Origin of the sequence: Pseudarthrobacter sp. AL07 (assembly GCF_029960665.1) — a bacterium.
Lineage (GTDB): Bacteria > Actinomycetota > Actinomycetes > Actinomycetales > Micrococcaceae > Arthrobacter.
The window spans coordinates 56315-113985 of the sequence record NZ_JASBRB010000008.1; the positions used below are offsets into that span (position 1 = coordinate 56315).

At 65.7% G+C, this 57671-nt stretch carries 45 protein-coding genes (2 of these 45 running past the window's edge); 18 read left to right on the forward strand and 27 right to left on the reverse strand.

From position 1 onward, the window contains the following. A protein-coding gene (locus QK290_RS09430) for an ECF transporter S component (protein WP_282330409.1) crosses the window boundary here: on the reverse strand, positions 1 to 76 show its beginning. 773 nt of this gene lie to the left of the window's left edge; the window shows 76 of its 849 coding nt (coding positions 1–76); its start codon is at positions 74 to 76; its stop codon lies off the left edge, out of view. 311 nt (positions 77 to 387) lie between these two features. On the opposite strand from QK290_RS09430, the gene QK290_RS09435 reads away from it, so the two are divergent. After that, the gene (locus tag QK290_RS09435; RefSeq protein WP_282330410.1) at positions 388 to 1812 is read left to right on the forward strand and encodes a mycothione reductase; all 1425 of its coding nucleotides are present in this window, start codon (positions 388 to 390) and stop codon (positions 1810 to 1812) included. A gap of 9 nt (positions 1813 to 1821) precedes the next feature. Here the strand turns inward: QK290_RS09435 and QK290_RS09440 are convergent, their stop codons facing one another. The 8 genes from QK290_RS09440 to QK290_RS09475 all read right to left on the reverse strand — a co-directional run bounded on the left by QK290_RS09440 (position 1822) and on the right by QK290_RS09475 (position 13475). Next, positions 1822 to 2847, reverse strand: a complete 1026-nt coding sequence (locus tag QK290_RS09440; RefSeq protein WP_282330411.1) for a nucleoside hydrolase — start codon at positions 2845 to 2847, stop codon at positions 1822 to 1824. A gap of 13 nt (positions 2848 to 2860) precedes the next feature. After that, positions 2861 to 3838 (reverse strand): aldo/keto reductase, encoded by a 978-nt coding sequence (locus tag QK290_RS09445; protein ID WP_282330412.1) that lies wholly within the window; start codon positions 3836 to 3838, stop codon positions 2861 to 2863. An 11-nt stretch (positions 3839 to 3849) separates the two neighbouring features. After that, entirely contained in the window at positions 3850 to 4410 is a 561-nt protein-coding gene (locus QK290_RS09450; protein WP_282330413.1) for a hypothetical protein, read from the reverse strand. Continuing rightward, positions 4407 to 5024, reverse strand: coding sequence for a DUF402 domain-containing protein (locus tag QK290_RS09455; protein WP_282330414.1), 618 nt, complete (start codon positions 5022 to 5024; stop codon positions 4407 to 4409). The genes QK290_RS09450 and QK290_RS09455 overlap by 4 nt, the downstream gene beginning before the upstream one ends. Next, positions 5021 to 6994 (reverse strand): 1-deoxy-D-xylulose-5-phosphate synthase, encoded by a 1974-nt coding sequence (dxs, locus tag QK290_RS09460; protein ID WP_282330415.1) that lies wholly within the window; start codon positions 6992 to 6994, stop codon positions 5021 to 5023. The genes QK290_RS09455 and dxs overlap by 4 nt, the downstream gene beginning before the upstream one ends. Before the next feature lie 129 nt (positions 6995 to 7123). Further along, positions 7124 to 9934 (reverse strand): aconitate hydratase AcnA, encoded by a 2811-nt coding sequence (gene acnA / locus QK290_RS09465; RefSeq protein WP_282330416.1) that lies wholly within the window; start codon positions 9932 to 9934, stop codon positions 7124 to 7126. 152 nt (positions 9935 to 10086) lie between these two features. Next, the gene (locus QK290_RS09470; RefSeq protein WP_282330417.1) at positions 10087 to 11502 is read right to left on the reverse strand and encodes a TRAM domain-containing protein; all 1416 of its coding nucleotides are present in this window, start codon (positions 11500 to 11502) and stop codon (positions 10087 to 10089) included. Continuing rightward, positions 11499 to 13475, reverse strand: coding sequence for an APC family permease (locus tag QK290_RS09475; protein ID WP_282330418.1), 1977 nt, complete (start codon positions 13473 to 13475; stop codon positions 11499 to 11501). Before QK290_RS09475 ends, QK290_RS09470 begins: the two co-directional genes overlap by 4 nt. Before the next feature lie 118 nt (positions 13476 to 13593). Here QK290_RS09475 and QK290_RS09480 point away from each other — a divergent pair, with 118 nt between their 5' ends. Both QK290_RS09480 and QK290_RS09485 read left to right on the forward strand, forming a co-directional pair. Next, positions 13594 to 14265 carry a TrkA family potassium uptake protein gene (locus QK290_RS09480; RefSeq protein ID WP_282330419.1) on the forward strand — a complete coding sequence of 224 codons (672 nt, stop codon included), beginning with the start codon at positions 13594 to 13596 and terminating at the stop codon, positions 14263 to 14265. Continuing rightward, on the forward strand, positions 14265 to 15014 hold the full coding sequence (locus QK290_RS09485) for an NAD-binding protein (protein ID WP_282330420.1): 750 nt from the start codon (positions 14265 to 14267) through the stop codon (positions 15012 to 15014). The genes QK290_RS09480 and QK290_RS09485 overlap by 1 nt, the downstream gene beginning before the upstream one ends. Here the strand turns inward: QK290_RS09485 and QK290_RS09490 are convergent. The 4 genes from QK290_RS09490 to dut form a co-directional block, all read right to left on the reverse strand. Beyond that, a complete protein-coding gene (locus QK290_RS09490; RefSeq protein WP_282330421.1) occupies positions 14981 to 15733 on the reverse strand; it encodes a DUF3159 domain-containing protein in 753 nt (250 codons plus the stop codon). The two genes, QK290_RS09485 and QK290_RS09490, sit on opposite strands and share 34 nt — an antisense overlap. Further along, complete coding sequence (locus QK290_RS09495) at positions 15730 to 15975, reverse strand: hypothetical protein (RefSeq protein ID WP_348994452.1); 246 nt, start codon at positions 15973 to 15975, stop codon at positions 15730 to 15732. Before QK290_RS09495 ends, QK290_RS09490 begins: the two co-directional genes overlap by 4 nt. Before the next feature lie 109 nt (positions 15976 to 16084). Then, positions 16085 to 16822, reverse strand: coding sequence for a DUF3710 domain-containing protein (locus QK290_RS09500; RefSeq protein ID WP_282330422.1), 738 nt, complete (start codon positions 16820 to 16822; stop codon positions 16085 to 16087). A gap of 105 nt (positions 16823 to 16927) precedes the next feature. Next, on the reverse strand, positions 16928 to 17470 hold the full coding sequence (gene dut, locus QK290_RS09505) for a dUTP diphosphatase (RefSeq protein ID WP_282330423.1): 543 nt from the start codon (positions 17468 to 17470) through the stop codon (positions 16928 to 16930). A gap of 113 nt (positions 17471 to 17583) precedes the next feature. Between dut and QK290_RS09510 the strand changes: the two genes are divergently transcribed. Together QK290_RS09510 and sepH are read left to right on the forward strand one after the other, a co-directional pair. Then, positions 17584 to 18072 carry a DUF3093 domain-containing protein gene (locus tag QK290_RS09510; protein ID WP_282330424.1) on the forward strand — a complete coding sequence of 163 codons (489 nt, stop codon included), beginning with the start codon at positions 17584 to 17586 and terminating at the stop codon, positions 18070 to 18072. 99 nt (positions 18073 to 18171) lie between these two features. Continuing rightward, complete coding sequence (sepH, locus tag QK290_RS09515; protein ID WP_282330425.1) at positions 18172 to 19554, forward strand: septation protein SepH; 1383 nt, start codon at positions 18172 to 18174, stop codon at positions 19552 to 19554. Between the two features lie 4 nt (positions 19555 to 19558). On the opposite strand, the gene QK290_RS09520 is transcribed toward sepH, so the two are convergent. From QK290_RS09520 to QK290_RS09530, 3 genes are read right to left on the reverse strand one after another with little or no spacing between them, the layout of a single operon-like run. Then, the gene (locus QK290_RS09520; protein ID WP_282330426.1) at positions 19559 to 20803 is read right to left on the reverse strand and encodes a nucleotide pyrophosphatase/phosphodiesterase family protein; all 1245 of its coding nucleotides are present in this window, start codon (positions 20801 to 20803) and stop codon (positions 19559 to 19561) included. A gap of 1 nt (position 20804) precedes the next feature. Next, on the reverse strand, positions 20805 to 21551 hold the full coding sequence (locus QK290_RS09525; protein ID WP_282330427.1) for a DUF5998 family protein: 747 nt from the start codon (positions 21549 to 21551) through the stop codon (positions 20805 to 20807). A gap of 42 nt (positions 21552 to 21593) precedes the next feature. After that, positions 21594 to 24278 carry a bifunctional GNAT family N-acetyltransferase/acetate--CoA ligase family protein gene (locus QK290_RS09530; RefSeq protein ID WP_282330428.1) on the reverse strand — a complete coding sequence of 895 codons (2685 nt, stop codon included), beginning with the start codon at positions 24276 to 24278 and terminating at the stop codon, positions 21594 to 21596. Positions 24279 to 24390: 112 nt separating this feature from the next. Here QK290_RS09530 and QK290_RS09535 point away from each other — a divergent pair, with 112 nt between their 5' ends. Together QK290_RS09535 and QK290_RS09540 are read left to right on the forward strand one after the other, a co-directional pair. Beyond that, positions 24391 to 26901: a DNA topoisomerase IV subunit A gene (locus tag QK290_RS09535; protein WP_282330429.1), complete on the forward strand. Its 2511-nt coding sequence runs from the start codon at positions 24391 to 24393 to the stop codon at positions 26899 to 26901. Between the two features lie 9 nt (positions 26902 to 26910). Next, the gene (locus tag QK290_RS09540) at positions 26911 to 27429 is read left to right on the forward strand and encodes a DinB family protein (RefSeq protein WP_282330430.1); all 519 of its coding nucleotides are present in this window, start codon (positions 26911 to 26913) and stop codon (positions 27427 to 27429) included. 100 nt (positions 27430 to 27529) lie between these two features. Here the strand turns inward: QK290_RS09540 and cydD are convergent, their stop codons facing one another. From cydD to QK290_RS09555, 3 genes are read right to left on the reverse strand one after another with little or no spacing between them, the layout of a single operon-like run. Further along, positions 27530 to 31021: a thiol reductant ABC exporter subunit CydD gene (gene cydD / locus QK290_RS09545; protein WP_282330431.1), complete on the reverse strand. Its 3492-nt coding sequence runs from the start codon at positions 31019 to 31021 to the stop codon at positions 27530 to 27532. Between the two features lie 6 nt (positions 31022 to 31027). Continuing rightward, on the reverse strand, positions 31028 to 32077 hold the full coding sequence (gene cydB, locus QK290_RS09550) for a cytochrome d ubiquinol oxidase subunit II (RefSeq protein WP_282330432.1): 1050 nt from the start codon (positions 32075 to 32077) through the stop codon (positions 31028 to 31030). Positions 32078 to 32099: 22 nt separating this feature from the next. Then, positions 32100 to 33692, reverse strand: a complete 1593-nt coding sequence (locus tag QK290_RS09555) for a cytochrome ubiquinol oxidase subunit I (RefSeq protein ID WP_282330433.1) — start codon at positions 33690 to 33692, stop codon at positions 32100 to 32102. Between the two features lie 261 nt (positions 33693 to 33953). Between QK290_RS09555 and QK290_RS09560 the strand changes: the two genes are divergently transcribed. Together QK290_RS09560 and QK290_RS09565 are read left to right on the forward strand one after the other, a co-directional pair. Beyond that, positions 33954 to 34340, forward strand: coding sequence for a BlaI/MecI/CopY family transcriptional regulator (locus QK290_RS09560; protein WP_193339923.1), 387 nt, complete (start codon positions 33954 to 33956; stop codon positions 34338 to 34340). 6 nt (positions 34341 to 34346) lie between these two features. Then, on the forward strand, positions 34347 to 35360 hold the full coding sequence (locus QK290_RS09565) for a M56 family metallopeptidase (protein WP_282330434.1): 1014 nt from the start codon (positions 34347 to 34349) through the stop codon (positions 35358 to 35360). 95 nt (positions 35361 to 35455) lie between these two features. On the opposite strand, the gene QK290_RS09570 is transcribed toward QK290_RS09565, so the two are convergent. After that, on the reverse strand, positions 35456 to 37564 hold the full coding sequence (locus QK290_RS09570) for a DNA topoisomerase IV subunit B (RefSeq protein ID WP_282330435.1): 2109 nt from the start codon (positions 37562 to 37564) through the stop codon (positions 35456 to 35458). A 273-nt stretch (positions 37565 to 37837) separates the two neighbouring features. Between QK290_RS09570 and QK290_RS09575 the strand changes: the two genes are divergently transcribed. After that, positions 37838 to 38059 carry a hypothetical protein gene (locus QK290_RS09575; RefSeq protein ID WP_160670061.1) on the forward strand — a complete coding sequence of 74 codons (222 nt, stop codon included), beginning with the start codon at positions 37838 to 37840 and terminating at the stop codon, positions 38057 to 38059. A 174-nt stretch (positions 38060 to 38233) separates the two neighbouring features. Here QK290_RS09575 and QK290_RS09580 read toward each other — a convergent pair whose 3' ends face one another. From QK290_RS09580 to QK290_RS09595, 4 genes are all read right to left on the reverse strand, one after another. Continuing rightward, a complete protein-coding gene (locus QK290_RS09580) occupies positions 38234 to 39535 on the reverse strand; it encodes an RNA polymerase sigma factor (protein ID WP_282330436.1) in 1302 nt (433 codons plus the stop codon). A 272-nt stretch (positions 39536 to 39807) separates the two neighbouring features. After that, complete coding sequence (locus tag QK290_RS09585) at positions 39808 to 41043, reverse strand: DUF4192 domain-containing protein (protein ID WP_282330437.1); 1236 nt, start codon at positions 41041 to 41043, stop codon at positions 39808 to 39810. A 93-nt stretch (positions 41044 to 41136) separates the two neighbouring features. Then, positions 41137 to 42498: an MFS transporter gene (locus QK290_RS09590; RefSeq protein ID WP_282330438.1), complete on the reverse strand. Its 1362-nt coding sequence runs from the start codon at positions 42496 to 42498 to the stop codon at positions 41137 to 41139. Between the two features lie 72 nt (positions 42499 to 42570). Further along, complete coding sequence (locus QK290_RS09595) at positions 42571 to 43509, reverse strand: PAC2 family protein (protein ID WP_282330439.1); 939 nt, start codon at positions 43507 to 43509, stop codon at positions 42571 to 42573. A gap of 260 nt (positions 43510 to 43769) precedes the next feature. Between QK290_RS09595 and QK290_RS09600 the strand changes: the two genes are divergently transcribed. The 5 genes from QK290_RS09600 (at position 43770) to QK290_RS09620 (ending at position 49986) form a co-directional block, all read left to right on the forward strand. Continuing rightward, positions 43770 to 45296: a leucyl aminopeptidase gene (locus tag QK290_RS09600; protein ID WP_282330440.1), complete on the forward strand. Its 1527-nt coding sequence runs from the start codon at positions 43770 to 43772 to the stop codon at positions 45294 to 45296. A 249-nt stretch (positions 45297 to 45545) separates the two neighbouring features. Further along, positions 45546 to 46931, forward strand: a complete 1386-nt coding sequence (lpdA, locus tag QK290_RS09605) for a dihydrolipoyl dehydrogenase (protein ID WP_282330441.1) — start codon at positions 45546 to 45548, stop codon at positions 46929 to 46931. Positions 46932 to 47057: 126 nt separating this feature from the next. Further along, positions 47058 to 48821, forward strand: a complete 1764-nt coding sequence (sucB, locus tag QK290_RS09610) for a 2-oxoglutarate dehydrogenase, E2 component, dihydrolipoamide succinyltransferase (RefSeq protein WP_282330442.1) — start codon at positions 47058 to 47060, stop codon at positions 48819 to 48821. Between the two features lie 148 nt (positions 48822 to 48969). Then, a complete protein-coding gene (locus QK290_RS09615) occupies positions 48970 to 49323 on the forward strand; it encodes a hypothetical protein (protein WP_282330443.1) in 354 nt (117 codons plus the stop codon). A gap of 234 nt (positions 49324 to 49557) precedes the next feature. Then, positions 49558 to 49986, forward strand: coding sequence for an OsmC family protein (locus tag QK290_RS09620; protein ID WP_282330444.1), 429 nt, complete (start codon positions 49558 to 49560; stop codon positions 49984 to 49986). A 121-nt stretch (positions 49987 to 50107) separates the two neighbouring features. On the opposite strand, the gene QK290_RS09625 is transcribed toward QK290_RS09620, so the two are convergent. Continuing rightward, the gene (locus tag QK290_RS09625; protein WP_282330445.1) at positions 50108 to 53611 is read right to left on the reverse strand and encodes a S41 family peptidase; all 3504 of its coding nucleotides are present in this window, start codon (positions 53609 to 53611) and stop codon (positions 50108 to 50110) included. Between the two features lie 74 nt (positions 53612 to 53685). Here QK290_RS09625 and QK290_RS09630 point away from each other — a divergent pair, with 74 nt between their 5' ends. Continuing rightward, positions 53686 to 54579, forward strand: coding sequence for a TIGR01777 family oxidoreductase (locus tag QK290_RS09630; protein WP_282330446.1), 894 nt, complete (start codon positions 53686 to 53688; stop codon positions 54577 to 54579). A gap of 141 nt (positions 54580 to 54720) precedes the next feature. Here QK290_RS09630 and QK290_RS09635 read toward each other — a convergent pair whose 3' ends face one another. Further along, a complete protein-coding gene (locus QK290_RS09635) occupies positions 54721 to 54918 on the reverse strand; it encodes a hypothetical protein (RefSeq protein ID WP_282330447.1) in 198 nt (65 codons plus the stop codon). Between the two features lie 567 nt (positions 54919 to 55485). Here QK290_RS09635 and QK290_RS09640 point away from each other — a divergent pair. Beyond that, a complete protein-coding gene (locus QK290_RS09640; RefSeq protein ID WP_282330448.1) occupies positions 55486 to 56430 on the forward strand; it encodes an FUSC family protein in 945 nt (314 codons plus the stop codon). A gap of 57 nt (positions 56431 to 56487) precedes the next feature. After that, positions 56488 to 57231: an SDR family NAD(P)-dependent oxidoreductase gene (locus QK290_RS09645; RefSeq protein WP_282330449.1), complete on the forward strand. Its 744-nt coding sequence runs from the start codon at positions 56488 to 56490 to the stop codon at positions 57229 to 57231. A 129-nt stretch (positions 57232 to 57360) separates the two neighbouring features. On the opposite strand, the gene QK290_RS09650 is transcribed toward QK290_RS09645, so the two are convergent. Continuing rightward, positions 57361 to 57671, reverse strand: the end of a protein-coding gene (locus tag QK290_RS09650; RefSeq protein WP_282330450.1) for a response regulator transcription factor. 373 nt of this gene lie beyond the right edge of the window; only the last 311 of its 684 coding nucleotides appear in the window; the start codon falls outside the window, past its right edge; the stop codon is at positions 57361 to 57363.

Consider the following 57671-nt stretch of genomic DNA (forward strand, 5'->3'; position numbering starts at 1 on the left):
CCGCTCCGAGGACTTCCAGCAGTCGGCGGTTGCGGGCGGTGGCCGGCGTTTGCGGCGGCAGCGTGAGCGATGACATGGCGTTCCTTCTGGGGGTGCAGGCTGTGGCGCCCGGATGCCCGGGCGGTGCGGAACGCTGCCTATGTCACCTCGGCGGCAACCGGGGGCGTCTGCGCCGGCCCGGGTCCGGCATCAGTCTACCGTCCGTCTCCCGTAGCCTCTTCCCGACGGGTGGTGTCGTGTTCATCGTTGTGGCGTGCTTCCTTGAGGTGGTGTTCCAGCTACTCCTCCGCTGCCCGCCGCCGCAGCACCCGCGCCGTAACCCGGCCGTACGATGGGGAGTGGGCTCGCAAGCCGCTGCCCGCCCTGCTGTCCTTCCGAAAGGCACAAATGCCCCACTACGACCTGGCCATCATCGGATCCGGATCCGGCAATTCGCTGATCACCCCGTTCTGGGACGACAGGAAGGTGGCCATGATCGACGGCGGCGTGTTCGGCGGCACGTGCCTGAACGTCGGCTGCATCCCCACGAAGATGTTTGTCTACCCGGCGTCCTTGGCCGCCGCGCCCAGGGACGCCGCCCGGCTGGGGGTGGACCTGACCCTGGACAAGGTGCGCTGGAATGAGGTGCGGGACAGGATCTTTGGCCGGATAGACGCGATTTCCGAGGCCGGCCGGCGGTACCGGGCCGATGAACTGGCCCACGTGGACCTGTACCAGGAGCACGTCCGGTTCACCGGTCCCCGGACGCTCAGCACTGATTCCGGCGTGGAGCTCACTGCGGACCGGGTGGTGGTGGCCGCGGGTTCCCGGGCCGTGTTCCCCGACGTGCCCGGGATCGGCCTGCCGCAGGTGCACACCTCGGACACTGTGATGCGCATCGATGGTCCGCCCGAACGGGTGGTCGTAGTTGGCGGCGGGTACATCGCCGCCGAGTTCGCTGCCGTGTTTCACGGTTTCGGGGCCGAGGTGACCCAGGTGAACCGTTCGCAGCGGCTGTTGCGCGGGAACGACGCCGAGATCGCCGGACGCTTCGCCGCGGCCGCGGCCGGCCGCTGGAAGCTCAAGCTTGGCTACTCGCTCCAGGCGGTGGAGGACAACGGCGACGGCAGCGTCACCGTATTTTTTGCGGACAACGACGGCCAACGGCTGCGGGTCGCAGCGGACATCGTCCTGATGGCCACCGGGCGGGTGCCGAACACGGACCGGCTGGGTGTGGACGCCGCCGGCTTTGACACGGATGAGGACCATACGCTGTCCGTGGACGCGAACCTTAGGGTCCTCGCCGGCGGCACGCCCGTTGCCGGCGTTTATGCCTTGGGCGACATCGCCAACAGCTACCAGCTCAAGCACGTCGCCAACCGGGAGGCCCGGGTAGTGGCGCACAACCTGGAACACCCGGACCGGCTCCGGACCATCGACTACACCGCGGTGCCGTTTGCCGTGTTTAGCAATCCGCAGGTGGCCTCCGTGGGCCTGACCGAGGCTGATGCCCGGGAGCAGGCCGCAGCAGGGTCGGACATTGTCACCGCAGTCCAGGATTACGGCTCCACCGCGTACGGCTGGGCCATGGAGGACGAAGAAGGTGTGGTCAAGCTGGTGGCGGAACGTTCCACCGGCCGGCTGCTCGGCGCTCACATCATGGGTCACGAGGCCTCGCTCCTGATCCAGCCGCTGGTCCAGGCGATGGCCACTGACGTATCTGTCCACCAGCTCGCACGGGGCCCGTACTGGATCCACCCGGCCCTGACGGAAGTGGTGGAGAACGCCCTGCTCGCCTTGGACGTTGAGGTGCCCGAAGACGCGCCATTGTAGGGCTGGTCTTCAGCCGACCCTGCGGGCAAGGCGCCCCAGGGAACCCACCAGTTCGTCGAAAGCCTGCGCCGGGTTGTTGTCTGAGACGACCCGGGCATTGTGCGGCCGGTTCCACAGGTTCCGGTAGTCCGCCACCGTGGTCCCCATCAACATGGCCGACTCAACCTCCACGTCCACCGTGGCAGGCCGGGTGCTGTATTCCACGGTGCCGGCTGCCACGCCGGCGGCGAAATAGTCGTGGACGTGCGCCAGGTAGCCCTGGTCATAGTGACGGTGGAATTCGAAGTAGAAGCGCAGCGCATCGGACAGGTGCCGCACCAGCGAGTTCCCGGACGTGCTTCTGAGCCCTTCGGCCTGTTCCGGCAGCACAAGTTCCTCCACAGCGCAGCCTGCCGCCGCGGCCAGCCGCCGCACATGCTCCGGGCGCATCTCCATCCGCTCCGTGGTGTCCAGGGAGCAGACGATGGGCAGCCGGTCGGCCGGCAGGCCCCGGTAGGCGGCATAGACTTCCTTGGCAGCATGCGGATCAACGTGCGTGTTCCACTCTGCCGTGGGTGTGGTGTTCCCCTGGTGGTAGAAGCTTCCTCCCATGATCACCACGCGTCCCAGCAGCTCGGGCAGCCGGGGTTCACGCCGGATGGCGAGGGCGAAATTGGTCAGCGGCGCGGTGATCAGGGCTGTCAGCTCCCCAGGATGGGCACGGGCGGCCTCCACCCAGACGTCGGAGGCGTGCCGTGGAGACACCGTGCCCGCCGGTGGGGGCAGGACTGCGTATCCCAACCCCTGGGGGCCGTGGGTTTCCGGCGTTGTCACCAGCGGGATGCCCAGTGGGGTCAGGGCGCCGACGGCGACCTCCACGTTGGGCCTGCCGCACAGCTCCAGCAGCGCGATGGTGTTGCTTGCCACCTGGTGGGCATCCACGTTTCCCGGGGACGCCGTCACAGCCACGAACTCCACCTCCGGCAAGGACGCCAGATAGGCCAGCGCCAGGGCGTCGTCGATCCCGGTATCCACGTCCAGCAGCAGCCTGGTCATCGGCGGGGCTTCCTTAAAAGAGAGCGACTTGGGGGACCTTCGGGAAGATCGCATCCAGTTCCGCGAGCTCCGCCCGTGACGGCACCCAGGCGACAGCGGCCGCATTTTCGCGGATCTGCTCCGGCCTGGTGGCTCCGGCGATCACGCTGCTGACGGCCGGCTGGGCCGCGAGCCAGGAGAAGGCCACCTGGATCTCGGTCAGGTCGCGTTCTGCGGCGAAGGAGCTGAAGCGCTGGAGCTGGTCCCAGTCGGCGTCGTGCACCATGTTGGTGCGTGTATGGCTCAACCTCGAGCCGGCGGGAGCCGTGCCCGGCGAGTATTTGCCCGTCAACAGGCCGTTGGCCAGCGGGAAGTACGGCAGGACGCCCAGTCCGTAGGCTTCCGCCGCGGGCGTGACCTCCTGCTCGGCGCGCCGGTCCAGGAGGTTGTAGTGGTTCTGGGTGGAGATGAACCGCGTGCCGCCGGCGGCCCGCGCCACAAATTCGGCTTCGGCAATCTGCCAGCCGGCGCGGTTGGAGTGTCCGATGTAGCGGACCTTGCCACCGGTGACCAGGTCATCGAGGGCACTCAGCGTCTCATCAATCGGAGTCAGGGGGTCCGGGGTGTGGAACTGGTAGAGGTCGATCCAGTCCGTGCCCAGCCGCCGCAGCGAGGCCTCCACGGCACGGACAATGTAGCGACGGGACCCACGGGCCCCAAAGTCGTTGCCATTGGCACCCCGGACGTTCATGCCGAACTTGGTGGCTACCAGCACGTCATCCCGCCTGCCGGCCAGGGCCTTGCCCAGCATCGTCTCGCTGAGTCCGGGCTCGCGCCCGTAGTTGTCGGCGACGTCGAAAAGCGTCACGCCGGCATCCAGTGCAGCATGGACGACGGCGTCAGTGCCCGCCTGCGATTCTGTCACCGTGTTGGCGCGGCCCAGGTTGTTGCACCCCAGCCCCACCACGGAGACGGTCAGCCCGGAGTTTCCCACGCGTCGGTAGTCAGGCATGTTTTTCTCCTCTAGAGGCTGAAGGTGTTGGCAGGCTTCGCAGAGTGCTTGAGTTTGAAGTTGTCCGGTTCGCCGTAGGAGGCTGCCCCGATGCTCAGCTTGGTGAAGTCGAGGTCTTCGCCACGGCTGCAGACCTTGATGGCGCTGACGGCCTTGTTCACGTCGGGGCAGAGGCAGAAGATGTTCAGTTTGTAGTCGCTGAACTCAGAGCGTTCCACGGTTCCCAGGCCACGCCAGGCCAGGTGGCTGATGAGCGCGTCCTTCGCCTTTTCCTCAAGATAGCGGTCACGGTCGGTGCCCTCCTTGGTTTTCAGGGCGAACTGCGCCACCACCCAGAACTGCTCCTCGTCGGGGATTTCTGCGAAGCCGTCCTCCTCGCACTGCACGGCAAAGGCATCCATAAGGCCCTCCACCGCAGCGGCGTCAGCCACCTCGGTCTCTTCGGTTTTGCTCTGGTGGCCCACCACGCCGTAGTTCATCACAAACTGGCTGTAGTCCTCGTCGAACCAGCCTTCACGGAAGTGCAGTATTCCTTCGTCGTCCCGTTTGTAGACCCTGATGATTCCGCTCATGACCGTCCTTTCGTGAACCATTCAACGTCTGTTCCGTCGAACGGTGCGTGCTCTGCCTTGACGGCCTGATAAAGCTCATCCGCGGCGGCCTGGATGTCATCCACCAGCCGGTCCGGGTAATTCATGGCAATACGGTGCTCGGCGAACTCGTCCTGGTCATCGATAAAGACGCCCCGGCCGGCCATGCGGATCACGTCCAGGTCCATGTCGATCACGTGGAACTCGGTGACCGCGGCCCGGATGTCCGTCCACTCGTGGGCGACGGCGAGGTCAACGTAGACCCTGACTCCACTGGGATGGGCGTCGTCATAGAACGTGGCAACCCAGTCTCCGGACCGCGGTACCAGGAGCACGGCGTCGGACGCGGTGTAGAAGGCAGCACCCGGGCGCGAACAGAATTCGTTGGTTCCCTGGAAGATCCACCAGCCGTGCCGGTCTTCGCCGAGGTAGCGCCCCGGGACCACCCAGTGGGCTTTTCCGTTCCATTTCCGGTTCCGGGCCACCACCAGCTGGCCCGGCTGCAGTCCCGCAGGAACGCGGGTGGTGCTGGTGTGCCTCGCCGAACGTGAATCCCCGACGGCGGCCGGATACTTCAGTGCGTCTTCTTCCCTCACAGGATGGGCAGGCTGCCGGTGGTGGGGTGCTCCTGGCCCGGCAGTGGGCGAGCGAAGGGGACCTTTGTGCCCAAAACCTGGGCGACGACGTCGTGCGTGATCTGCTGGGCCGTCAGCCCGACGCGCTCCAGCACCTGGCTCCGCGTGCCGTGGTCCAGGAACTCCGCAGGGAGCCCAACCTCGTTCAGCGCGGTGTCAACGCCGGCTGCGCGCATTTCCTGGCGGATTCGAGATCCGACGCCGCCTGCCCTCACGCCGTCCTCGATGCATATGACCAGCCGGTGGTGGGAGGCCAGCGCGATGATGGAGCGGCGCACGGGCAGCACCCAGCGCGGGTCCACCACGGTGGTGCTGATGCCTTGGGCACCAAGTCGGTTGGAAACGTCGAGGGCGAGCTCGGACATGGCTCCGACGCTGACGATCAGGACATCGTTTTCGGTGGACCCGGCGGGGCGGCGGGCCAGCACGTCAACACCGTCGCCCAGCCGTTCGATGGCTTCCACTTCGGCGCCCACGGTGCCCTTGGAGAAGCGGACCACGGTGGGGGCGTCGTTGATGGCCACGGCCTCGCGCAGCTCTTCCCGCAACCGGGAGGCGTCGCGCGGCGCGGCGAGGTGGAGTCCGGGCACGATCTGGACCATGGCCATGTCCCACATGCCATGATGGCTGGCCCCGTCCGGGCCGGTGACACCGGCCCGGTCCAGGACGATGGTGACGCCGGCTTTGTGCAGGGCCACGTCCATCAGGAGTTGGTCAAAGGCGCGGTTCAGGAAGGTGGCATATATGGCCACCACGGGGTGGAGCCCGCCGAACGCCATGCCGGCGGCGGACGTCAGCGCATGCTGCTCGGCGATGCCGACGTCGATCACCCGGTCCGGATGCTTGGCCGCGAACTTGTGCAGGCCCACGGGAATGAGCATGGCCCCGGTGATCCCCACAATGTCGGGGCGTTCATCGGCGATCTTCGCGATCTCGTCCGCAAAAACAGACGTCCAGGACTGTGCGCCGGAATGTCCCGTCGGTTCGCCAGTTTCCGGATCGATAATACCGACGGCGTGGAACTGGTCCGCTTCATGGGCCCGGGCAGGGGCGTAGCCGTGGCCTTTTTCGGTCATGGCGTGGACAATCACCGGGCCGGCGTAGTTCCTGGCCGTGGACAGGGCGTGCTCCATGGCCTGGAGGTTGTGGCCGTCAACCGGGCCGATGTACTTCATGCCGAGGTCTTCGAACATGCCCTGCGGCGCCCACCAGTCCTTGATGCCCTTCTTCATGGCGTGCAGGCTCTTGTACGTGAACTGGCCGACAGGGCCGCTGTTCTGGAGCTTCTTCTTCCACCAGTCCAGCGTGCCCTCATAGGCAGGGGCGGCGCGGAACGAATCGATGGTGGGGCGCAGTGAGGCGAGGTAGTCCGCGAAGCCGCCCACCGTGGGGGCATAGGAGCGGCCGTTGTCGTTGACGACGATGACCACGCGGCGGCGCTTGTCCGCGGCAATGTTGTTGATGGCTTCCCAGGCCATGCCGCCGGTCAGCGCCCCGTCTCCGACGACGGCGACGGTGTAGCGGTCGCCTTCCCCGGTCAGCTGCCGTGCCCGGGAGATGCCGTCCGCCCAGGAGAGGGAGGAGGACGCGTGCGAGCTTTCCACAATGTCGTGCTCGGACTCGGCGCGGGACGGGTAGCCGGACATGCCGCCCTGCTGGCGCAGGGTACTGAAGTCCTGGCGGCCGGTAAGGAGCTTGTGCACATAGGACTGGTGGCCCGTGTCGAACACGATGCTGTCCCGGGGCGAATCGAAGATGCGGTGCACGGCAAGAGTCAGTTCCACAACGCCGAGGTTGGGGCCGAGGTGTCCACCTGTCTGGGAGACGTTGGTGATCAGGAAACTCCTGACCTCAGCGGCCAGCTGTTCGAGCTGCTCTTGAGTCAGCTGGTTCAGGTCCTGCGGATTCCGGATGGTGTCCAAGATTCCCAATGACCCCTCCTTCGGGTGGTAGACGTGCCTGTTAACTCTAACGCCTCGCGGAAAATGCAAAGCCGAAGCCCCGGCTGGTCGGTGACCGGCCGGGGCTTCGAAAGAGTACTGCGGGGGTTCAGATTCCGGCTAGTTGGCGGAGATCTGGCGCAGGACGTACTGCAGGATGCCGCCGTTGCGGTAGTAGTCGGCTTCGCCCGGGGTATCGATGCGGAGTACTGCATCGAAGGACCTGGCGGAGCCGTCTTCTGCTGTGGCGGTGACCTTGAGGGTCTTGGGCGTGGTGCCTTCGTTCAGGGCGATGACGCCCTCAACCGCGAAGGTTTCCGTGCCGGTCAGGCCCAGGGTGGCTGCGGATTCTCCAGCCGGGAACTGCAGGGGAAGGACGCCCATGCCGATCAGGTTGGAGCGGTGGATACGCTCGTAGCTCTCGGCGACGACGGCCTTGACGCCCAGCAGAGCGGTGCCCTTCGCTGCCCAGTCACGCGAGGATCCGGAACCGTATTCCTTGCCCGCCAGGACCACCAGCGGGGTGCCGGCTGCCTGGTAGTTCTGCGCGGCGTCGTAGACATATGCCTGCGGGCCGTCAGCCTGGGTAAAGTCGCGGGTGAAGCCACCTTCGACGCCGTCCAGGATCTGGTTCTTGATGCGGATGTTCGCGAAGGTGCCGCGGATCATGACTTCGTGGTTGCCACGGCGTGAGCCATAGGAGTTGAAGTCCTTGCGCTCCACACCGTTGGCCAGCAGGTACTGGCCGGCGGGGGTGTCCGACTTGAAGGAACCGGCCGGGGAGATGTGGTCGGTGGTGACCGAATCGCCCAGCTTCAGCAGCACGCGTGCGCCGGAGATGTCCTGGACGGGTTCCGGCTGCGCCTTGATGCCATCGAAGTACGGGGGCTTCCGGACGTAGGTGGAGTTCGGATCCCAGGCGAAGGTATCGCCGGCCGGTGTGTCGAGCGCCTTCCAGCGCTCGTCGCCGTCAAAGACGCCTTCGTAGCCGCGGGCGAACATGTCCTTGTCGATCGAGGAATCGATGACCTGCTGGACCTCAACCGGGTTGGGCCAGATGTCCTTCAGGAAGACGTCGTTGCCTGCTTCGTCCTTGCCCAGGGAATCGGTGTCGAAGTCGAAGTCCATGGAACCGGCCAGGGCGTACGCGATGACCAGCGGCGGGGACGCCAGGTAGTTCATCTTCACGTCCGGGTTGATCCGGCCTTCGAAGTTGCGGTTACCGGAAAGCACCGCGGTAACGGAGAGGTCGTTGGCCTGGATGGCCTCGGAGATCTCGGCGTCCAGCGGTCCGGAATTACCGATGCAGGTGGCGCAGCCGTAACCCACGATGTAGAAGCCAAGCTTCTCAAGGTACGGGGTCAGGCCAGACTTGTTGTAGTAGTCGGTGACAACCTTGGACCCGGGGGCCACGGAGGTCTTGACCCACGGCTTCGAGGTCAGGCCCTTGTCGACGGCGTTGCGGGCCAGCAGGGCTGCCGCCAGCATCACCGAAGGGTTGGACGTGTTGGTGCAGGACGTGATCGAGGCGATGGATACCGCGCCGTGGTCCAGCTCGAACTCGCGGCCGTCTTCAGTCTTGATGTGCACCGGGTTGGACGGACGCCCGTGGGCGCCGTTCGCTGCGGACACAACACGGCTGGTCTCGGTGGTGTGCGAGTCGGGGTGCGTGAACGACGGGGCGTCCGATGCGGGGAAGGACTCGTCCAGGGACTCGTCCACGCTGCCGTCTTCGATGGCGACGTAGTTGTGGATGTCCTTGCGGAACTGTTCCTTGGCATCCGTCAGCTCAATGCGGTCCTGGGGACGCTTGGGGCCGGAGATGGAGGGAACAACCGTGGACAGGTCCAGCTCGAGGTACTCGGAGAACTTGATCTCGCGGGAAGCGTCGTGCCAGAGGCCCTGCTCCCTGGCGTAGGACTCCACGAGCGCCACATTTTCGTCCGAGCGGCCGGTGAGGCGCAGGTAGTCCAAAGTGACGTCATCGATGGGGAACATTGCGGCGGTGGAGCCGAATTCAGGGCTCATGTTGCCGATGGTGGCGCGGTTGGCCAGCGGCACGGCCGCGACACCTTCACCGTAGAATTCGACGAACTTGCCCACAACACCGTGCTTGCGCAGCTGCTCGGTGATGGTCAGCACCACGTCCGTGGCGGTGGCGCCGGCCGGAATGGACCCGGTCAGTTTGAAGCCCACAACACGCGGGATGAGCATCGAGACAGGCTGTCCCAGCATGGCCGCTTCGGCTTCGATGCCGCCAACGCCCCAGCCCAGGACACCCAGGCCGTTGACCATGGTGGTGTGCGAGTCGGTGCCGACGCAGGTATCCGGGTAGGCCCGGAGAACGCCGTCGATTTCGCGGGTCATGACCGTGCGCGCCAGGTACTCGATGTTGACCTGGTGCACAATGCCGGTTCCCGGGGGAACAACCTTGAAGTCATCGAATGCGGTCTGGCCCCAACGCAGGAACTGGTAACGCTCACCGTTGCGCTGGTATTCGATCTCCATGTTGCGCTCCAGCGCGCCGGAGTTACCGAAGGCGTCGATCTGCACGGAGTGGTCAATGACCATTTCCGCCGGAGCGAGGGGGTTGACCCGTTTGGGGTCGCCGCCGAGTTCCTTGACCGCTTCACGCATTGTCGCCAGGTCCACCACACAGGGGACGCCGGTGAAGTCCTGCATGATCACGCGGGCAGGCGTGAACTGGATTTCTGTATCGGGCTGGGCATTAGGATCCCAGCCAGCCAAGGCTCGCACGTGATCGGCCGTGATGTTCGCGCCGTCCTCGGTCCTCAACAGGTTTTCAAGCAATACCTTGAGGCTGAACGGAAGGTTTTCTGCACCTTCAACGGAGTTCAACCGGAAAATTTCGTATTCGGTTCCGGCTACATTAAGTTTGCCTTTTGAACCGAAGCTGTCCACAGTGCTCATCGCAGGACTCCTCTCGCAACAGTTTCATCTTTGTCGCGCGGTAGACCGCTTTCTAGTTAGGCAGGCCTAATTAGTGCTGGCCACAAAAACTGCAGGAGGTCAGCCGTGAATACGGGGCGCGACGTGGGATTACTACCGCCATCCTAGTAGCATCACGGACCCGGCGTCAGCAACGCCACCGTCTCCAGGTGGTGGGTGTGCGGATAGAGATCGAACGCCCGCAAGCCCGCCAGGGACCAGCCTGCCTGCTGGAAGTACCCCACGTCCCGGGCAAACGATGCCGGATCACAGGATACGTAGGCGATAGCGCGCGGGCCGGCAGCGACCAGTTGGCTGACCACGGGCTTCCCGGCGCCGGCCCGGGGCGGATCCAGCACGATAGCGTCGAAATTCCGCGGCTTTTGGCGGAGGACACGTTCCACGCGTCCGACCTCGATCTCCACCTGCGGCGCACCGTGAAGGTTCTTCCGGGCGTCCCGGCTGGTTCCCTGTGCACCTTCGACCGAGAAAACGGACCCGGTCTCCCCCACCGCGTCAGCCAGCGGAGCGGTGAACAGCCCGGCGCCGGCGTAGAGGTCAGCCACTACGGCACCCGGTTCCAGGAATCCACCGGCGTGGAGGAATTCTGTGACGGCCCCCACAAGCGTCCCGGGCGCGTCGCGGTGGATCTGCCAGAAACCTGCGCCGGTGACCCTGTAGTCGTGGCCGGCCGCGGTCTCCTGGACCCAGGTCCGGCCCCGAAGCTGCCCAACCTCCCCGGTCAGGGGGTCGAAAGTGGCCACCGAAACGTCATCCGGAAGCTGGGCCGCGATGGCGCTGAGCCGTTTGGGCTTGGTGCCGGGAGCAGGAGCCAGCAGCACCAAGGGGCGTGAACCGTTCGACGGCGCCGCCACCTCCACGCGTTCGATGCCTGTCAGGTCGAGGTCCCACAAACGCAGCCGGTTGATGCCCTCCGATGCGAGCGGCATCTCCCGGACAGCAATGATGTGGTCGGACCTGTGCGCGTGCATGCCAAGTTTGCCGCCCGGGGTCACCGAGAAGCTGGCGCGCGTCCGCCACCCCAGGCCAGTACCGGCGTCGGACGTTGGCGCCGTCTCCTCGCCTGAATCCGCCCCGCCCGCGTCCACGGCCTCAACTACGTTTCCGAGGTCCAGCCCGTCGGGCAGGCGTTCGACGGCGGCGAGCCGCCGAAGCTGTTCGGCCAATACCGCCGACTTGAGCGCACGCTGGCGGGCAAGTGAGACGTGGCCGAATTCGGCGCCGCCCACCGGCGGATGCCCGTGGGCCCAGGCGCGGAGGGAGTCCGCCGGACGCCAGAAATGCTCCACCCGGTCCGGGGAGGCCTCCAGCACCTCAACAACGTCGGCGCGCCAGAACTTGGCCGGCTCCCCCGCGTCTGTGAGTCGGACGCGTACCTTTTCGCCGGGGATGCCGTGCCGGACAAAGATCACCCTGCCCTCGTGCCGGGCCACACAGTGGCCGCCGTGGGCCACCGGACCGACGTCGAGCACCAGCTCGGTGGGGGCTGGAGTGGCAGCTGCGGAGGGGGTCTGGGTCTGGGGGTTCATCGGATATCCTGCATGTTTTTGGCTTCTTCGGACGATTTCAACTGCCACGGGACACTGGCCACCATCACGCCAGGTTCAAAGTGCAGCCGGGTTTTGATGCGCAGCGCCGTCTGGTTGTGAACCAACTGTTCCCACCATTTGCCAACCACGTATTCGGGGATGTAGACCACGATCAGGTCGCGGGGGGAATCACGGCGCATGTTCTTGACGTATTCCATAATGGGCGTGATGGTTTCCCGGTACGGGCTGGCGAGGACGGTCAGCGGCACGGGGATCTCCAGCTTTTCCCAATCGGCAACCGTGTGCGCGGTTTCTTCTGCGTTGATGTCCACCGTGATGGCGTCCAGCCGCGACGGCCTCGACGCCCGGGCGTAGGCCAGGGCACGCAACACCGGCTTGCGCACGTGGGACACCAGCAATACCGCGTGGACCCTGGATGGCAGGGCACGCGGCGAGGAGTCCTCGTCCACGGCCAGTTCCTTGGCCACGTTGTCATAGTGTGCCCGGATGCTCCACATGATCAGGAACAGGATGAACATAGCCAGCAGCGCGATCCACGCGCCTTGCTGGAATTTGGTGATCAGCACGATCACCAGCACCAGTGACGTCATGCCGAACCCGATGCTGTTGATGGTGCGGGACTTCACCATCCGGCGTCGGGTGGCTTTGTCCTTGGCGAGCTTGAGGTGCCTCCCCCAATGCCGGATCATGCCCAGTTGGCTGAGGGTAAAGGAGATAAAGACGCCCACGATGTAGAGCTGGATCAGCTTGGTGACGTCGCCATTGAACGCGATGATCAGCACCAGCGCTCCGGCGGCCAGGGCAAGGACACCGTTGCTGAACGCCAGGCGGTCTCCCCTGGTCCGCAGCTGGCGCGGCAGGTAGCCGTCCTGGGCCAGGATGGAGCCAAGTACCGGGAACCCGTTGAACGCGGTGTTCGAGGCGAACACCAGGATCACACCCGTGGCGGCGACTACGATGAAGAACAGGATTGAACCCGGGCCGAAGATGGTCTGGGCGATCTGGCTGATGGCAGGACTCTGGATGTAATCCTCCGGCAACGGCATGCCGTTCATCAGGAATTCCGTCGCCGGATCCAGCACGATATGCACCTTCGTGGCGTTGGCCAGGAAGATGATGCCGGCCAGCATGGACGAGGCGATGACGCCGAGCAGCAACAGCGTGGTGGCCGCGTTTTTGCTCTTCGGTTTCTGGAAGTTCGGCACACCGTTGCTGATGGCCTCAATGCCGGTCAGCGCGGCGGCTCCGGAGGAGAACGCCCGGAGCAGGAGGAAGGCGCCGGCCAGGCCCACCAGCCCTTCGTCGAAACCGGGAGCCGGCACAATCTCGAAGGCCGCCGACGGTGCTTCGCCCAGCTGGCCTGTCGCGGCCTGGAAGACGCCCACCCCTGTCATGCCGAGGATCGCCGCCATAAAAATGTACGTGGGGACAGCGAAAACGCTGCCGGCTTCCTTAATGCCGCGGAGGTTGACAAGGGCAAGGATCACGACGCCGATGGTGGCGAACAGGGCCTGTTGCCCATGCAGGGAAGGCACCGCCGTGGTGAGGTAGGTGGCCGCCGAGGACATCGAGACGGCCACCGTCAGGACGTAGTCCACCAGGAGGGCTGAGGCCACGGTCAGCCCGGAAAACTTGCCCAGGTTTTCGTTGGCGATCTCGTAGTCTCCGCCGCCGGAAGGGTAAGCGTGGACGTTCTGCCGGTATGAAGCGACCACCGTGAGGAGGACAACCATGACGGCCAGGCCCACCCACGGCGAAAAGGCCACAGCGCTCACGCCGGCCAGGGCCAGGGTGAGCAGGATTTCATCGGGCGCGTAGGCCACCGATGACAATGCGTCCGAAGCGAAAACCGGGAGTGCTATCCGTTTGGGGAGCAAGGTATGGGCGAGCCTGTCATTCCTGAAGGGCCTGCCCACCAGCACCCGTTTCACGGCATTCAATATTGTCAGCACTCCACAAAGCTAGTCTGATTCCCCGCCCATGTCATGACGGCGTCCGGGCGGATGCAGTACGCGCGCTGCCGGTAGAGTTCTAGCAGCAGCAACAGGCTACGGAAGTTGAGGAGATACGGTGGCGCATTTCGTGATCATGGGATGTGGCCGGGTAGGGGCCACTCTGGCGCATACGCTGGAGGACGCCGGTCATTCCGTCGCCATCATCGACCAGGACGACCGCGCGTTCCGCCGGCTTCGGCAGGGCTTCACCGGCCGGAAAGTCACCGGTGTGGGCTTCGACCGGGACACGCTCCAGCAGGCCGGCGTGGCCGAGGCGTACGCCTTCGCGGCCGTTTCAAGCGGTGACAACTCCAACATCCTCGCCACCCGCGTGGCGCGTGAGACCTTCCACGTCCCCCACGTGGTGGCCAGGATCTACGACCCCGGCCGCGCCGAAATCTACCAACGGCTCGGCATCCCCACCGTTGCCGCCGTCCGGTGGAGCGCAGACCAGGTCTTGCGCCGCATCCTGCCCGAACAGCATCTCGCCGGCGATTTCCGCGAGCCTTCCGGCCGTCTGGTCCTCGCTGAAGTGGACCTGGACGCCGGCTGGATCGGCCACCGGATCAGCGCGGTCGAAAAGGCTGCCAACATCCGGGTGGCATATCTCACCCGGTTTGGCGAGGGCATGCTTCCCGAAACCGGGACTTCCTACCAGGACGGCGACACCGTCCATGCCATGCTGCCGGTGGACCGCAGTTCCCAGGTCGCCCAGATCCTGGCCAAAGCACCTGCCAAGGAGTTGTAGTGAAAGTTGTTATCGTCGGTGCCGGCAGCGTCGGGTCTTCGATCGCCCGGGAACTGCTGGCCCACAAGCACGAAATTCTGCTGATCGACCTCAAACCTGAGGTCATCGGGCGCAGCGGACTGCGCGGCGCGCACTGGCTGGTGGGCGACGCCTGCGAGCTCAGCACCCTGCAGGGAGCGAAAGTGGAGGATGCCGACGTCGTTGTTTCAGCCACGGGCGATGACAAGGTGAACCTGGTGGTCTCGCTCCTGGCCAAGACCGAATTCGGCGTGGGCCGCACAGTGGGCCGGGTCAACAACCCAAAGAACGACTGGATGTTCAACGACTCCTGGGGCGTGGACGTCGCCGTCAACACCCCCCAGCTGATGACGGCACTTGTGGAGGAGGCGGTGGAGATCGGCGACCTGGTCCGGCTCCTGACGCTGCAGACCGGCGTCGCTTCGCTGGTGGAGTTCACGGTGCCGCACGATTCGCACGTCATTGGCCTGACGGTGGGCGACATTCGGTGGCCCGAGGACGCCACCCTGGTGGCAATCCTCCGGGACCACGCACCCATCACTCCCAGCCGGGATGACGTCATTGATGGCGGGGACGAACTGTTTTTTGTCACCACCATCGCGGCAGAGGACCACTTGCGCGCGCTGTTGTCGACCGAATCAGCAGACGAGCCGCCTTCGGCCTCCCATGAGCCCGAAGGCGTGCAGCCTGCCGAAACTCAGGCGCCGGAGGACGACGGCTTCGACGGCTGATCCGACGTCCGCGCATCGGCGGCGGCCGGTACCGGCCGGGTGACCAGCCATGCGATCCAGACGCCCAGGATATAGAGCGGCGCACCCATGATCAGGCGGGTCGTGGCCAACGCGGCCAGTCCGTCCGAGCCCATCAGGTACAGGGGAACCTGGACGACCAGCCGAAGTACCAGGACCGCCACGATGATCCACGTGCCCAGGCGGTACGCCTTGAGCCGCGCGGAATCTTTTCGCCAGTCCAGGCCCTCGGTACGGATGATCCCGAACAGCAGGCCGGCCACCGGCCACTTGATCGCGATGGAAATCACCATGGCGAGGATGTAAGCGGTGTTGGTGAAGAAGCCCGGGAGGTAGAAATCCTCGGCCTTGCCCGTGGTATTGGCGAGCCAGGCCGAGATGCCCACCCCCACAACGCCGGCGAGGGCCTGGGTCAGCGGACGCCGCTGGACGAGGCGGACCACCGTAAAGACCGCGGCGGAGGCCAGCGCCGCCACCAGCGACTGCGTCAGGTCCCGGCTGATAGTAAAGGCAATCAGGAAGACCATGCCCGGCACAATGCTCTCGGCGATGCCCTGGATTCCACCGGCGCTCTTCAGGACATCGATCCGGCCGTCATGCGTGCGGTGCAGGCCGGCCTTGGCTGCGTAGCCCGCCGCAAAACCCTGCACTGCGGACGGCTCGGGCTGCTCGGAAGGCTCAGGCTGCTGGGGCGAGGTCATTCGTTCTCCTGGCGGGAAAGGATTTCATAGCGTGGATTGAACATGGTGGGCAGGCCGTGGCTTTGGGACAGCATGCCCTGGAGGCGTACTTCGGTTCCGGCGGCGATGCCCGGCACCCTGCGCCGCCCCAGCCAGATCACGCGAAGGCGGCCGCCCTTTCCCTGGGCCCGCCTGGCACCGGACTCGCGAATGTCTGGGTCCGAGACGATGGCAGTGAAGGCCGCGTTCTGGTTTGCGGGCATATAGGTGACCGATTCGATGTGCCCTTGGCACACCACCCTCCCCCGTTCGGGCAGTCGGCTGACCGGCATTCCAGCGTGCGGGGACGATTCCAGGCGGTCCTGGCGGGAATCAGCCAATCTGTGTGGTTTCCGGACCACGTTCGGGGCCTTTAAACTCGGGGGCATTGAATTCCGGGGCACCAGGCGCCGGGCTGGCGCTGGCGTCCTTGGGCAGGCGCAGCTGCAGCAGGTCCCGGGGCGGCATGGGGCTGTCGCCCCGGATAACCACAATCTGGCGGAACAGTGACTCAAGCGGTGCCGCAGCCTCGCGCTCCATCGCTGCCGGGCCGCCCAGGACGCCACGCAGGAACCACCGAGGACCGTCGATGCCGATGAAACGCGCCACCCGGTAACCTTGGCTGCCGTCCGGCGTACCGGCGGGCAGTTTGGCGATCAGTTCAGTTCCGAAGCCACCCTCGACTTCTTCAACCTGACCGCCCTGGCTTCCCACGGACTGACCGATCTGTTCGCGGATTTCGTCCCACAGTCCCTCGGTCTTGGGCGCGGCGAAGGCCTGCAGCTGAAGGCTGGAGCCGTCCAGGTCCATGGTCACCGCGACCACGCGCTGGGTGGCTTCCTCAACTTCGAGCCGGAGCTGGAGCCCCTCGCTCGGGGCGATCAGCAGTGCACCGAGGTCAACGTAGCCGTCGCGGCTGGAGACCTCGGAAACATCAAAGGGGCCTTCGTCCCGACGCCCGGCGACCGCCGAAGCCACGTCAGCGGAATCCGTTGATTCCCCTGAGGCCTGGGATTCAGCCGGGTCGGCTGATTGGTCCTTCTTGGATTTCCTGCCGAGCCCAAAAACCATGGGGTTTGTCTCCTTAGTTGTGAAAGTGACTCGCCGGCCCGGAGGTCCCGTCGGAAGTCGTAGCTGCCGCGGGCAACCACCGCTGGTTGCCGCCGCCGGCGGGTGTCAGGCGTTCGGCGGGGTGAAGCCGCCGGTGGATCCGAATCCGCCGGCTCCCCGTACCGATTCACTCAATTCGTTGACGGCGACAAACTGGGCATATTCCACCCGCTGGATCACCATCTGTGCAATTCTATCGCCGCGCCGGAGCTCGATGGCGTTCCTGGAATCGGTGTTGAGGAGAGTCACCGAAATCTCCCCGCGATAACCGGCATCCACGGTGCCCGGCGCGTTAACGATGGTCAGCCCGTGCTTCGTGGCCAGCCCGGAGCGCGGGTGGATCAGGGCAACGAAGCCGGCCGGCAACCCGATGGAAACACCGGTAGGCACCAGCTTCCGCTCTCCGGGCGCCAGGACCACATCTTCGCGGGCCCGCAGGTCCGCCCCCGCATCGCCCGGGTGGGCATACGAGGGTGCCTCCAGCCCGGCGTCGAGCATTTTCAGCTGCACTTGCAGCGTCGGTGCCCCGTAGGCTGCGGCTGTATCCGGCGCAGAGCCGGACAGCTCATTGTCAGGAACGGTTTCAACAGTGGCAAGTTCGTCAGTCACAGTCACTCACTCTAACGCCCAGCCGCAGTTCCGTCCTAGCTTCAATGGGACGCCCGGCCAGGGCGGTGTGAGCCCAAGATGAAATAGCCAGCCAAAGGTGGAAAGCTGGTGGCATGCCCGAATCCAGCTCCACCGCACCCGTCCCTGACTCCCCCACTGCCGGCACCCCGGCTGTTTTCCGGGAGAGGCTGTGGCCGAACGTCTGGATCTGGGTGATCGCGGCGGGAATCTCCGGCGCCGGGATCCTCGTTTTCGCGCCGATCAGCATGGCTGCAGGCTACACGGCGGCCGGCGTCCTGTTCACGATCATGGCTGTCCTGCTGGTGCTGTCAACCCCAACCATCATTGTCACCAGTGACGCGTTGACGGTAGGTCGTGCCACGATCGAGCGCCGCTATGTTGGCGAAGTGGCTGCGTTCCGCAGCAAGGACGCCACGGCCCAGCGGGGGACCCGGCTCAATGGCCTCGCCTACCTGTGCATCCGTGGCTGGGTCGACCCGGTGGTTCGGATCGAAATTGCGGACCCGTCAGACCGGACCCCCTATTGGCTGACGTCGTCCAAGCGGCCCGAGGAACTCACAGCCGCGCTTTCGCGGAAATAGCAGCCCGGAATATCGCGGCGCGCCCTCGCTCCTAACCCAAATAAGTGCCGGTGAGTGGCAGAGTTTCGATTGATAGTAATGCCAGGGTGGAGGATTTGTATGCAGGATCTACGGCTTGTAGGCGTACACGACGACGGGGAGCATCTCCTGTTGAGCGGTGCCGGCGGCGAGATGTTCCAGCTGCCGATCGATGAAGCACTGCGGGCGGCCAGCCGGTCTTCGGCGAAGACCGCTTCCGCAGTCGCGCCCATTGCCATGTCCCCTCGGGACATCCAGTCACGGATCCGCAGCGGCGCCACCGCAGCGGACGTAGCTGAGCTTTCGGGGCTGCCCCTCGCAAAAGTCGAGCGGTATGAGGGCCCAGTCCTTGCCGAGCGGGAGTATGTAGCGCAGCAGGCGCGGAAGGTGGAAGTCGCCTCGCCCTCCCCCGGCCACGACACCTACCGCTCCGTTTTTGGCGACAATCCGGCGTCCCTCCAGGACATGGTCAACCACCGGCTTTCAGCCCACGGGGTTGAGCCTTCCACCGTGGAATGGGATTCCTGGCGTCGCCAGGACGGCAACTGGACCGTGGTGGCCCGTTTTGAAACCCAAAGGGACGGCACCTCCGGCATCGGCGAGGAGCCGCCTGCGCAATGGACGTTCAGTCCGGTCCGCAAGTCGCTGCACAACGCCAATCGTTGGGCTCAGCAACTCAGTGAGCTCGAGCCGCTGGACGGTCCCGTCCCGGCCCGCCGCCTCGCTGCGGTCTCGGACCGGCCGTTTGACTTTGAAACCGATGCAGAAGCTGCTGCCGCCCGCAATGCGACCGGTCCGCAAACCGTCACGCCGGCCAGGGAATCCGACGGTCTCCTCGATATGCTCCGTTCACGCCGCGGCCAGCGCCTCGGAGTCGACGAAGACGCCGACGACGCCCTGGCCCTGCTCCTGACCCACGGCGTGCCGGCTGCCCATCCGCGCCCTTCGGAGGTGGTCCCGGAACCGGAATCCAGGGACCAGAAATACCGCGAGCCGGAAACACGGGATCCGGCTCCTACCGATTCCAGTTTGCCAGACGAAGCCACGCCCGCTGGCGCAGCAGATCCCCTCACCCGCAAGCGGGACGTCCGGCCATCAATGCTGTCCCGGCTCAGCCTCATCCCGCAGCACCGGGACTCTGACGATGATGACGTCCTGAAACTGCACGACGGCGTCAGCACCGACACGAGGGAAATAACCATCGTGGCGTCCCCGCCCCGTCCCGCAGGACACGGTGCCCCCGGAGAATCAGGGTCGGGGCGTCCTGCGCCGAACGTGGGCCTTGACGAACTGCTGGGCGGCGGAAGCCCGCGCAGGGCAGCCTACACGGCTGGCCCCGATGACGCAGGATCCGGCCAGCACCACGATCATGACGTGGACCAGCCTGAACGGCAGCCGGCGAAACCGAAGCGCTCCACGGTTCCCAGTTGGGACGAGATCGTCTTCGGGACCAAACGGGACTAACGCCTCAGCGTCGCCGCGGCCTGCCTTCGGCCGCAAAGCACAGCAGCGGTACTTCGCGTTCCGCTTTGGTCAGCGAGCCGTGCTGGCCCACCACTTCCATGGCGGCGGGACGCCCGCGGCGAGTGTCGTAGAGCGCCAGGGCGTCACGCGCGGCAATCATGATGTCGCCAATCCTGGGCCCGACGGCGGGGCGCAGTGGGCCGAACAGTCCGGCGGCGACGGCATCCGCCCTGGTAAAAGCCCAGATCCTGTCGCCGAAACGGGTACGCCACGCACGCAACAAGCGCTCCCGGCCTGCGGCGTCCGCCGGATCCTCAAGGTAGAGGTGGACCATCCGCGGCTCCCCCGCTGTATGCCGCACGCCATCAACAAGCGACGTGTCCGCGGAGAAGTCGATCCGCTGTTGTTCCGGGACGTCGAGCATCCCATGGTCCGCCGTGAGAAGTACTGTGGTCCCGGCCGGAAGCGAGGCGTGCAGCCGTTTGACGGTTGCGTCGAGTTCTTCGAGCTGGTGTTCCCACTGTTCAGACTGGCAGCCGTGCCGGTGGCCTGCCTTATCCAGTTCGTTGACGTAGAAGTACATCAGGGACTTTCCGGCGGTGTCCATGGCCTCAGCGGCGGCAGCCGTGCGGGCGTGGGCAGTCACTCCTGGGATGAAATTCCCGCCGCGGAGGGCCGCCTGGGTCATGGGCGAGTCGCCGAACTGCGGCAGGCTGACGGTGGTCACATTAAGTGATTCGGCGGCCCGTTCGAGGACGGTAGGGAACGGCTGCCACTCGGCGGGGTCCACCTTGGCATCCCAATTGCCGAGCATGTTGACCACCTTGTCCTGGCCCGGGTCCAGGACGTCGTAGCCCACCATTCCGTGCTGGCCGGGAGGGAGGCCTGTGCCGAAGCTGGCAAGGGCAGCGGCCGTGGTCGAGGGGAAGGTGGAGTCCAGCCATACCGGAACTTCCCCCTGACCGGACTGCATAACGGAGCGCAGGAACGGTGTGTGGGCGGACTTCTGTTTCAGCAGGTTCCGGCCCAGGCCGTCGGCCAGGACCACGCAGACGCGAGACGCCGGCGGAAGGCCCAGGGTATTGGTGAAACCTTCCACTCCGAGACTTGCGGCTGCGCTGGTGAGGACGTCCGCGATAGACCGCTGGCCAAAGGCGGGCGCGGGCGGCATGCTCAGTTGCGCGGCGGACCCTTGGGAAACCGCTGCGGAAGCGGCTGAGGAGACCGTTGTTTTCCCTTGGTCCGGCATCTCAGCGCTGCTGATGCCCGCGGCTGAGCCTGTTTCCGAACACACCTGTCCGGGGCCGGGGCTGGAGCGTTTGGCCGGCGTGCGCCACCGGAGCGGTGGAGCCGGTGTTCACAGCCCGCAGGGCGCGGGCGAAGAGTTTGGCGTCCTGGACGGCCTGTGCCCCGTCGGCTTCAGCGCTGATCCGCAGGACGATGTCCTCCTGGGCAATGGTGCCGCTGTAACCGTGGTCTGCCTCGCATTGCGGGTCTCCGCAGCTCGCGGGCCCCATGTCCAGCCTCTGCCCGCCGGACCAGGCAATGGCGAGGGTGACTTCCCGGACCGGATCCGAAGGCTTGTAGTCCTGCGGCTGGGAGTACATATAGCTCAGGACCACGGAACGGATCTGCGCGACGGGCACCGATTCGGTGGAAATCTGGGCCACGATCTGTTCGCCGGCGTCGTCGAGCTGCTGGTCGTCCACGTGGGTGATCACCAGCATGTCGGCGGTCAGGACCAGCACCGTGATGTGGCGGCGGACCTCGGCCCGGTCGAAGTGGGTTTCCAGGTGGACCAAATGGGCCACGCATTCGCGACCGTCCAGGGCGTCGTCAACGACGTCGGCCACCAGTCGCGGGTAGAAACCCGCCTTCTGGAGCGCACCGTCCAGGCTCTGGCCCTGGGGCGTGTGGCTGTGTGAGCTGTGCGGGCGGGTTGCCTGGTTGTCACTGCCGGAGGTGGAAGGCGTCGACGGGGAAGGCTGTGAGCTCATTCCCCCATTTTCACAGATCGGCCGGGGACATGCTAACCGCGGTCAGCCGAGCATGGCCCGGCGGGCACTGTCAGTGCGCTGGGCCGCGTTACCGATCCGGATATCTGCGGCCAGGATGGACACGCCCTGAGCCCCGCAGAGAACCGGGTTGAATTCCACCAGCGCGATCTCCGGATGGTTGTCCTTCATCCAGGCCAGCCGCCCGGCGATCTCCTCCAAAGCGGCAATATCCACGGCGGGAAGACCCTGGTAGCCGAAGAGTTTGCGGGCGGCCCGGGGTCCGCGGATGAAGTCCTTCACGTCCACGGCGGACAGCGGAGGCACGCGGTGCGACCAGTCATCCAGCAGATTGACGGCGTCCCCGGCCAGCCCGAAGGAGACCACCGGCCCCAACAGTGGATCCTCGATGGCCCGGAACGTGCACGCCTGCCCCACAGGAGCCATGGACTGCACCTCCAGTGCCGGGGAACCGTAAGGTGCCAGCGAGCGCCGCATCTGCACGATGTTGCGGCGTAGGGAATCCGGATCCTCGATGTCGAGGCGGACTCCCCCCAGGTCGAGGCGGTGGCGAAGTGCCGGGTCCGTGGTTTTCAGCGCGACCGGCCAGCCCAGCCTTCCGGCGGCAGCTACGGCCTCATCTTCAGAGTCGAACCCGGCAGATGGCAGCACCGCAATGCCGTAGTGCGCCAGCAACTCTGCCGCTGACGCCGGTTCCAGGGTCTTAAGTTGCTCCTCGTGGACATCGTGCAGAAGCTGATCCAGCAGGATCCGTGCGCCCTCCGGATCGCAGCCTTCGGGCTGAACAAAGTTGCCGGGGTCCCGTGCCACCCATTCCGCGTAGCGCACCACGGCGGCGAGCGCAGCCACAGCCGCACCGGCGTTCGAGAAGCACGGCACTGTCTGCTGTTCGGCCCCCACCATGCCCTCCACATAGATGGAGGGGTCAAGGATGCCGGTGAAGGCAGCGACGACCGGTTTCCCGGCGGCGGCCGAGCATTCAGCCAGGACCTCGGCGATATGGTCCACCGTCAGGCCGCGGACCGGCAGCAGCGCGGCCACCACGGCATGGACGGCGTCGGACGCGAGAGTGTCCCGGAGGCTGCGGCGGAGGGCTGGCAGTGCCAGGGACATGCCGGCGTCGAGATCCACATCAGTGACGATGCCATCCACGGTCAGGCCGTGTGCCTCGGCGCTGTCCGCCACCACTTTGCCCAGCGCCAGGGAGTTGCTGAAGATGGCCAGTCCGGGCCCCGCCGGGAGCGGCTGCCCGGACACTATCTGGGTGATGTCCATCAGCTGTTCGATGGTCTCTACCCGGATGACGCCGGCCTGGCGCATCATGGCGTCCAGTGCTCCGGCGGGCGCCTGGGTGGTACGTACGGCGTGGCCAGGCGGCAGCCGCAGGCCCATGGTTTCCGATTTCGCCACCACCACGGGCTTGCTGCGGGCAAGCCGCCGGGCGATCCGGGAGAATTTGCGGGGGTTCCCGATCGACTCCAGGTAGAGGCCCACCGCGGTAGTGTCGGCGTCGTCCTCCCAGAACTGCATCATGTCGTTGCCCGAGACGTCCGCGCGGTTGCCGGCCGACAGGACCGTGGAAACGCCCAGCCGGCGGCGGTGTGACGCCGCGTAGAGCGACACACCGATCGCCGCCGACTGGCTGAACAGTCCCAGGCCACCGCGGCTGGGCAGTGAGGGCGCCATGGAGGCGTTCAGCCGCACGTCCGGATGGGTGTTAACGATCCCCAGGGATGCGGGCCCGATCACCCGCATGCCGTTGGCCCTGGCCTTGCGCACGAGGTTGCGCTGGCTGGCGAGGCCGCGTTCGCCGTCGTCCTCGAAGCCCGCGGAGGCGATCACCAGACCCTTGACCCCCGCCGCGGCGCACTGATCAACCACCGTGGCCACTTCCTCATACGGAACAGCGATCACTGCGAGCCCCACCGGCTCCGGAACCTCGGAAATCCTGCCGAAGGACAACATCCCGGCGAGCTCCAGCGCCTCCGGGTTGATGGCGTAGACCTGCCCGGAGTAGCCGCCTTCGATGATGTGTTCCAGCAGCTGGTAGCCCACGGTCCCCCATTTGCGGCTCGCCCCGATGACGGCAACGGACGACGGCGCCAGCAGGTCCCGGACGCTTCTCGCTTCGGCGCGGTGCTCGCGTGATTCCATCACTGCACGGGACTTTTCGGTGGGGTCGATGTTGAACTCCAGGCTGACCACGCCGTCGTCGAAATGGCGTTTGACGTCGTAGCCGGCATCGGCGAACACCATCAGCATTTTGCGGTTTTCCGGCAGCACCTCGGCACTGAAGCGCCGGATCCCGTTTTCGTGGGCCGCCGTGGCAAGGTGTTCGAGCAGGATTGAGCCGATACCCCGGCCCTGGTGGGCGTCGGCGATGTTGAACGCGACTTCGGCTTCGAGGGGGTCATTCAGCCTGTCGTAGCGGCCGATTCCCAGGATTTCGCCGCCGAAGGTAATCACCATGGCAACCCGATCCTTGTAGTCCACTTCGGTGAAGCGCTTGAGCTCCTTGCTGGACAGCCGGGCCTTGAACGCGAAGAAGCGCATGTAGATTGAGTTCTGCGACTGCCCGGTATGGAAAGCCTGGACCGCGTCCGCATCGCTGGGGTGGATGGGCCTCAGATGGGCCGTTCCACCGTCACGGAGTACGACATCAGCTTCCCAATGTTCCGGATATTCGCCGTCCCCGGGCTGATCCACCATAGGCTTAGCCTAACCACAAACTCACGGCGCAGGCCGTGTGCCCGGAGCTCATCCTCCACACCTGCACCCAGACCACTGCTTCACCAGTCACGCAGAAGGATCCACCAGCCCCATGGCCCGCCGCCAAAGCCCAGCCCCTGCCGGGGACGCTCCCCAGGATTTCGTCGAGAACATCGTGGACATTGATGTGACGTCCGAGATGGAAGGCTCCTTCCTTGAGTATGCGTATTCGGTGATTTACTCCAGGGCCCTGCCTGATGCCCGGGACGGGCTCAAGCCGGTCCAGCGCCGGATCCTGTACATGATGAGCGAGATGGGCCTGCGTCCGGACCGCGGCCACGTTAAGAGCGCGCGCGTGGTGGGCGAGGTCATGGGTAAACTCCACCCCCACGGCGATACCGCCATCTATGACGCCATGGTCCGGATGGCCCAGGACTTCTCGCTGCGCCTGCCGCTGATTGACGGCCACGGAAACTTCGGCTCTCTCGACGACGGTCCCGCGGCACCCCGGTACACGGAGGCCAGGCTCGCGGCGGCGGCCCTGACACTCACCGACCACCTCGACGAAGACGTAGTGGACTTTGTCCCTAACTACGACAACCAGCTGACCCAGCCGGACGTCCTACCGGCCGCGTTCCCCAACCTGCTGGTCAACGGCGCCACGGGCATCGCGGTGGGAATGGCCACCAACATGGCCCCGCACAACCTCGTTGAGGTCATCTCCGCGGCGCGGCACCTGATCGCCCACCCGGACGCGACCCTCGATGACCTGATGCGCTTTGTGCCCGGACCGGACCTGCCAACGGGGGGCCGGATCGTGGGCCTGGACGGAATCCGGGACGCCTACGCCACCGGACGCGGTTCCTTCAAGACCCGCGCAAAGGTGGAGATCGAGCAGCTCTCGGCCCGGCGCACCGGCCTGGTTGTCACCGAGCTGCCGTACATGGTCGGCCCCGAAAAGGTGATCGAGAAGATCAAGGACGCGGTCAACAGCAAAAAGCTGACCGGGATCAGTGACATCGTCGACCTGACGGACCGCCAGCATGGCCTGCGCCTGGTCATCGAGCTGAAGAACGGGTTCAACCCGAACGCCGTCCTCCAACAGCTCTACCGCTACTCGCCGATGGAGGATTCCTTCGGCATCAACAACGTGACCCTGGTGGATGGCCAGCCGCAGACCCTCGGCCTGGTGAAGCTGCTCTCCGTCTACGTGGAGCACCGGATCGATGTGGTGCGCCGGCGGACGGCCTTCCGGCTGGGCAAGAAGAAGGACCGCCTCCATCTGGTGGAGGGCCTGCTGATCGCCATCGTGGACATCGATGAGGTCATCCAGATCATCCGTTCTTCGGATGAGGTGGCGGCCGCCAGGGTCCGCCTCATGTCCATCTACGATCTTTCCGAAATCCAGGCCAATTACATCCTGGAATTGCGGCTGCGGCAGCTGACCAAGTACTCCCGGATCGAGCTTGAAAAGGAGCAGGAGGAGCTGCGCCGCGAGATCGCGGAGCTTGAAGCCATCCTCGGCTCCGAGGAGCGGCTGCGCGGACTTGTGTCCTCCGAGCTCGGCGAAATCGCCGAAAAATACGGTACGCCGCGGCGCACCGTCCTGCTCGAATCCGAGGCTGTTTCCCCCACCGTGGCCGCAGCTTTGTCGGCCGCCCCCAACGGCAAGGGCAAGGCCGCGCCGCTGGCCCTGGAGATCTCGGACGATCCCTGCTGGGCCATCCTGACGGCGTCGGGACAGATCGCGCGGACATCCAACCAGGATCCCCTCGCGGAGTCCGGGCCGCGTGCCAAGCACGACGTTTTCCGTTCCGTGGTCAAGTCCTCGGCCCGTGGGGAAATAGCCGCGGTCACCTCACAAGGCAGGATGCTTCGGCTTCAGGTCATGGACATGCCCGTACTGCCACCCATGTCCGGGCTGCCCAACCTCGCCGGCGGTGTCCCGGCCAAGGACTTCATCACACTGCTCAAGGGTGAAACGCTGGTGGCGTTTGCACCGCTCGATGAAGTGCTGGCCATCGGCACGGCCCACGGCGTGGTCAAGCGGGTCCAGCCCGACTACCCCCTGAACCGCGAGGACTGGGAAGTCATCACGCTCAAGGACAAGGATGAAGTGGTGGGTGTGGCGCCGGCCGGGTCTGAGGAGACTGATCTGGTGTTCCTGACCCGTGAGGCGCAATTGCTCCGTTTCAGCGCCGCCAACGTCCGGGCCCAGGGCAGGACGGCCGGCGGCATGGTGGGCATCAAGCTGGCCGCCGGGGACCAGGTGCTGTTCTTCGGGGCTGTCACCGCCGCCGACGACGCCGCCGTGGTGGTCACCGTTGCCGGCACCCACGGAGCCCTGCCGGGCACCGCGCCGGGGGCGGCGAAGGTCACATCTTTCGCCGAATACCCTGCCAAGGGCCGTGCCACAGCAGGCGTCCGCGCCCACAGATTCCTCAAAGGCGAAGACACGCTGCTGCTGGCGTGGGCCGGGCACGGACCTGCGAAGGCCTCATCGCTGGCCGGCATAGCCAGGTCGCTGCCGCAGGAGCACGGCCGGCGTGACGGTTCCGGGATTCCGCTCTCCCAGGCAGTGGACGCGGTGGGTCCGGCCATGACGTGGAGCGATCCGTCCTAGACTGCTGCCATGCCTATCATTCCTGATGAAAAGGACTGGACCTGGGTCCTGTCCCGGCCTTGCCCCGAGTGCTCCTTCGACGCTTCCACCGCCACACCGGCCACGGTGCCGGGCAGCGTGGAAAACATGCTGCCGCGCTGGCGGGCTGTCCTCCGCAGGCCCGAGGTGGCCGAACGCCCGGATGACAGGACGTGGTCGGCCCTGGAATACGCCTGCCACGTCCGCGACGTCTTCACGCTGTTCGACCAGCGGCTGAACCTCATGCTCGACGCCGACGGCGCCCAATTTGAGAACTGGGACCAGGACCTCACCGCCGTCGAAAAGGACTACGCCAACGCCGATCCCGCCGTGGTCAGTGCAGAACTGACGGCGGAGGGTGAACAGATCGCGGAGTCCTTCGCCGGCGTCCGGGAAGCCGAGTGGGACCGGCGGGGCGTCCGCAGCAACGGCTCCGAATTCACGGTCCTGACGCTTGCCCAGTACTTCCTGCACGACGTCGTCCATCACCTCCACGATGTGGACGGCTGAGGAGCAGACGGCTCAGCCGGGGACGCTGCACCGGGCAGGCCGGGCAGGGAACGAGCCGGGAACGCCGGGCTGCGCATGCCCGACGTTCAGGCCACCGGCCTCAGCCCACCAGCGAAGCAGCCGCGCCCGTCCGGGAAGCTGCCGGGAGTTCCAGCCGGGCGTCATCCGGCTGGATGTCGGCCGGATTGTGGGTGACCATGACAACTGTGCGGTCTTTCAGGCCGGCGCGGAGGTCTGCCAGCATTTCCCGTCCCGACTGTGCGTCCAGATGAGCCGTGGGCTCGTCGAGCAGGATAACTTCGGCCCCCGTCAGCAGGGTCCGCGCCACAGCCAGGCGCTGCCGCTCGCCGCCGCTGAGGAAGGAGCCGCCCGGCCCGATCCGGGTATCCAGCCCGGCCGGTAGCCGCGAAACCAGGGCGCTGAGGCCGACGGCGGTCAGTGCCGCTTCAAGCTCGGCGTCACCGGCCGTAGGCGCACCATCGGCAGGCGTGCCATCGCTGCGAGCAGCGGAAGCGCCGGTAACCGCGTCCGCGGCTGGGACGCCCAGCATGAGGTTGCCCCGCACCGTCGAATCGAACAGATGTGCCTCCTGCGGGCACCAGGCCGCCGTCCCTGTCACCGCTGTGCGGCCGGTGACGGCCGGCAGGAATCCCAGCAGGACGGCGAGCAACGTGGATTTCCCCGCGCCGGACGGTCCGGTGACCGCCAGCCAGGTGCCGGGTCCGGCAGTTGCGGAGATCCTGGAGAACACCAGTTCTCCGCCGGGCCAGGCCGCCCCCACATTTTCCAGTTCAACGCCGGCGGCGGCGCCGGAACGGGCGGGGACAACGTGCCGGCCGCCGGCGTTCCCTGGATCGATGGCGCCATCGCCCAGCACGCCGGAGTCACCGATCCGGCGCATAACGCTGCGCAGCGCCGGGTACTGGCGCACCGCCGTCGTCACCGCTGCGTACGGTTCAACCAGCGCCAGCTGCAGCAGCACAACAACCGCCGCAGTGGCGGGCTCCAGGGTTCCCGCCAGCACCTGGGGTGCGGCCAGCACGGCAGCGGCCAAGGCGGCGCTTCCGCAGCCAGCGACGGTGATGGCCTGGCCGAGGCCTTCGGCCCACGCGGAACGCTGCGATGCCCGGGTGGCCAGGCGGTCCTCGGAGCGCAGCGCGTCCAGGACGGTGCCCGCGACTCCATTCGCGTGCAGCTCTGCCCGGGCATCCAGCGCAGCCGACGTGCGCCGCAGGACGCGTGCCCGCAGACTCTGCTCCGCTGTAGCTGAGCGGCGGTCCCCCCACAGGGCCGCGGCCGGCGCCAGGAACAGGCTGAGCGCCGCTGCCAAGACACCGGCAGGCAGCGCAGCAGGCGCCACCAGCGCGGTTGCCACCAGCGCCGAACCGGCCACGGCAAGGGCCGTCACTGGCGGCAGGACAACCCGCGGCAACAGATCCCGGACGGTGTCGACGTCGTCAATCACCGTGCCCAGGACGTTCCCGCCCTGCAGTAGCCGCCGGAGCGAGAGTGCCTTCCGGCTCAGTGCTTCCCAGAGCCGGCCGCGCAGCCGGGTGAGGGCGCCGAAGACGGCGTCGTGCAGCAGGAGCCGTTCCCAGTAACGCAGCACGGCGCGTCCGATACCGAAGAACCGCACACCGACGATGGCGGTGAGCAGGTACAGGATGGGTGGCTGTTCGCTCGCCCTGATGATGAGCCAGCCCGACAGGCCGGACAGTGCCACGGCGAAAATGGCGGCAAAGGTGCCCACCACGGCGGCACCGGCGAACCGGCCGGACACCGGTGACAGCAGTCCGGTCAGGAGACGGGCAGTCCGGCTTGGCCGGGGATCACCTGCGGCAGGGTTCTGTGTCCCCGCCAGGTGACGCCCGACAGTTTCCAGGACATGCTCCTGCGCCGCGGTAGTCCCGGTGGGCCGGGTCCCGGCCAACACCACGGCTCCGCCGGAGGGAACGGTGATGCCGTGGGCCGATACAGGCACCAGATGGTCAGCCAGCTCGCGGGTCTGTTGGTCGTGAGCCACCAGGATGACGGTCACCTGGCCCCGGAGCGCACGGATCGAATCCTGCACCAGCGCCGCCGACACCCCGTCAAGGTGTGCGGTGGGCTCGTCGAGCAGCAGAACGGTGGCACCGGACCTGATGCGGGCCAGGCCCCGAGCCAACGCAACGCGCCGCAGCTCGCCCGGGCTCAGTTCGGCCGGATGGTGGCCGGCGAGGTGCCCGGCTGCCGCCGCCGCCAGGCAATCCCTTGCCGCCTCGGCTGCCGCCGGAGTATCAGGTCCCGTTCCGCCACCGAGATACAGCATGACCTCCCCGAGCACGGAGTCCGCCACCATCACCGGATGCTGCGGAACCCAGGCGATGGCGTCGCGCTGCAGGCCGGCGAGGCGGCCGGACACTGTGGTTCCGCCGCCGTCTCCGACGGTCCCGGCCAACACGCCAAGGACAGTGCTTTTGCCGGCGCCGCTGGGGCCGTCCAGGGCGGTGATCAGCCCTTGCGGTGCAGTGAACGTTAAGGGCCCGACGGCGGGAGCGGAGCGTCCGGAGTAGGTGACGGCGAGGCCCGTGACTCTCACTCCCCCGGACCCGGGCACGGAGCCCGTGCTGCCGCCGTCGGACGCGGCAGCTTCGTGTCCCGGTGCGGGCAGCGGCTGCGGCTCGGGTGCTTCGGTGACCTTTCTGGTCGCGGCCAGGGCGGCCCGGCCGTCCTCACTGGCGTGGTGGGCCGTGCCCAGCTCGCGCAGCGGCAGGTAGCAGTCGGGGGCGAGGATCAATGCCAGCACGCCGGCCTCGAGTGGCATGTCGCCGTGCACCAGGCGGACGCCAATGAACACGGCAACCACTGCGACGGAAATCGTCGCGATCAGTTCCAGGGCCAGTGCGGACAGGAACGCGGTGCGCAGTGTCCCCATGGTCCTGGCGCGGTATTCCTCCGAGATCTCCTCGAGGGCCCTGCGCTGGGCGGCGGCACGGCCCAGTCCCACCAGGACCGGCAGGCCCTTGGCGAGCTCAAGCATGTGGGCGGACAGCCGGGTCAGGCTTTCCTGGGCCGCGCTGACATGGTCCTCGGTGTACCGGCCAATCAGCACCATAAACAGCGGGACCAGCGGAACTGTCAGGACAATCACCACCGCGCTGACCCAATCGGTGAACAGGATGCGCGCCCCGAGCAGCAGCGGAATCGCGGCACAGTTGACGAGGGCGGGCAGGAACTGCGTGTAGTAGCTGTCCAGAGCATCCAGACCGCGCGTGGCCAGCACGGCCAGCCCGCCGTCGGCCGGGCCGGTGCTGCGTGCACCGTTCCGCAGGGCCCGGGCCAGCAGTTCGGCGCGGAGCTCCTCCTTGATGCCCAGCGCGGCGCGGCGCGCTGCGATGCCCTGGGCCCACACGGTGGCAGACCTCAGGACAACGCCCGCCAGGCCCCACGGCAACTGCTCGGGCCAGGACCCGCTCCCGAACGCCAGGCCGGCCAGCATGGCAGCCACGGACTGCCCCATCAGAACCAGCGACAGCGCCTTCAGTGCCGCCAGCAAGCCAAGCCAGTAAATGGCGGAACGGGTTGCCGGTCCGGCCGGAAAATCCGGGCGCACAGCCGGTCAGCCCTTCGTGGTGAACGCCCTGACGGCAATGGCCGGCAGGAAGCTGTGGGCCACGGGGATCTGGGACGCGCTGACCCGGCGCCGGAACACCCAGTAAGTCCACGCCTGGTAGGTGATCACCAGGGGCAGGCCAACAGCTGCCACCACGCTCATGAGGCCGAGCGTGTAATCGGACGACGACGCGTTGGAGACGGTGAGATCAAACGCAGGGTCCAGGGTGGAGGGCAGCACTACGGGGAAAACGGCGCCGAAAATGGACGCGCTGCCGAGAAGGAGGAAGGCCCCCATCGCCATAAATGCCCTGCCTTCGGATCCGCGCCGGGCCAGGAACCATGCGGCTGCTGCGGCCACCACGGCCACGATCACCGCTGCCCAGGTCCACGGCTTGCCCTCCAGGAACTGGAGGATGAGTGCCCAGCCGGCCAGGGGCAGCAGCAGGACCGGAAGCAGCCGGACGAACCAGCGGCGCGCACGGTGGCGGATGTCGCCGTCGGTCTTCAATGCGAGGAACGCCAGCGCGTGGAGCAGGGAGAATCCCACCACGGCCAGCCCGCCCAGCACGGCGTACCCGCTGAACCAGGCGAACGCACCGCCTTCGCGGTCACCGTTCGCGTTCAGCGGCAGGCCGGTGGTGGTCAGAGCCAGTGCGGCGCCGACACCGAAGGCGGCAAAGAAGGAGCCCAGCGCGATCGCCCAGTCCCAGCGTGCGCGCCACGTGTCGGTGTCACCCTTGCCGCGGTATTCGAATGCCACGGCACGGAAGATGAGGGCTACCAGCACTACCAGGAGGGGGAGGTAGAGGGCGGAAAACAGCGAGGCGTACCACAGCGGGAACGCCGCAAACGTTGCGGCCCCGGCGGTAATCAGCCAGACCTCGTTGCCGTCCCAGACCGGGCCGACGGTGTTCAGCAGAACGCGACGCTCGGTGTTGTTCCGCGCGAACAGTTTCATCAGCATTCCCACGCCGAGGTCAAATCCTTCAAGGAAGAGGTATCCGGTCCAAAGCACCGCGACGACGATGAACCAGATGGTGGGCAGCAGTTCCATGCTCGGGTATCCTCTGCTCTTCTTAGTAGGCGAATGCCAGGACGTCGCCGGCGGGTTTGCCGGCGCCAGGGCCCTTGTCGGTGTCCCCGTTTTCGTCGGCCGGGGTGTGGGCCAGTTCCGGCATCGCGGATACCACACCGCCCCGGATGAACTTGACCAGGAGTTTGACCTCAACCACAAGCAGTGCGGCATAGACGGCGGTCAGAACGATCAGTGAGGTCAGCAGTTCACCGGCCGACACTCCGGGTGAGACGGCTGCCGCGGTGAACATAAACACCTGGTCAATGCCGTTCAGTGCCGGGTTGGGGGCCACCACAAACGGCTGCCTGCCCATCTCGGTGAAGATCCATCCGGCCGCGTTGGCGCCGAACGGGGCCAGGATGCCGAACACCGCGAGGCGCATCAGCCAGCGCGATGCCGGTACCGTGCCCTTTCTTGTCACCCAGAGCGCCAGGAGCGCGGCAAGCGCCGCTAAACCCCCGAAGCCGATCATCATCCGGAAGCCCCAGTACGTGACTTCCATGACCGGGACGTACTGGATCTCCTGGCCTGCCCTCTCGCCGTAGATCGGGTTGTTGGGCAGGTGGGTTCCGTAGTCGGCCTTGTACTGGTCCAGGAGGCTGTTTACGCCCTTGACCTCGGTGGTGAAGTCGCCCTTGGCGAGGAAGGACAGGATGCCGGGTACTTCGATCACGGCCTTGATGTCATCGCAGTTCTTGGAGCCCAGGTTCCCGATGCTCAGCACGGAGAAGCCCGTACCGTCGTGGCAGGCGGCTTCGGCCGCGGCCATCTTCATGGGTTGCTGCTCAAACATCAGCTTCCCCTGGAGGTCGCCGGTCAGTGCGGTGCCGGCGAACGAGATCATGGCGACGACGGCGCCGATCCGCAGGGAGCGGATCCAGACTTTGTAATCGGTCCGGTCACGGCCGGGGATGGCTGCTTCACCGGGAATCACCTTCCCGTCGGCGCCGACGGTGTCGACTCCGTCGGTGCGCCGGCGCCATAGGTGGTACCAGGCAATACCGAGAAGGAAGCCGCCGGCAACGGCCAGTGCGCCCAACAGGGTGTGCGGGAAGGCCACGAGTGCGGTGTTGTTGGTGAAGACTGCCCAGGCGTCCGTCATGACCGGCCGGCCGTCGATAATCTTCGCGCCCACGGGATGCTGCATCCAGCTGTTGGCTACGATGATGAAGTACGCGGAGAACACCGATCCCACCACGGCCACCCAGAGGCAGGCCAGGTGGATGGCTGGCTTCAGCTGCTTCCAGCCGAAGATCCACAGGCCCAGGAACGTGGACTCAACGAAGAAGGCCAGCAGCGACTCCAGCGCCAGCGGCGCCCCGAAGATGTCGCCAACGAAACGGCTGTATTCGCTCCAGGCCATGCCGAACTGGAACTCCTGCACAATGCCGGTAGCGACGCCCATGATGAAGTTGATCAGGAAGAGCTTGCCCCAGAACTTGGTCATCCGGAGGTATTCCTCCTTGCCGGTGCGGTGCCAGAGCGTCTGCATCACGGCGACCAACAGGCCCAGTCCGATGGTGAGGGGCACCATCATGAAGTGGTAGACGGTGGTGATGCCGAATTGCCAGCGTGCGATTTCCAGAGCTTCCACAGCAGTCCCTCGGTTGGCGGTGCTACTTTTCTACGATTCGTAGAACTTTGACTTCTACAGAGTGTAGAACAATGCGGCGAGCACTGTAAACCAACATTTCCATGACGAAGTGGCGCCCACAAGGCCGCGGCGCGCCGACTGTTCTACCGTACGTAGAAACTCAGCCGAAAAACAGGTAAATTTGTTCTTGTATATGTAGCGCTGGTGCAGTCACCGCGGCCGTCAACGGCCCGGTGCGGGGAAATCGAAGGATGTATGGCAATGGCAAGTCTTGGCGAACTGGAACGGGCAGTGATGGATCTGCTCTGGGCGGGCCACGAAGCAGCCACAGCGAATACCCTGCGCGACAGACTGGCAACAACTACTGAAGCAAACGGGGACGCCGCAGGGCATGAGGGCAAGGAGCTTGCCGTCACAACAGTCCTGACCGTCCTCTCGCGGCTCGAGAAGAAGGGCCTGGTGGAGCGGGAACGCGGTACGCGGCCGCACCGCTACCAGGCCGTTTCGAGCAGGGAAGACCACACGGCGGAACTGATGCATGAAGTCCTGGGCTCGGCGCCGGACCGCGAAGCCGTGCTGGCACGGTTCATCGGCTCCGTGACGGACAGTGAAGCGGAAACCCTGCGCAAACTGCTTGGCCACATCTAGGGGACCATGTTCTGGACCTCGTACCTGCTGGCGGTCCTGGCGATAGTCCTGGCGTGGCCAGTGCCTATCCTGCTTTCACGTGCCTCCTGGCCGGCACGGTCACCATTCACGGCCATGCTGCTGTGGCAGGCAATAGCACTCGCGGGCGGACTGTCCATGATCGGCGCCATGCTGGTCTACGGGCTCGAACCGATCGGAGACAACCTCATCTCGGGGCTGCGCGGGCTGGCGGCCATGGTCTTCTTCAACGCGCCCACCACGGCACTGGGCTTCTGGCATCTCTTCGCACTGTCCGCCGCGGCGCTGCTCACCGCCCACCTGGTCTTCACCCTCCTGCTGACGTACTACAGGATCGAGCGGCAGCGGCGTCGGCACCGGGAACTCCTGGCCCTGTTGGCCGCCCCGTCCGTTGACGCAGACCGAACAGTGGTCATCAGCCACGATTCACCTGTTGCCTATTGCCTGCCGGGCGGGGCCCGCTCCGTTACGGTGCTCTCGGACGGCCTGATGGCGGCTCTGGAGCCGGCCGAATTAAGGGCGGTCCTGAGCCACGAGAATGCCCACCTCAACCAGCGCCACCATCTCCTGCTCTGGGCGTTTGCCGCATGGCGCCAGGCGCTCCCCTGGCTGCCCACCACCCGCCTCGCGCAGGAGGCGGTGAACTCGCTGATCGAGATGCTGGCTGATGACGTAGCCCTCAAGACGGAAACCAACGCCACGCTCATCAAGGCGATCGCCATAGTGGCCAGCGGCCCCACCGGAGGTATGGCCGCTGGTACGGCGACGGGTGTGGCGGCCGCCGCCCTGCCGTCCGCGCACCCCGGCCTTGCCCTGGATGGGCTTGAGGCGCCCGCCGGCGCCGTCTCAGGTTCTGCCCGGACCACCATGTCCCGGGTCAGCCGGCTGCTGTCCCCTCAGCCGCAGCTTCCTGCCGCCGCCCGCGGGCTGGTGCTCGCCGGCTGCGCCCTGCTCCTGGCCCTGCCCACCGCCCTGCTGATCGTGCCTGGCCTGCTGGGTTGAAGCGCGGCTACTGAACCTCGCATCGGCTGGATCCCGTCCCGGACTGAATCCCCGATTGTGGGCTGTGACGTCCTGGGCCGGTCCGTCACCGGTTGTCAGGCGTCGATCCGCTCCCGGTCCAGGCTGGAGGCGCCGGCGATGATGAAGTCTTTACGGGGGGCCACATCGGATCCCATCAGCAGGTCGAACGTGTCCTCCGCGTGCTTGGCATTCTCGATGCCCACTTTGCGCAGTGTCCGGTGCCGCGGATCCATGGTAGTTTCGGCCAGCTGCCCGGCGTCCATCTCGCCCAGGCCCTTGTACCGCTGGATCGGCTCCTTGTAGCGCTTGCCTTCCCCGGCCAGCCGGGCCAGGAGCACATGCAATTCCGTCTCCGAGTAGGTGTAGATCATGTCATTGGCCTTCTGCCCGGCGTTGATGACCTCCACCCGGTGCAGAGGCGGCACGGCAGCATAGACTCTTCCGGCGTCGATCATGGGGCGCATGTACCGGAAGAAAAGCGTCAGCAGCAGAGTCCGAATGTGCGCGCCGTCCACGTCGGCGTCGGTCATCAGGATGACCTTGCCGTACCGGGCCGCGTTGATGTCGAAGCTGCGGCCCGAACCTGCGCCCACCACCTGGATCAGCGCAGCACATTCCGCGTTGGACAGCATGTCTCCCACGGACGCCTTCTGCACGTTCAGGATTTTGCCGCGGATGGGCAGCAGCGCTTGGAAGTCCGAGGACCGCGCCAGCTTGGCAGTTCCCAGCGCCGAGTCGCCTTCCACAATGAACAGTTCGGAACGGTCGACGTCGTCCGTCCGGCAGTCGGCGAGCTTGGTGGGCATGGACGAGGTCTCCAGGGCGTTCTTGCGCCGCTGGGTCTCCTTGTGCACCCGAGCGGAAATCCGGGACTTCATCTCGCTGACAATTTTTTCCAGCAATAGCGCTGAGTGGGCCTTGTCATTCCGGTTGGCTGAGTTCAGCTTCGCGGTGATCTCCTGCTCAACGACCTTCGCGACGATGGCGCGGACCGCGGAGGTGCCCAGGATCTCTTTGGTCTGGCCCTCGAACTGCGGCTCGGACAACCGGACCGTCAGCACAGCCGTCAGCCCGGCGAAGATGTCGTCTTTCTCAATTTTGTCGTTCCCGGCCTTCAGCTTGCGGGCGTTGGCCTCCACTGCTTTCCGGAACGTCTTAACCAGCGCCTGCTCGAAGCCTGACTGGTGGGTTCCGCCCTTGGGCGTCGCGATGATGTTGACGAAGCTACGGACGGTGCTGTCATAGCCGATGCCCCAGCGGAGCGCCACGTCCACTTCACAGTCGCGTTCAACCTCGGCGAGCTGGCTGTGCCCGCGCTCGTCCAGTACCGGCACGGTTTCCTTGAATTTGCCTGAACCGTGCAGCCGCCAGACGTCGGTGACGGCAGGATCGGCGGCCAGGAACTCGACGAACTCGGACAGGCCGCCGTCGTGGTGGAACACCTCTTCGTGGCCCGCCGTTTCACCGGGGGTCCCTGGCAGCCTGCGTTCATCGCGGACGGTGAGCTTGAGCCCCGGCACCAGGAAGGAGGTCTGCCGTGCCCGCGCGGCCAGTTCGTCATAAGAGAACTTGGCGTCCGGCGTGAAAATCTGGCGGTCTGCCCAGTATCGGATCCGGGTCCCGGTCACACCACGCTTCGCCTTGCCTACCACGTCCAGCACGGAGCCGTCCACAAACGGCGCGAACACTGCCGACGGGTCCAGCTTGGACCCCTGGTCCTTGAAGCGCCCCGGCTCGCCGCGCCGGAATGACATTTTGTAGGTTTTGCTGCCGCGGTCCACTTCAACGTCCAGGCGGGCAGACAGGGCGTTCACCACGGAGGCGCCTACGCCGTGCAGGCCGCCGGAAGCCGTGTAGGACCCGCCGCCGAACTTGCCGCCCGCATGGAGTTTGGTGAAGACCACCTCAACGCCGGTGAGTCCCGTTTTCGGTTCCACGTCCACGGGGATGCCGCGGCCGTCGTCGTGAATTTCCACGGAGTTGTCCGCGTGCAGGATGATCTTGATGTCGTGGCCAAAACCGGCAAGCGCTTCGTCCACCGAGTTGTCGATGATCTCCCACAGGCAGTGCATCAGCCCGCGCGAATCGGTGGAACCGATATACATGCCGGGGCGCTTGCGGACGGCTTCGAGGCCCTCCAGGACAGAAAGATGCCGGGCGGTGTAATCGGAACTTGGTGCCACGGGTTGTGAACTCCTTCAGTGACGGAACTGCGGGCGCTGCGGGCGCTGCAGGCGCTGCAGGCGCTGCATCAAGCCTAGTCGGCGCGGCAGCAGGCGGGTGGCTGCCACACGTGGCCAAGGCTGTGCGCGGCCCACTCGTTATCCTTCCGTGACGGAACCCTGCGCCTTGATCAATTCTTGTGGCTACGCGGACAGCGAACTTGACCCGTCCTTGCGATGGAATTGCTACGAATACTGGTTACATAGACATACAGATCTACTAAGGAGGCCGACATGACAACAGCAGTGGCAGACCGCACACTCAACGCACTGGACCGGTGCGATCGCTGCGGAGCTCAGGCATATGTCCGCGTTGTACTCGAGTCCTCCGGCGGTGAGTTGCTGTTCTGCGGCCACCACGCCCGTGCAATCGAGGCTACACTGAGGCCGCTGAGCTCCGACTGGCACGACGAGACGGGCAGGCTTCACGAGAAGGCTCCGGTGGCCGTCGACTGACCAGGCGCACCCAACCTTGCACACCAAAGAAGAGGACTCCTCCAGCCGGAGGGGTCCTCTTCTTTGGTACGGAGACCACGCATTGAATCCCAAAGCGGACAACGCAGGTCCCCTCCTCACCCCTCAACCCGAAGATGATGGGCGGAAGGTGACCCGCGCTGCCTGAGTCCCGATCTAGTCCAGGTAGTCCCGCAGCACCTGCGACCGTGACGGGTGGCGGAGCTTGGACATGGTCTTTGATTCGATCTGGCGGATACGCTCACGCGTGACTCCGTAGACCTTGCCGATTTCGTCTAAAGTCTTCGGCTGGCCGTCGGTCAGGCCGAAACGCATGGCCACCACGCCGGCTTCGCGCTCGGACAGGGTGTCCAGAACGGAATGCAGCTGTTCCTGCAGGAGCGTAAAGCTTACGGCATCAGCGGGAACGACGGCTTCGGAGTCCTCGATGAGGTCGCCGAACTCGGAGTCGCCGTCTTCACCCAGCGGGGTGTGCAGGGAGATTGGTTCGCGGCCGTACTTCTGGACCTCGACGACCTTTTCAGGAGTCATGTCCAGTTCGAGGGCCAGTTCTTCCGGCGTGGGTTCCCGGCCCAGGTCCTGGAGCATCTGGCGCTGCACGCGGGCCAGCTTGTTGATGACTTCGACCATGTGCACCGGGATGCGGATGGTGCGGGCCTGGTCTGCCATGGCGCGGGTGATGGCCTGGCGGATCCACCATGTGGCGTACGTGGAGAACTTGAAGCCCTTCGTGTAGTCGAACTTCTCGACAGCACGGATTAGACCCAGGTTGCCTTCCTGGATGAGGTCAAGAAACAGCATGCCTCGGCCGGTGTAGCGCTTGGCCAATGAAACCACGAGGCGGAGGTTGGCTTCGAGCAAGTGGTTCTTGGCGCGCTTACCGTCGTGGATGACGAACTCAAGTTCACGCTTGAACTTGGGTTCCATCGAGCCGTCGTCGGCGTTGATCTTCTCTTCGGCGAAGAGTCCGGCTTCGATCCGAAGCGCGAGGTCGACTTCCTGCTCGGCGTTGAGCAGCGCAACCTTACCGATCTGCTTGAGGTAATCCTTGACAGGGTCAGCCGTGGCACCGGCCGACATCACTTGCTGGACAGGGGCATCGTCGTCATCGGCATCCGAGTAGACAAACCCCTTGCCCGTTGCTGCGGAGGCAGCCTTGGCGGCGTTGATCTCGCTGTCATCGGCGATGTTGATGTCGTCGAGGTCCTCCTCAACGTCCTCATCATCGTCGCCGCGCGCGGATTTTCCGGCTGCTTCGGCAGCGGCTTTGGCGCCGGGCTTGGGTCCGCGCTTCTTGGGCTCAGGCTTGCCGTCCAAACCGGCGTCACCGGAGGCATCCTTAATGGCTTTGTTGGCTGCCCGCGTCGCTGCTCGCTTGGCGTTCGTTGCAGCCTGCTTCGCCTCAGGGGACAAATCGTCCTGGGCGGCGGGTTCCTTCTTCGCGGAAGACGGGGTCACAGAAAACCTTTCTAGCGGCGGTCTGTGGAATCACCATACGGGCAACACCACTATGACCCTGTCAAGTCCGTGATGAATATCAGGTGCAACCACGGCCGGCAGAGTCTACAAGTAGAACTGCCGGGGCGGCCATAATGTTCCCTGCTGGGCTTCATCATATGCACTTGATTCACGGACCCAACCGGGTCTCGGCAACCATTGTCTCACGGTTTTCCCCAAACCCGGCCTCAAAGCTGTCCCATCCCGGTCCACACGGGCAAGGCTACAACGGCTCAGGCTGCATCCGGTTCGAATTTCCGCCAGGCGGCTTCCTTCCGTGCAGCCCAGCCACAGAGGGTGCCGCGCCGCACCAGCTCAAGCATGAGTTCAGCCAACCGGTAGCCTGGTTGCTCCTCAAGGGCACGGCCGAGGTACGCGGCAGCGTACGACCCCCGCCCCCTGCACCACGCGATCCACCCACGTCCGGTCAGCGCGGCCGCACCGGCCTGACCGCCGCACGCCGACAGCTGTTCCAGCACTGCGTCAAGGCTGTTAAGGGTGTGCCAGGCAGGAACCACAGGGTCCAGCCCCAACAGGACTTCGCCATACCCCGGAATGCCTGGGATACCCTGACCGGCTGGCCCCCATCCTGCCGCTCCGGCTCCGGACGCTAGTCCGGAAGGTTCGAAGCCCAGGAGTGCAGGCCCCACCGGAGCCAGGATGCAGCCCGCATCGAAGATATCGAATTTCTCGGCACCCGCCAGGGCGGCCGCCTGACCGGCGGCGGCCATCACCAGGACGGCGTCACGCCAGGCCGGGACACGGAGCGACGCGCGAAGGTAGCCAATCTCGTTGACCGGCAGCACCTGACCAGGCACGTTGGCCAGCAGGGCCTCCCACTGGACCATCAGCTGGCCGAACTGGTCCCTGCTCCCCCGGCGCCGGTCCAGCTGCTCCGCCCACGTTTCCTCGTAGGCAAGGATGGCCGTCCGGTCCGCCCCGGAAAGCGTGGGCGGAGGGTGGGCACCGTCCTCTGGTGCGGGCCCGACGCTGCTGCCGCGGAAAACCATCTCGGCGTTGAGCATGCTGTCCCGGATCGCCTGAACGGACCGGCCCGGCGAGGGGCAGCAGGACGGGTCGGTGCAATAGGCATCACGCCAGTAGGCGTCACCGACATACCAGGCGTCACGTACCGGCATGCCCGCGGCCCCCAGTTCCGACTGCAAGGCGTCAAGTAGCCCGCGGTAGGTTCCAGGTGGTTCCATCCAGCCGTCGTTGGTGAAGCAGGCCAGCAGGGCCGCGTCGGCATTCCCGTCAGCCCGGAGATAGTCCCGCACTGTGCGGGCGTAGTCCCGCGGGTCCGCGAGGGTTTCCGGGCCTGGAAGATCCAGCCTCAGGGTTGCTCCCAGCCGGTTCCCCTGCAGGGTCATGGCAACCAGGCTGTCGGCAGGCCAGTAGCCCAGGGAATGCGGAATGAAGCCGAGGATGTCTTCAGGGCCTCGGACGGTCAGGTGTTCTGAAGGTTTCATGGTTCCAGCTTTGGCGCAGCGCGAACGGCAGTGAAGCGCCAACTTGCCGTATGTGAAGAACACGCCTGGAAACCTGCCTGTGCAGGAAAGGTGTCAGTCTTTGCCCGCGCGGTCCTTGGACTCGGATGGCTGGCGCCGCCGGGCCAGGTTGACCCGCCGCTGCTGCGCCATGGCCCGGAGGAGCGGCGGCACCACAACACCCTGCGCGGCCATTTGACGCCGTACTTTGCGCCGGCAGACCAGCGTCATGGCGGCGCCGAAGCCCAGCAAAAGGAACTGCACGCTAAGTGCGATCCGGAACGGCTCGAGCCCGTAGAGGACGCCGCCGGAATAGCCGCTGGCCAGCAGGACGTCCAGCACGAGGCCGACCAGGAAGATCGCCACGAGGGCCGCGATGAAGCCGCCCACATTCACGATGCCCGTTGCGGTTCCGATCCTGTGCGCCGGATTAAACGTCCGCGCGAAATCAAACCCGATCATCGATCCTGGCCCCCCGATGGCCAGGACCACCACCAGGCACGCCAGCAACCACAGCGGGGAGCGGCCAGGCGTCACCAGCACGGCGGCCCAGGCAGCGGCCGTGGCCCCGGCGATGAGCAGCACCATGGTTGACCGGCGAAGTGGGTGGCGGGAAACGAACTGCCCGATGAAAGGGCCCACGGCCATCGCCGCCGCAACGTACAAGGTCATCAGGCCGGCCACGGTTGCTGCATCCAGGCCCTGTCCCGAGATCAGGAACGGATATCCCCAGGTCATGGCGAAGACCGTGCCGCTGAACTGGATGGTGAAGTGGCTCCACATCCCCAGCCGGGTACCCGGCTGGCGCCAGGCCCGCGCGAGCGAGGCGCCGGTGGCCTTCAACCCTTGCTGCGACTGGGGGGCGGGCGCACCGGGCGGGTGGTCCTTCAACAGGACCAGCACCAGCACCACCGCCAGGCCCGCCATGCCCGCGAGCATCAGGAAGCCGGGGGTCCAGCCGAAGGAATGCAGGACGAAGGCGAACGGCAGCACACTGAACAGTTGCCCCAACTGGCCCGACATGCCCGTCAGCTGCGTGACCAGGGGAACCCGGGCAGGCGCGAACCACAGGGGAATGAGCCGGATCACGGAAATAAAGGTCATGGCGTCGCCGGCGCCCACAAGAACCCGCCCTGCCACACCGCCGGGGATGGTGTCGGCGAAGGCCAGCTGGAGCTGCCCAAGTCCCATGAGGACGGCCCCGCCGGCGATCATGATGCGCGAGCCGAACCTGTCCGCCAAGAGGCCGACGGGGATCTGCAGGCCTGCGTAGACCAGCAGCTGCAGCACCGTGAAGAAGGAGATGGCGGACGCGCCGGCATGGAACCGCTCGGTGGCTTCCAGCCCCACCACACCGAATGAGGTGCGCTGGGAGACGGCCACAAGGTAGGCGAAGATGCCGATGCTCCAGATCAGCCAGGCTCGGGGTGCAGTCACCCCCTCATTATGCCCGGGCTGCTGCTCCGCCCCGGGCAGGCGTCTGCCAAGCGGACGCCGTGGGGCCGGCGGCTACGGGTGCGGGTTCTCGCGGGCCAGGTAGGCCTCTACTGCAGCGCCCAGCTCGTCCCCGTTCGGAAGTTCGTCATTTTCATCGGCCAGGAGCGAGCGCCGGACGGTCCCCTCGGCCTTCTCGTCGTACCGCTCTTCCAGCCGGGCGACAACCTGCTGCACATCTTCCGAGGCTGCGACCTGTTCAGCGATCTGGCGGCCCACTTCCCGGCCCGCCTCGCGCAGCCGGTCCGCCGGCAGCATCAGGGACGTCGCGGCACCGAGGAATTCAAGTCCGGCTACTGCGGCCGGCGGGTATTCCGCGTCGGCAAGGTAGTGCGGAACGTGGATCACGTAGCCGGCAACATTGCGCTCAGCCTCCATCAGCCGCAGCTCCAGAATGTGCCCTACGGCAGCCGGAACGTCGACGGTGGGCTTCCAGACGGAAATGCCCTCGATCAGTTCCGGACGGTTGCCGTGGACGGTCACGCCCACGGGGCGTGTGTGCGGCACAGGCATGGGAATGGAGTGGATCCAGGTCACCAGGTTCACGTCCAGCTTTTCCACAATGCCGACGACGGCGCGTGCGAACCGCTCCCATTGAAGGTCGGGTTCAAAACCGGCCAGCAGCAGGAAGGGGCTGCCGAGCCCGTCCGTCAGCTTGTACAGCGCCAGCTTCGGCTGCTGGTAGTCCTGCAGATGATCCTCCACGAAGGAGATGTGGGGCCGTCTCGAACGGTAGTCGATGAGCTGGTCAGCGTCGAACACAGCCACCGGCTCGGCGTCGAGGGTGTCCAGGAGCTCCGCATTGATCTGCCTCACCACGTGGCCGGCATCGGCAAAGCCGGTGAAGCCCATCACCAGGTTCAGCCCGCGGAGCGCCGGGCTGTGGAACAGCTCGATGTTGCTCGCATAGAGCGCATCGGGGTCCAGCAGGGAACCGGAAATCCGTTCAAGCACGGCGTCGTCCTTTCAAGGAGTCGGGTGAATATCTTGTACAACACGTTCAGGCACCCGGGAATTCCGCCAGGCGGTGTGGCGCAGGTCTCAGGGGATTCCGCGGCCGATGCCCGCAGCGGCTACGATCGTGAATGGCCCGCCGGACGGGATTACCGGCACCCCGGCGACGTCCCGATCGGACGGCCCCCGGATTTCCATGGCCGAGCGCCTGACATCCATACCAGCGCGAACAGCCTTTTCGAGAATTGAGGACTTACCCCGTGGTCAAGAATACTGAAATCAACCTTAGTACCCTCGCCAAGGACCTGAAGAGGACCCCCAGTGACGCCGTCGTCATCGGCGTGGGACAGGGATCGGACGGCCCTATCCTGCTTGCGAACCCGCTGACCGCAAAATCGGCGGAAGCACTGACCGATTCCCTTAAGGTTCTGGGTGTCACCGGCGCCGCTGACCAGATCGTCCGGCTGCCCGGCCTCCCGGAAACGGGTACCGGCGTCCTGGTTCTCGCCGGTGTTGGCAAGGTGGCCGCTGGCCGTCCGCTCACCGAAGAGGCCCTGCGCCGTGCCGCGGGTTCCGCCGTCCGCCAGCTCGGTGGCCTGCCCACTGTTGTCCTCGCGCTCCCGACGGCGGGAGTCGCCGACGTCGCTGCGGTCGCCGAGGGTGCGGCCCTGGGCGCCTATTCCTTCACCGAGTACCGGTCGTCCAAGGACGGACTGAAGGAACCGGTCCGCAACGCGTTGATCTACACGGACGTTGCCCCCAACGATGCGCTTCGCGCCGCGCTGACGCGTGCCGGCCTGATCGGTCAAGCAGTTAACGCCACGCGCTCGCTGGTCAACCAGCCGCCCAGCCACCTGTACCCCGAATCCTTCGCCGAGGCCGCCAAGGAACTGGCCAAGGGCCTGCCGGTCAAAGTGACTGTCTGGGACGAAAAGCGCCTCGAAAAGGAAGGCTTCGGCGGCATCATGGGCGTCGGCAAGGGCTCCACCCGCCAGCCCCGCCTGGTGAAGGTCGAATACGCGCCCGCGAAGGCGACCGCAAAAATCGCCCTCGTCGGCAAGGGCATCACGTTCGACACCGGCGGCATTTCCATTAAACCGGCCCTTGGCATGGGTGACATGAAGAGCGATATGGCGGGCGCCGCCGTCGTCCTTAACACCGTGCTGGCGATCGCAGGACTGGGTCTGCCGGTGAAGGCGACCGCCTGGCTCTGCATCGCTGAAAACATGCCCTCCGGTGCAGCTTCACGGCCTGCTGATGTGCTCACCATGTTCGGCGGCAAGACCGTGGAAGTGCTGAACACCGACGCCGAGGGCCGCCTGGTGATGGCAGACGGCATCGTCGCGGCGAGCCGTGAATACCCTGACGCCATCATCGACGTCGCCACCCTCACGGGCGCGCAGCTCATCGCCCTCGGCAACAGGACTGCGGGCGTCATGGGCTCTGACAGCGTCACCGGACCGATCAAGGCCGCCGCAGACCGCGCGGGCGAACTGGTGTGGCCCATGCCGCTGCCGGAGGAACTGCGCCCGAGCATCGACTCCCAGGTGGCCGACCTCGCCAACATCGGCGAACGCCACGGCGGCATGATGACCGCGGCTGTTTTCCTGCGCGAGTTTGTGGGCAAGGGCAAGGACGGGGAACAGATTCCCTGGGCGCACATCGACATCGCCGGCCCGTCCTTCAACAACGGAAGCCCCTACGGCTACACGCACAAGCAGGGCACAGGCTGCACCGTCCGCACACTGGTGGCTTACGTGGAGGACATCCTGGCAGCTGCCGCCTGACCGGCTTTTGAACTGTCACGCGGCTTTGTGACACCTCCGTGATTCCTTGGACACTACGCCGCGTGACTCTCACCACAAGCGCCCCACAAACCCGACGGCAAGGTGGAGCATGTATTAGTGGTTCGCTAAGGTGAACTCCGGTAGTCACAAATGAAAGGGAACTGTCCTGCTGGCATAATCACGGCAGGGAAGTTCCAAGACCAGATGATGCGTACTCTCGTGTCATCGTTCACGCGAGGGAGCGTTTTAGTGGCCGATCAGGCAACTGCGCAAGAATTCGACATCCTGGTACTCGGCGGCGGCAGCGGCGGTTACGCAACTGCCCTGCGTGCCGTTCAGCTTGGCCTCACCGTTGGCCTGATCGAAAAGGGCAAGCTCGGCGGCACCTGCCTGCACAACGGCTGTATCCCCACCAAGGCACTGCTGCACTCCGCTGAACTTGCCGACCACGCCCGCGACTCGGCAAAGTACGGCGTCAACGTCACTCTTGACAGCATTGACATCACCGCTGTCAACGCCTACAAAGACGGGATCATCGCCGGCAAGTTCAAAGGCCTGCAGGGTCTCATCAAGGGCAAAAAAGGCATCACCGTCATCGAAGGCGAAGGCAAGCTCCAGGGCACCGATACCGTAGTCGTGAACGGCACCGCGTACAAGGGCAAGAACATTGTCCTCGCGACCGGCTCCTACTCCCGGTCGCTGCCGGGCCTGGAAATCGGCGGCAAGGTCATCACCTCCGACGAAGCCCTCACCATGGATTTCATCCCCAAGAGCGCGATCATCCTGGGCGGCGGCGTGATCGGCGTCGAGTTCGCTTCGGTTTGGAAGTCTTTCGGCGTCGACGTCACCATCATCGAGGGCCTGCCTTCCCTGGTCCCGAACGAGGACGCGACAATCGTCAAGGCCTTCGAGCGCGCCTTCAAGAAGCGCGGCATCAAGTTCTCCACCGGGACGTTCTTCCAGGGCGTTGAGCAGAACGCCGACGGCGTGAAGGTCACCCTCGTGGACGGCAAGACCTTTGAAGCTGACCTGATGCTTGTGGCCGTCGGCCGCGGCCCGGTCACGGCCAACCTCGGCTACGAAGAGGCAGGTCTGACCATCGACCGCGGCTTCGTCATCACCAACGAGCGTCTGCACACCGGTGTCGGCAACGTCTATGCCGTCGGCGACATCGTCCCCGGCGTCCAGCTGGCACACCGCGGGTACCAGCAGGGCATCTTCGTCGCCGAGGAAATCGCCGGCCTGAAGCCCGTCGTCGTCGAAGACGTCAACATCCCCAAGGTCACCTACTCCGAGCCCGAAATCGCCACGGTGGGCTACACGGAAAAGGCCGCCAAGGCCAAGTTCGGTGACGACCAGATCCAGACCCAGGAATACAACCTTGCCGGCAACGGCAAAAGCTCCATCCTGGGCACCGGCGGCCTTGTCAAGCTGGTCCGCCAGAAGGACGGCCCCGTTGTCGGCGTGCACATGATCGGCGCCCGCATGGGCGAGCAGATCGGCGAGGCCCAGCTGATCGTGAACTGGGAAGCCTACCCGGAGGACGTGGCCCAACTGGTCCACGCACACCCGACTCAGAACGAGTCCCTGGGCGAGGCCCACCTGGCCCTGGCCGGCAAGCCCCTGCACGGCTAGCAGATCCGCCCGCACCACCGCAAGACAACAGGGCTTAGTGCCCCCGGCGTGATCCGCCGGGTGCACTAAGCTCGAACAAGCCAGCCATCATCCGCACAAAAGATCAATAAGGAGAACGGGGACGACATGTCTGAATCCGTTAACTTGCCCGCCCTCGGTGAGAGCGTCACCGAAGGAACCGTCACCCGCTGGCTCAAGCAGGTAGGTGACCGGGTAGAGGTGGACGAACCGCTGCTCGAGGTTTCCACCGACAAAGTAGACACCGAAATCCCCTCTCCGATTGCCGGCATCATCGAGGAAATTCTCGTCGCCGAAGACGAGACCGCGGAAGTAGGTGCGCCCTTGGTCCGGATCGGCCACGGCTCCGGCGGCGGCGCAGCCGCCGAAGCAGCAGCGCCGGCCGAGGAAGCCCCCGCCGCACCGGCTGCGGAGGCACCCGCAGAGGAGGCTCCGGCCGCCGAAGCACCGGCTGCAGAAGCTCCCGCAGCGGCAGCACCCGACGCGTCGGACGGCGAAACTCACGACGTCACCCTCCCGGCACTGGGCGAAAGCGTCACTGAAGGAACCGTCACCCGCTGGCTGAAGGCCGTGGGCGACACCGTTGCAGTGGATGAGCCGCTCCTCGAGGTTTCCACGGACAAGGTTGACACCGAAATCCCGTCCCCCGTCGCCGGAACGCTGCAGGAAATCCGGGTCAACGAAGACGAAACGGCCGAAGTTGGCGCAGTCCTCGCTGTCATCGGGTCCGGCGCGACTGCCCCCGCAGCCTCCGCTCCGGCAGCAGCTCCGGCGCCCGCCGCTGAGCCTGCGGCACCAGCGCCCGCCGCGGCACCTGCTCCCGCTGCACCGAAGGCAGAGGCCGCTCCGGCGGCACCGAAGGCAGCGGCCGCTCCGGCGGCACCGGCCGCGGCAGCAACACCTGCTCCAGTTTCGGCCCCGGAACCCGCGGCCGAGCCTGCTGCGGGTGGCGAATCCGGCTACGTGACGCCCCTGGTCCGGAAGCTGGCCAACCAGCACGGCGTGGACGTCGCATCACTCTCCGGTACCGGCGTCGGCGGGCGCATCCGCAAGCAGGACGTCCTCGCGGCGGCAGAAGCCAAGGCTGCTCCCCCCGCAGCTGTACCGGCCAAGCCGTCCGCCGCTCCGGCGGGCCCGGCAGCCTCCTCTCTGCGCGGTACCACGCAGAAGGCTCCCCGCATCCGCCAGGTCATCGCCCGCCGCATGCGCGAATCCCTTGAAATCTCCACGCAGCTTACGCAGGTGCACGAAGTGGACATGACCAAGGTGGCCAAGCTGCGCCTGAAGGCCAAGAACTCGTTCCTGGCCCAGAACGGCGTCAAGCTCACCTTCCTGCCGTTCATCGCCAAGGCCGTGGCCGAAGCCCTCAAGCAGCACCCCAAGCTCAACGCTGCGTACGACGAGGACAAGCAGGAGATCACGTACCACAACGCCGAGCACCTGGCGATTGCGGTGGACACGGACAAGGGCCTGCTGGTTCCGGTCGTCACCGATGCCGGCAACCTGAACCTGGCCGGGCTGGCCGGCAAGATCGCAGACGTTGCCGGCCGCACCCGCGACGGTAAGATCGGCCCGGACGAACTGTCCGGCGGAACGTTCAGCATCACCAACATCGGTTCGGTCGGCGCACTGTTCGACACCCCGATCATCAACCAGCCGCAGGTGGGCATCCTGGGCACGGGCGCGATCGTCAAGCGCCCCGTGGTGGTGGCCGATGAGAACGGTGACGACTCGATCGCCATCCGCTCCATGATGTACCTGTCCCTCACGTACGACCACCGCCTGGTGGACGGAGCGGACGCAGGACGCTTCCTCCAGACCCTGAAGGCCCGCCTCGAAGAAGGCGCCTTCGAGGCCGACCTGGGACTCTAATCCCGGGCAAGACCGGACGACGGCGGTGCACGCAGCGGTGGGAAACCACCGGAACCCGTGCACCGCCGTCGCGGTTTAAGGCGCGGTGCTTTCGGGGACCCCCGCGGCTTTGCTACGCGACGTAGAAACTACTGGCTATGCTGGTGCCATGACTATCGTGTTCAGCGCCCTGGTGTTCTTGCATATCGTCGGCGCAGCAATGATCGTGGGCTACTGGATCGCCACGATTAAAGAGCCGACCGTCCACCCACGCCAGCGGGACGGTGCCTTCCTGCAGCTGCTAACCGGCGTCGCCATGATGGGCATGCTCCCCATGATGCCCGACTCCGACCCCAACTATTTCAAGCTCGGCATCAAGTTCGCCATCGGCGTCGCCGTCGCCGTGCTGGCCGTGATCGGATCCCGCAAGGTCAAGAAGGGTGAACCGGTGTCCACCGGGCTCGCCCACGGCGTCGGCGGACTGGCCCTGATTAACATCGCCATCGCCACGCTCTGGAACTGATCGCCAGCCGAACCGCCCCCGACGGCGCTGCTCCCCTCATCCGGGAGCGGCGCCGTCGCTGTTTAACGGCCACGCGGATTAACCGCCTGGCCTTCGTCGGCTGCCGGCGAGGCGCACAGTCACAATCCACTGAGAGCGGACACCCTGTGCACGGCACCCGCTCAATCCCTAGGATTGGAACCGGCGGGGCCAGGCAACGGCCGGTCCCGGTTCGAACCGACTTGAGGAGTGGACATGGCAGCAATACGCACCGCGCACACAGTATGGAACGGCGACCTGATGACAGGGTCCGGTCAGACCACGCTGGACAGCTCCGGCCTGGGCACATTTGAGGTTACCTGGAAGGCACGCACTGAAGCGGCAGGGGGCAAGACCAGCCCGGAAGAACTCATCGCCGCAGCGCACGCGAGCTGCTTCTCGATGGCATTCAGCAACATGCTCGCCCAGGCCGGACATGCTCCGGAAGAGGTCAACACCAAAGCCGATGTGACGTTCGTTCCCGGCACCGGTATCACGGGGAGCCACCTGACGATGTCAGCCAAGATCCCCGGCATCTCCGAAGAGGAGTTCCAGCGGATCGCCGGCGAGGCCAAGACCGGCTGCCCGGTCTCCGGCGCGCTGGCCAGCATCGAGATCACCTTGGACGCATCCTTGGAATCCTGATCCACCCAGGCGGCAGCCGCGTTCGCTAGTGACGCTGGCTGCTCCTGAAACGGAGAAGGCCCTGCCCCGCCCGGACTACCGGAGGGGCAGGGCCTTCTTTGGTGTATTGTCGCCGTCGGTCTTAGCCGCCATGCCGGCGGGCAGGAAGCGGAGCGGGCTTCAGGCGGCGGTAGCCTTCGCGGACCGGGGGCTTGTCGGTCGGCAGCTCCTGGATCATTTCCGTGAGCGCACCGATCCCGTATTCCAGCTGGGGGTCCCTGCCGGCTGCATAAGCGTGCGGCGGGTAGAGCACTTCGATGTCGGGATCCACGCCGTAGTTTTCCACCGACCAGCCCACACCGCCACCAAACCAGGTGGCGTACCGCGGCTGGGTCACGCCGGTGCCGTCAGCCAGAGCGAACCTGTTATCGATCCCCACCACGCCGCCCCAGGTGCGCGTGCCGATCACCGGGCCGATCCCCCGCAGCTTGGAGACCTGGGTGATGATGTCGCCGTCGGAGCCGGCAAATTCATCGGCGAGGATGATCACCGGACCACGCGGCGCGTGGTGCGGGTAGGTCCGCGGACGTTCGCCGCGGGGCATGCTCCAGCCGGTGACCTTCCGGCCAATCAGTTCCGCCACCAGCTGGGACGTGTGGCCGCCACGGTTCCGGCGGACGTCCACGATGAGGCCGTCGAGGGCAGTTTCGGTGTCCAGGTCGCGGTGCAGCTGCGCCCAGCCGTTCGCCATCATGTCCGGGATGTGCAGGTACCCGTAGCGGCCGCCGGAGGCCTCGCGGACAATCCCGCGGTTCGCGGCCACCCACTCCTGATAGCGCAGCCGTTCCTCGTCCCTGACCGGGATCACGGCGATCCGCCGCTGCTCCCCTGCCTCGACGCCATGCCCCGTGCCGTTGCGCAGGGTCAGCTCCACCGCCCGCCCGGCAGCGCCCACCAGCTGCATCGCGGGGCTCACAGCGGCGGACAGCGGCACACCGTCGATGGCCAGTATTACGTCCCCGGACATCGCGGCAGCACCGGGCCGGGTCAGCGGCGAGGTGGCCAGCGGGTCCGAGGACTCCCCGGCAAGAATCCGGGTGATCTCCCAGCCGGCCGCTGTCAAGGCAAAGTCTGCGCCGAGCCGTCCCTGGCTACTGCTGCCGTTTTCCGTGACTGCTGCGGGCCGGACGTAGGCATGCGAGGTGCCCAGTTCCCCGTGTAGCTCCCAGAGCAGGTCCACCAGGTCGTCGTGGGACCCCAGCCGGTCAACGATCGGACGGTAGCGTTTGTGGATGGATTCCCAATCCTGTCCTGCCATGTCTTCGGCCCAGAAGAAGTCGCGCTGCAGGCGCCAGGCTTCGTCGAACGCCTGGCCCCAGACGCTGAGGGGATCCATCATCACGCGGATGCGGCCCAGATCCACCTTGACGAGCTGGCCGGATTCCTCATCTGCCTTGGCGGCAGAGGGAACCACGCTGACCTGTTTGTCGTGGATGAGCACCACCTTTTTTCCGTCGCCGGAGAGCCGGTAGCTGTCCAGGGCTTCCACCAGCGTGACTGACTTCCGGCGGGCCAGGTCGAACCGGACCAGGCTGGGGCGGGCGTCCTTGTCGTCCTGGCTGGCTTTGCCGTCGCCGGTGACCCCGGCCAGGGCCCAGTCCAGCCACAGCAGTGCGCCCTCCGTTGAGGTCAGTGACGTGTAGTTGCCCTGGGGAACGGGAACGCCGATGACACGGTGCGCCAACCCGGCCGGATCCACACGGACCGCACTCACTGGTGCAGCGCCTGCCGCCGCGTCTGCATCCGTGCCGTCCGTGTTGTCCGCGCTTGCGGCAGGGGCCAGGTCAACGGCAGGGCCAAACGGCGACGGCGTTGTGGCTGCCAGTGCCACCAGATACGGCTTGATGGGGCTGGGGAAAGACAGGTCAAACGAGTGCCCGTCGTAGACCGGGTCAAAGCTGCGGTTGGACAGGAAGGCCAGGAACTTTCCGTCCGGCGTGAAACTTGGGGACAGGTCGCAGAAACGGCCGTCCGTGACCTCGACGATGCCGCCCGCCAGGTCCGTGGCGTTGGCGAGCCGGAGCCGGCTCCGGGAGCCGAACGAGGTGACTGGTTCGGACCAGGTAAGCCACTGCGAATCCGGGGACCACGCGATTTCCGCGATGCTTCCCTCGCCGATGCTGGTGACCAGGGACAGGTCCCCGGTGGCTGTGTCCGCCACATAAATGTCGCCGAAGGAGGTTCCCACGGCAATCCACCGGCCATCGGGGCTCGCTTCCAGGGCGCTGGCACGTGAGGGCTTGGGGAAGGCGACGCGGGTCAGGACTGACGGTCCCGAGTTGACCACAGCTTCTGCCGGGCTTGGGGGCACGTCGGCCAGGGATTTGTTAGACGGGGAGTCATCCGGCACCGGGACAACGACGTCGGCAGCCACAGCTGCGGATGATGCCGCCGCGGGAACCGGCCGGGGCAGCGGTGCTTCCGGTTGGTCCCGATCCGCTGCCGCGGGTGCGGCGACGGGGGCTGCCGTAACGGCAGGAACCAGGGTGTCGGGCACCGGCGCGGCAATCTCCTTGATGTAGATCGCCTCCACGCCGTCATGATCTGCGACGTAGGCGAGGCGGCCGCCGTCGAGCGGCCTGGGGAGCCGCGCGCGGACACCCGGGGTGGCCTCTACGATACGCGACGGGCCGTCCTTGTGGCGGAGCCAGTGAAGCGTGCCATGGGCCTCCACGACGCTGGCGGAGCCGCTGTCATCCGGCGCCACCGCGCCCAGGTGTTTGGAGGTTTTCAGCAGGCCCGGGCGGCGCGATTGAGATGCCGAGCCCAGCGAAAGGTCCAGCCGTACCGCGGCAGAGGACAGATCGTGCAGGATCCAAAGTTCACCGGCCGATTCGAAGATGACCCGCTCCCCGTCAGTGGATGCATGCCGGACGTAGAAGTCCTCGTGATCGGTGTGTCGTCGGAGATCGCCGCCGCCGGGCAGCACCGAGTACAGGTTTCCGTAACCCTCGTGGTCTGACAGGAATGCGATGCGCCCGTCCACCCACAGCGGATCTGCGAGGTTTCCGTCGAGCTGGGGAACCAGTCGTTCGAACTCGCCGTTTCCGTCGGTGTCAATCCAGAGCTTGCCGGCGGTACCGCCGCGGTACCGCTTCCACCAGGCCGGTTCACGGGAGAGTACGCTGGCCAGGACTACGGGCCGCTCGTCCCCCACTTCGGGACCGAAGGCCACGGATTCGACCGGCCCAAAGGGGAGCTCCTCAGCCAACCCGCCGTCGACCGGGACGCTGTAAGCGTAGGTATGCCGGCTTTCGGCCTGGCGGAACGCGCTGGTCACCACTACGTCGCCGGCTGCGGTGAAGCCTTTGACCTTGGTTGTGGCGTGGCCGAAATACGTCAGTTGCCGATAGCCACCGCCGTCTACCTCCGCCGAGACAACTTCCGGGGCGGTTCCCTGGACAACAGTCCACACCAGCCGCTTGCCGTCAGGCGTAAACCGCGGATTGCGGGCGGGCAGCTGCAGTGATGACACACGCCATGCACGGCCGCCGCTGAGTGGTGCGATCCATACGTCGTCCTCTGCCACAAACGTGACCAGCTCGCCGTGGACATGCGGAAACCGGAAGTAGCTCGAAGAAGTCATCGTTCGATCATAGTCAACTCCCGGTACGGTCCGAGGGAGGTGCAGGCGGCGTGCGGGCCGTGGTGAGATGGATCATGCACATCCTTATTGCCGGAGCCTCAGGAATGATCGGGACCCACTTGTCCGCAACCCTTCGAGGGGCCGGCCATAATGTGACCGCCCTCGTCCGCCGCGAGCCCACGTCTGCGGCCGAAATCCGTTGGGACCCGGCAGCGCAGCGGCTCGATCCCCAGGCCTTGGCGGGCGCGGACACCGTGATCAACCTCTCCGGTGCCGGGATCGGGGACAGGCGCTGGACCAGACGCCGGATCGACGAGCTGTTGACGTCGCGGTTGGCTGCCACCAACACACTGACCGCCGCCATGGCCACGCTTGACCACCCGCCGCGCACGTTTATCAGCCAGTCGGCGTCAGGGTACTACGGCGATTCGGGGTCCGCCCAGCTGCGGGAGAGTGCGTCGGCCGGCTCGGGTGTTCTATCGCGCCTTTGCGTTGAGTGGGAGGCCGCCGCCCATCAGGCACCGGCCGGCGTCCGCGTGGTCACCCCACGCACCGGAGTCGTCCTCAGCCCCGCAGGTGGCGCTCTGGGTCCGATGCTGCCGCTGCTTCGGCTCGGACTGGGCGGCCCACTCGGCCACGGCAGGCAGTACTGGCCGTGGATCACGCTTCCGGACGTCGCCGCAGCATTTCTGTTCCTCGCAGACTCCGGGCTCTACGGACCGGTCAACGTCTGCGCCCCCGAAAGCGCTGACGTCAACGCCTTGGTCGGCGCCCTGGCATCCGCGCTCCACCGCCCGGCGTTTTTCCGGGTACCGTCGCCGGCCCTGCGCCTGGTCCTGGGTCAGTTGGCCGACGAACTGATCCTGCCCAGCCAGCGGATGGAACCGGCGGTACTGGAAGCAGCCGGCTTCCAGTGGCAGCACCCGTCACTGGCCGAGGCCGCAGCCTGGGTGGCGGGCAGGCACTGAGTCAACCGGCTGAGGCAGACTGCTGGTGTCATTTTCCGAAGACGCGTCTGTTGCGAATGTCCGGAGTCCTCTGCACAAGTCTCGGTGGCGCGTGCGTTCGGAGTCCGAGGAGGATCGGTACGGAAATTTCAGGCTAAGAGGTCATTCGGCGTCGCCTGAGCGGTTGATGGCTCGGTAGACGGCATGATCGTGGACGGAGCGTCCCAAGCTGAGCTTGACTTCGCGACCATTGAGGTCTTGGGCGTTCGTGGATACTCGGGCGTATCCGATGAGGACTCCGGTCATGGGGATCCGTAGTAGACCGGCGGATTGTGGCTTCGGTGTTTTGGCGTTGTTCATGCTGGACAGCGGTATCGGCCCGGGAGGCCTTGCCAGTGGAAGGTTCGGCAAGGGCTTGGCTCTGTGTGGTCGTCGAACGGAGGACACCGCTAGAGACATCGATGCGAAGACCGCCGTCGGCTTCCAACATCGATGGTCAGGGACCAACCCGAGGCCGCTGCCATTGAACCGGTGCCCAATCGGGTAGATGGTTGTGCCACGTGTTCGCAATGACCCAGGAACGGTACTAGGATTTCGATGCAGCCCTGGGATTGCTGGCCGAACTTCCCTGGGTATTGAAGCGGGATTTGTTTGTTGGCCTCGATGGAAACAGCGTGTCCAGACCACGTGCGACGGTGCGGACAAGCGTGGCCAACAGCCCAGGCAACCTCCCGCGCATCTTTCGTGTGTAGCAGACTCCGCGGATCTGCGGGGCGATTCCTGCCATGGGAATAATGATTCCCCATCATGCGTGCGGGGTGGATTCGCGACGATATCGTGGGTATTTCTGCCGATCTTTTCAGCCCATCCGTCCGCGGAGGGCTGGTACTCCTGCTGCCCGCCAATCCATGCAAAGGCAATGACACCATGGTGATTTTTAGCCGTCCCCAACCGGGGACCCTACCGATAGCGCTCAAGCTCCTCGTGACCATCATGATTCCCTCTGTCATCGTGAGCGTGTTCGGAGGGACCTCGGCCAGCATGGGATTCGGACTGGCCATGGGATTGGGCATGGCGGTCACTCCCGTCAGCAAGCCGCGCCAGGCAGCACTGCTGGTGATCGTCGGTGCCGCACTTGGCGGCTTGGCGTCCTTGGCAGGTTCAACGCCCTGGGCCATCGCCGTGCTCATGTTCGTCTCTGCGATCCTCTTTGCAGCCACCAACCAGCGCTCCGCCGGACTGCTCTCGCTGACTCCGGTCATGGTGATCCTCTTTGGACCCGGTCCCATCAACCTCCCCTGGTGGTCCGCGGTGCTGTGGATCCTTGCCGGAGGGTTGGCCGGCGCCCTGATCACCCGCCTGCTCAAGTTTCAGGCTCCTACACTTCCGGTGGAAAAACGCACCGCGTGGGAGCACGGCATCGCGGTAGGCCTATTGTGTGCCGCGATCATGTACTGGGCGCTGGCCAACAACATCCCCCATGGTTACTGGGTCGCGGTGACCGTACTGATGGCCCTGCGACCACTAGCCAATCAGCGGCGCGAGACCCTCAACGGACGCCTCATCGGCACCTTCCTGGGGGCCATTATCGCTTTGCTGGCCGTGTTGTTCCTGCCCGTCTGGGGCGCCGTCATTGTGGCTGTACTGTGCTTGTTCTTCCTGGTCTGGTATTCCATGGGCGGGGCCTACCTCATGCAGGCACTGGCCTTGACACCGATGCTGTTGATCTTCGCTTCTCTTGGCGATATCGAGCGCGGATTCGAACTGACCATTGAGCGAGTCATTTTCACGGTCATTGGAATTGCCGCAGCAGTCTTGGTCGCCTTGTTGCTGCGACGCTGGGAATCACGGCGCGAGGCCGCATCCGGATAAAAATCCAACACCACCCCGATTGCGACAGCAATTTTCCCCACGGAGGAGAGTGTTCACATGTTTTTTGAAAACCAAGTAGCCCTCGTCACGGCAGCCGGAGCCGGAATCGGACGTGCCATTGCCCTGCGACTGGCCGCAGATGGTGCCTCGATCATCGTCTCTGACGTCAACGACGAAGCCGGTGCCGAGACCGTGGCGCTCATTGAGGCCACCGGCGGTCGAGCGGCCTACAAGCATGCCAATGTCGCCAACGCCGAGGAGGTCAATGCGCTGGTTCCCTTCGCCATCGAGTCCTTCGGCCGTTTGGACATGGCAGTGAACAACGCCGGGGTAGGAGCCATGCCCACGCCCGTGCAGGAGATCACCGCCGCGGACTGGGACCGCACCATCAACGTCACCCTGCGCGGCACCTTCCTGGCCATGCAGTCCCAGGTCTCGCATTTCCTTGAGCAGGGACGGGGTGCCATCGTGAATATCGCCTCGCTGGCAGGCATCAGCGCCACCCCGCATTTGACCCCCTATGGTGCCGCAAAGCACGGCGTGGTTTCCTTGACCCGCAGCGTCGCCAAGGAAACCGCCGAACAAGGCATCCGCGTTAACGCCGTGGCCCCCGGTGCCATTGAAACCGCGGCGTTGGCTTCCCTGCCTACCGAGTCCAAGGCCGCCTACGCCGCTGAGATCCCGATGAAGCACCTGGGCCAACCCGAAGACATTGCCAACGCAACCGCTTTCCTCCTTTCGGATCAGGCCTCCTTCATCACCGGCGTCGTGCTGCGCGTGGACGGCGGAACCGAGGCCTGAACGTGGCACGCAGGCGCTGCGGCATTCGGGAACCCCCATCAACGATCAGGTGTTGGAAGGCTAGAGCTCCCAGGACAGCAGCGCTCTTGTTCGGCTAATGACCCGTTGCTGATCCCTCTGGTGGACTGTTCAGGTGCCCAGTAGGCGGCGTTCGTGGGCGAATGCGACCAGCTGGAGCCGGGTGCGGAGTTCCAGTTTGTCCAACACGCTGCGCAGGTGAGTTTTGATGGTGGCTTCGGAGACGAACAGGCTCTCCGCCATTTCACCGTTGCTGAGGCCTTTGGCCGCGAGTAGAAAGACGTCCCGCTCCCGCACGGACAGGACGTTAAGTACGGACAAGTCCGGACCCACAGCGGGAACGTTGCGGGCAGCATGCTCGAAGAGAGAGTGGATGGATCCTGGCGCGATGACGGAGTATCCGGAGTGGACGGTCCGGATCG

Bases quoted from the DNA above. Each gene is read 5' to 3' on its own strand.
- sucB (WP_282330442.1), top strand. From the start codon at position 47,058: ATGTCTGAATCCGTTAACTTGCCCGCCCTCGGTGAGAGCGTCACCGAA.
- QK290_RS09450 (WP_282330413.1), bottom strand. From the start codon at position 4,410: ATGAGCGGAATCATCAGGGTCTACAAACGGGACGACGAAGGAATACTG.
- QK290_RS09500 (WP_282330422.1), bottom strand. From the start codon at position 16,822: ATGGTTTTTGGGCTCGGCAGGAAATCCAAGAAGGACCAATCAGCCGAC.
- QK290_RS09585 (WP_282330437.1), bottom strand. From the start codon at position 41,043: ATGAAACCTTCAGAACACCTGACCGTCCGAGGCCCTGAAGACATCCTC.
- QK290_RS09635 (WP_282330447.1), bottom strand. From the start codon at position 54,918: ATGAACAACGCCAAAACACCGAAGCCACAATCCGCCGGTCTACTACGG.
- QK290_RS09640 (WP_282330448.1), top strand. From the start codon at position 55,486: ATGGTGATTTTTAGCCGTCCCCAACCGGGGACCCTACCGATAGCGCTC.
- cydB (WP_282330432.1), bottom strand. From the start codon at position 32,077: ATGGAACTGCTGCCCACCATCTGGTTCATCGTCGTCGCGGTGCTTTGG.
- QK290_RS09560 (WP_193339923.1), top strand. From the start codon at position 33,954: ATGGCAAGTCTTGGCGAACTGGAACGGGCAGTGATGGATCTGCTCTGG.
- QK290_RS09540 (WP_282330430.1), top strand. From the start codon at position 26,911: ATGCCTATCATTCCTGATGAAAAGGACTGGACCTGGGTCCTGTCCCGG.
- sepH (WP_282330425.1), top strand. From the start codon at position 18,172: ATGCAGGATCTACGGCTTGTAGGCGTACACGACGACGGGGAGCATCTC.
- QK290_RS09435 (WP_282330410.1), top strand. From the start codon at position 388: ATGCCCCACTACGACCTGGCCATCATCGGATCCGGATCCGGCAATTCG.
- QK290_RS09615 (WP_282330443.1), top strand. From the start codon at position 48,970: ATGACTATCGTGTTCAGCGCCCTGGTGTTCTTGCATATCGTCGGCGCA.
- QK290_RS09470 (WP_282330417.1), bottom strand. From the start codon at position 11,502: ATGAACCCCCAGACCCAGACCCCCTCCGCAGCTGCCACTCCAGCCCCC.
- QK290_RS09440 (WP_282330411.1), bottom strand. From the start codon at position 2,847: ATGACCAGGCTGCTGCTGGACGTGGATACCGGGATCGACGACGCCCTG.
- QK290_RS09490 (WP_282330421.1), bottom strand. From the start codon at position 15,733: ATGACCTCGCCCCAGCAGCCTGAGCCTTCCGAGCAGCCCGAGCCGTCC.
- QK290_RS09510 (WP_282330424.1), top strand. From the start codon at position 17,584: ATGCCCGAATCCAGCTCCACCGCACCCGTCCCTGACTCCCCCACTGCC.
- QK290_RS09630 (WP_282330446.1), top strand. From the start codon at position 53,686: ATGCACATCCTTATTGCCGGAGCCTCAGGAATGATCGGGACCCACTTG.
- QK290_RS09575 (WP_160670061.1), top strand. From the start codon at position 37,838: ATGACAACAGCAGTGGCAGACCGCACACTCAACGCACTGGACCGGTGC.
- QK290_RS09645 (WP_282330449.1), top strand. From the start codon at position 56,488: ATGTTTTTTGAAAACCAAGTAGCCCTCGTCACGGCAGCCGGAGCCGGA.
- QK290_RS09530 (WP_282330428.1), bottom strand. From the start codon at position 24,278: ATGGTGGATCAGCCCGGGGACGGCGAATATCCGGAACATTGGGAAGCT.
- QK290_RS09495 (WP_348994452.1), bottom strand. From the start codon at position 15,975: ATGCCCGCAAACCAGAACGCGGCCTTCACTGCCATCGTCTCGGACCCA.
- QK290_RS09535 (WP_282330429.1), top strand. From the start codon at position 24,391: ATGGCCCGCCGCCAAAGCCCAGCCCCTGCCGGGGACGCTCCCCAGGAT.
- QK290_RS09565 (WP_282330434.1), top strand. From the start codon at position 34,347: ATGTTCTGGACCTCGTACCTGCTGGCGGTCCTGGCGATAGTCCTGGCG.
- QK290_RS09525 (WP_282330427.1), bottom strand. From the start codon at position 21,551: ATGAGCTCACAGCCTTCCCCGTCGACGCCTTCCACCTCCGGCAGTGAC.
- QK290_RS09520 (WP_282330426.1), bottom strand. From the start codon at position 20,803: ATGCCGGACCAAGGGAAAACAACGGTCTCCTCAGCCGCTTCCGCAGCG.
- QK290_RS09445 (WP_282330412.1), bottom strand. From the start codon at position 3,838: ATGCCTGACTACCGACGCGTGGGAAACTCCGGGCTGACCGTCTCCGTG.
- QK290_RS09625 (WP_282330445.1), bottom strand. From the start codon at position 53,611: ATGACTTCTTCGAGCTACTTCCGGTTTCCGCATGTCCACGGCGAGCTG.
- acnA (WP_282330416.1), bottom strand. From the start codon at position 9,934: ATGAGCACTGTGGACAGCTTCGGTTCAAAAGGCAAACTTAATGTAGCC.
- QK290_RS09620 (WP_282330444.1), top strand. From the start codon at position 49,558: ATGGCAGCAATACGCACCGCGCACACAGTATGGAACGGCGACCTGATG.